This window comes from Kitasatospora sp. NPDC043949 (genome assembly GCF_056435365.1).
On record NZ_JBWKEQ010000003.1, the window covers coordinates 101,294 to 155,920 of the forward strand.

66 protein-coding genes (2 of these 66 only partly in view) are annotated in these 54,627 nt (G+C 70.3%); 61 read left to right on the forward strand and 5 right to left on the reverse strand.

What is annotated here, in order from left to right; all coding sequences use genetic code 11:
* The 46 genes from fusA to glmM form a co-directional block, all read left to right on the forward strand.
* Positions 1–1,324: the 3' portion of an elongation factor G gene (fusA, locus tag AC07AL_RS04085; RefSeq protein WP_063348955.1), read on the forward strand. 782 nt of this gene lie to the left of the window's left edge; only the last 1,324 of its 2,106 coding nucleotides appear in the window; its start codon lies beyond the left edge, outside the window; its stop codon occupies positions 1,322–1,324.
* Between the two features lie 234 nt (positions 1,325–1,558).
* Positions 1,559–2,752 (forward strand): elongation factor Tu, encoded by a 1,194-nt coding sequence (gene tuf / locus AC07AL_RS04090; RefSeq protein WP_031063092.1) that lies wholly within the window; start codon positions 1,559–1,561, stop codon positions 2,750–2,752.
* Positions 2,753–2,927: 175 nt separating this feature from the next.
* Positions 2,928–3,917 carry a glycosyltransferase family 2 protein gene (locus AC07AL_RS04095; protein WP_363580094.1) on the forward strand — a complete coding sequence of 330 codons (990 nt, stop codon included), beginning with the start codon at positions 2,928–2,930 and terminating at the stop codon, positions 3,915–3,917.
* Entirely contained in the window at positions 3,914–4,345 is a 432-nt protein-coding gene (locus tag AC07AL_RS04100; protein ID WP_363580096.1) for a GtrA family protein, read from the forward strand. The genes AC07AL_RS04095 and AC07AL_RS04100 overlap by 4 nt, the downstream gene beginning before the upstream one ends.
* A 182-nt stretch (positions 4,346–4,527) precedes the next feature.
* On the forward strand, positions 4,528–6,594 hold the full coding sequence (locus AC07AL_RS04105) for a hypothetical protein (protein WP_363580098.1): 2,067 nt from the start codon (positions 4,528–4,530) through the stop codon (positions 6,592–6,594).
* Between the two features lie 124 nt (positions 6,595–6,718).
* Complete coding sequence (locus AC07AL_RS04110; RefSeq protein ID WP_363580100.1) at positions 6,719–8,053, forward strand: hypothetical protein; 1,335 nt, start codon at positions 6,719–6,721, stop codon at positions 8,051–8,053.
* A gap of 103 nt (positions 8,054–8,156) precedes the next feature.
* Positions 8,157–8,846 (forward strand): glycosyltransferase family 2 protein, encoded by a 690-nt coding sequence (locus tag AC07AL_RS04115; protein WP_363580102.1) that lies wholly within the window; start codon positions 8,157–8,159, stop codon positions 8,844–8,846.
* The gene (locus AC07AL_RS04120; RefSeq protein WP_363580104.1) at positions 8,843–9,220 is read left to right on the forward strand and encodes a DUF2304 domain-containing protein; all 378 of its coding nucleotides are present in this window, start codon (positions 8,843–8,845) and stop codon (positions 9,218–9,220) included. The genes AC07AL_RS04115 and AC07AL_RS04120 overlap by 4 nt, the downstream gene beginning before the upstream one ends.
* 439 nt (positions 9,221–9,659) lie before the next feature.
* Complete coding sequence (locus tag AC07AL_RS04125; RefSeq protein WP_363580106.1) at positions 9,660–10,553, forward strand: glycosyltransferase family 2 protein; 894 nt, start codon at positions 9,660–9,662, stop codon at positions 10,551–10,553.
* Positions 10,554–10,885: 332 nt separating this feature from the next.
* Positions 10,886–12,706, forward strand: coding sequence for a hypothetical protein (locus AC07AL_RS04130; RefSeq protein WP_363580108.1), 1,821 nt, complete (start codon positions 10,886–10,888; stop codon positions 12,704–12,706).
* A 419-nt stretch (positions 12,707–13,125) separates the two neighbouring features.
* A complete protein-coding gene (rpsJ, locus tag AC07AL_RS04135) occupies positions 13,126–13,434 on the forward strand; it encodes a 30S ribosomal protein S10 (protein WP_012785157.1) in 309 nt (102 codons plus the stop codon).
* 14 nt (positions 13,435–13,448) lie between these two features.
* Entirely contained in the window at positions 13,449–14,096 is a 648-nt protein-coding gene (gene rplC, locus AC07AL_RS04140) for a 50S ribosomal protein L3 (RefSeq protein WP_327677876.1), read from the forward strand.
* A 4-nt stretch (positions 14,097–14,100) separates the two neighbouring features.
* Positions 14,101–14,778, forward strand: a complete 678-nt coding sequence (gene rplD, locus AC07AL_RS04145; protein ID WP_350877106.1) for a 50S ribosomal protein L4 — start codon at positions 14,101–14,103, stop codon at positions 14,776–14,778.
* Positions 14,778–15,098, forward strand: coding sequence for a 50S ribosomal protein L23 (gene rplW / locus AC07AL_RS04150; RefSeq protein WP_063348967.1), 321 nt, complete (start codon positions 14,778–14,780; stop codon positions 15,096–15,098). Before rplD ends, rplW begins: the two co-directional genes overlap by 1 nt.
* Positions 15,099–15,141: 43 nt before the next feature.
* Entirely contained in the window at positions 15,142–15,978 is an 837-nt protein-coding gene (gene rplB, locus AC07AL_RS04155; protein WP_063348968.1) for a 50S ribosomal protein L2, read from the forward strand.
* An 11-nt stretch (positions 15,979–15,989) separates the two neighbouring features.
* Complete coding sequence (gene rpsS, locus AC07AL_RS04160; protein ID WP_030055821.1) at positions 15,990–16,271, forward strand: 30S ribosomal protein S19; 282 nt, start codon at positions 15,990–15,992, stop codon at positions 16,269–16,271.
* Between the two features lie 50 nt (positions 16,272–16,321).
* Positions 16,322–16,669 carry a 50S ribosomal protein L22 gene (gene rplV, locus AC07AL_RS04165; protein ID WP_363580111.1) on the forward strand — a complete coding sequence of 116 codons (348 nt, stop codon included), beginning with the start codon at positions 16,322–16,324 and terminating at the stop codon, positions 16,667–16,669.
* Positions 16,669–17,493, forward strand: a complete 825-nt coding sequence (gene rpsC, locus AC07AL_RS04170; RefSeq protein ID WP_363580113.1) for a 30S ribosomal protein S3 — start codon at positions 16,669–16,671, stop codon at positions 17,491–17,493. The genes rplV and rpsC overlap by 1 nt, the downstream gene beginning before the upstream one ends.
* 5 nt (positions 17,494–17,498) lie before the next feature.
* Entirely contained in the window at positions 17,499–17,918 is a 420-nt protein-coding gene (gene rplP, locus AC07AL_RS04175; protein ID WP_030055824.1) for a 50S ribosomal protein L16, read from the forward strand.
* The gene (rpmC, locus tag AC07AL_RS04180; RefSeq protein WP_063348970.1) at positions 17,918–18,142 is read left to right on the forward strand and encodes a 50S ribosomal protein L29; all 225 of its coding nucleotides are present in this window, start codon (positions 17,918–17,920) and stop codon (positions 18,140–18,142) included. The genes rplP and rpmC overlap by 1 nt, the downstream gene beginning before the upstream one ends.
* Positions 18,142–18,414: a 30S ribosomal protein S17 gene (gene rpsQ / locus AC07AL_RS04185; protein WP_030055826.1), complete on the forward strand. Its 273-nt coding sequence runs from the start codon at positions 18,142–18,144 to the stop codon at positions 18,412–18,414. The genes rpmC and rpsQ overlap by 1 nt, the downstream gene beginning before the upstream one ends.
* 102 nt (positions 18,415–18,516) lie before the next feature.
* On the forward strand, positions 18,517–18,888 hold the full coding sequence (gene rplN / locus AC07AL_RS04190) for a 50S ribosomal protein L14 (RefSeq protein ID WP_030393301.1): 372 nt from the start codon (positions 18,517–18,519) through the stop codon (positions 18,886–18,888).
* 15 nt (positions 18,889–18,903) lie between these two features.
* Entirely contained in the window at positions 18,904–19,215 is a 312-nt protein-coding gene (gene rplX / locus AC07AL_RS04195) for a 50S ribosomal protein L24 (RefSeq protein WP_030055828.1), read from the forward strand.
* Positions 19,215–19,784, forward strand: a complete 570-nt coding sequence (gene rplE, locus AC07AL_RS04200) for a 50S ribosomal protein L5 (protein ID WP_030393302.1) — start codon at positions 19,215–19,217, stop codon at positions 19,782–19,784. Before rplX ends, rplE begins: the two co-directional genes overlap by 1 nt.
* 4 nt (positions 19,785–19,788) lie before the next feature.
* Entirely contained in the window at positions 19,789–19,974 is a 186-nt protein-coding gene (locus AC07AL_RS04205; protein WP_030055830.1) for a type Z 30S ribosomal protein S14, read from the forward strand.
* A 269-nt stretch (positions 19,975–20,243) separates the two neighbouring features.
* Positions 20,244–20,651, forward strand: a complete 408-nt coding sequence (gene rpsH / locus AC07AL_RS04210) for a 30S ribosomal protein S8 (protein WP_030055831.1) — start codon at positions 20,244–20,246, stop codon at positions 20,649–20,651.
* A 22-nt stretch (positions 20,652–20,673) separates the two neighbouring features.
* On the forward strand, positions 20,674–21,213 hold the full coding sequence (rplF, locus tag AC07AL_RS04215; protein WP_030055832.1) for a 50S ribosomal protein L6: 540 nt from the start codon (positions 20,674–20,676) through the stop codon (positions 21,211–21,213).
* 3 nt (positions 21,214–21,216) lie between these two features.
* Positions 21,217–21,600, forward strand: coding sequence for a 50S ribosomal protein L18 (gene rplR, locus AC07AL_RS04220; RefSeq protein ID WP_030280785.1), 384 nt, complete (start codon positions 21,217–21,219; stop codon positions 21,598–21,600).
* Positions 21,601–21,648: 48 nt separating this feature from the next.
* Positions 21,649–22,272 (forward strand): 30S ribosomal protein S5, encoded by a 624-nt coding sequence (rpsE, locus tag AC07AL_RS04225; protein ID WP_030055834.1) that lies wholly within the window; start codon positions 21,649–21,651, stop codon positions 22,270–22,272.
* Positions 22,272–22,454, forward strand: coding sequence for a 50S ribosomal protein L30 (rpmD, locus tag AC07AL_RS04230; protein ID WP_030055835.1), 183 nt, complete (start codon positions 22,272–22,274; stop codon positions 22,452–22,454). Before rpsE ends, rpmD begins: the two co-directional genes overlap by 1 nt.
* A gap of 2 nt (positions 22,455–22,456) precedes the next feature.
* Entirely contained in the window at positions 22,457–22,909 is a 453-nt protein-coding gene (rplO, locus tag AC07AL_RS04235) for a 50S ribosomal protein L15 (protein WP_255752515.1), read from the forward strand.
* Between the two features lie 322 nt (positions 22,910–23,231).
* Entirely contained in the window at positions 23,232–24,542 is a 1,311-nt protein-coding gene (gene secY, locus AC07AL_RS04240; RefSeq protein ID WP_063348973.1) for a preprotein translocase subunit SecY, read from the forward strand.
* On the forward strand, positions 24,542–25,195 hold the full coding sequence (locus AC07AL_RS04245) for an adenylate kinase (protein WP_363580115.1): 654 nt from the start codon (positions 24,542–24,544) through the stop codon (positions 25,193–25,195). Before secY ends, AC07AL_RS04245 begins: the two co-directional genes overlap by 1 nt.
* Positions 25,196–25,303: 108 nt before the next feature.
* Positions 25,304–26,143: a type I methionyl aminopeptidase gene (map, locus tag AC07AL_RS04250; RefSeq protein ID WP_363580117.1), complete on the forward strand. Its 840-nt coding sequence runs from the start codon at positions 25,304–25,306 to the stop codon at positions 26,141–26,143.
* A 152-nt stretch (positions 26,144–26,295) separates the two neighbouring features.
* Complete coding sequence (gene mscL / locus AC07AL_RS04255) at positions 26,296–26,721, forward strand: large conductance mechanosensitive channel protein MscL (RefSeq protein WP_363580119.1); 426 nt, start codon at positions 26,296–26,298, stop codon at positions 26,719–26,721.
* 195 nt (positions 26,722–26,916) lie between these two features.
* Positions 26,917–27,138: a translation initiation factor IF-1 gene (gene infA / locus AC07AL_RS04260; RefSeq protein WP_014047798.1), complete on the forward strand. Its 222-nt coding sequence runs from the start codon at positions 26,917–26,919 to the stop codon at positions 27,136–27,138.
* Positions 27,139–27,170: 32 nt separating this feature from the next.
* Positions 27,171–27,284: a 50S ribosomal protein L36 gene (gene rpmJ / locus AC07AL_RS04265; protein ID WP_003956441.1), complete on the forward strand. Its 114-nt coding sequence runs from the start codon at positions 27,171–27,173 to the stop codon at positions 27,282–27,284.
* A gap of 178 nt (positions 27,285–27,462) precedes the next feature.
* Positions 27,463–27,843 (forward strand): 30S ribosomal protein S13, encoded by a 381-nt coding sequence (gene rpsM / locus AC07AL_RS04270; RefSeq protein ID WP_063348977.1) that lies wholly within the window; start codon positions 27,463–27,465, stop codon positions 27,841–27,843.
* Positions 27,844–27,915: 72 nt separating this feature from the next.
* Positions 27,916–28,323 (forward strand): 30S ribosomal protein S11, encoded by a 408-nt coding sequence (rpsK, locus tag AC07AL_RS04275; protein WP_030232513.1) that lies wholly within the window; start codon positions 27,916–27,918, stop codon positions 28,321–28,323.
* A gap of 146 nt (positions 28,324–28,469) precedes the next feature.
* Complete coding sequence (locus AC07AL_RS04280; protein WP_030232516.1) at positions 28,470–29,492, forward strand: DNA-directed RNA polymerase subunit alpha; 1,023 nt, start codon at positions 28,470–28,472, stop codon at positions 29,490–29,492.
* A 127-nt stretch (positions 29,493–29,619) separates the two neighbouring features.
* Entirely contained in the window at positions 29,620–30,105 is a 486-nt protein-coding gene (gene rplQ / locus AC07AL_RS04285) for a 50S ribosomal protein L17 (RefSeq protein WP_350877122.1), read from the forward strand.
* A gap of 76 nt (positions 30,106–30,181) precedes the next feature.
* On the forward strand, positions 30,182–31,093 hold the full coding sequence (gene truA, locus AC07AL_RS04290; RefSeq protein ID WP_363580122.1) for a tRNA pseudouridine(38-40) synthase TruA: 912 nt from the start codon (positions 30,182–30,184) through the stop codon (positions 31,091–31,093).
* Positions 31,094–31,134: 41 nt separating this feature from the next.
* Positions 31,135–32,793 carry an ABC-F family ATP-binding cassette domain-containing protein gene (locus AC07AL_RS04295; RefSeq protein WP_350877126.1) on the forward strand — a complete coding sequence of 553 codons (1,659 nt, stop codon included), beginning with the start codon at positions 31,135–31,137 and terminating at the stop codon, positions 32,791–32,793.
* A 234-nt stretch (positions 32,794–33,027) separates the two neighbouring features.
* Complete coding sequence (rplM, locus tag AC07AL_RS04300; RefSeq protein ID WP_030055846.1) at positions 33,028–33,471, forward strand: 50S ribosomal protein L13; 444 nt, start codon at positions 33,028–33,030, stop codon at positions 33,469–33,471.
* 45 nt (positions 33,472–33,516) lie between these two features.
* Positions 33,517–34,026: a 30S ribosomal protein S9 gene (rpsI, locus tag AC07AL_RS04305; RefSeq protein WP_363580124.1), complete on the forward strand. Its 510-nt coding sequence runs from the start codon at positions 33,517–33,519 to the stop codon at positions 34,024–34,026.
* A gap of 165 nt (positions 34,027–34,191) precedes the next feature.
* Positions 34,192–35,556, forward strand: a complete 1,365-nt coding sequence (glmM, locus tag AC07AL_RS04310; RefSeq protein WP_363580126.1) for a phosphoglucosamine mutase — start codon at positions 34,192–34,194, stop codon at positions 35,554–35,556.
* Between the two features lie 61 nt (positions 35,557–35,617).
* Here the strand turns inward: glmM and coaA are convergent, their stop codons facing one another.
* Entirely contained in the window at positions 35,618–36,613 is a 996-nt protein-coding gene (gene coaA, locus AC07AL_RS04315; RefSeq protein ID WP_063348983.1) for a type I pantothenate kinase, read from the reverse strand.
* A 99-nt stretch (positions 36,614–36,712) separates the two neighbouring features.
* Here coaA and glmS point away from each other — a divergent pair, with 99 nt between their 5' ends.
* Positions 36,713–38,569: a glutamine--fructose-6-phosphate transaminase (isomerizing) gene (gene glmS, locus AC07AL_RS04320; RefSeq protein WP_363580128.1), complete on the forward strand. Its 1,857-nt coding sequence runs from the start codon at positions 36,713–36,715 to the stop codon at positions 38,567–38,569.
* A 33-nt stretch (positions 38,570–38,602) separates the two neighbouring features.
* Here glmS and AC07AL_RS04325 read toward each other — a convergent pair whose 3' ends face one another.
* A complete protein-coding gene (locus tag AC07AL_RS04325) occupies positions 38,603–39,160 on the reverse strand; it encodes a Uma2 family endonuclease (RefSeq protein WP_363629383.1) in 558 nt (185 codons plus the stop codon).
* Between the two features lie 171 nt (positions 39,161–39,331).
* On the opposite strand from AC07AL_RS04325, the gene AC07AL_RS04330 reads away from it, so the two are divergent.
* The 5 genes from AC07AL_RS04330 to AC07AL_RS04350 all read left to right on the forward strand — a co-directional run bounded on the left by AC07AL_RS04330 (position 39,332) and on the right by AC07AL_RS04350 (position 44,321).
* On the forward strand, positions 39,332–40,807 hold the full coding sequence (locus AC07AL_RS04330) for an NAD(P)H-hydrate dehydratase (RefSeq protein ID WP_400809100.1): 1,476 nt from the start codon (positions 39,332–39,334) through the stop codon (positions 40,805–40,807).
* A gap of 218 nt (positions 40,808–41,025) precedes the next feature.
* Complete coding sequence (gene alr, locus AC07AL_RS04335) at positions 41,026–42,225, forward strand: alanine racemase (protein WP_400809103.1); 1,200 nt, start codon at positions 41,026–41,028, stop codon at positions 42,223–42,225.
* On the forward strand, positions 42,222–43,415 hold the full coding sequence (locus AC07AL_RS04340; protein ID WP_363580136.1) for an alpha/beta fold hydrolase: 1,194 nt from the start codon (positions 42,222–42,224) through the stop codon (positions 43,413–43,415). Before alr ends, AC07AL_RS04340 begins: the two co-directional genes overlap by 4 nt.
* 96 nt (positions 43,416–43,511) lie before the next feature.
* The gene (gene tsaE, locus AC07AL_RS04345; RefSeq protein WP_363580138.1) at positions 43,512–44,009 is read left to right on the forward strand and encodes a tRNA (adenosine(37)-N6)-threonylcarbamoyltransferase complex ATPase subunit type 1 TsaE; all 498 of its coding nucleotides are present in this window, start codon (positions 43,512–43,514) and stop codon (positions 44,007–44,009) included.
* Between the two features lie 117 nt (positions 44,010–44,126).
* Positions 44,127–44,321 (forward strand): hypothetical protein, encoded by a 195-nt coding sequence (locus tag AC07AL_RS04350; RefSeq protein WP_063348989.1) that lies wholly within the window; start codon positions 44,127–44,129, stop codon positions 44,319–44,321.
* 16 nt (positions 44,322–44,337) lie between these two features.
* On the opposite strand, the gene AC07AL_RS04355 is transcribed toward AC07AL_RS04350, so the two are convergent.
* Positions 44,338–44,907, reverse strand: coding sequence for a hypothetical protein (locus AC07AL_RS04355; protein ID WP_363580295.1), 570 nt, complete (start codon positions 44,905–44,907; stop codon positions 44,338–44,340).
* Between the two features lie 153 nt (positions 44,908–45,060).
* Here AC07AL_RS04355 and tsaB point away from each other — a divergent pair, with 153 nt between their 5' ends.
* From tsaB to AC07AL_RS04380, 5 genes are all read left to right on the forward strand, one after another.
* On the forward strand, positions 45,061–45,735 hold the full coding sequence (gene tsaB, locus AC07AL_RS04360; RefSeq protein ID WP_350877147.1) for a tRNA (adenosine(37)-N6)-threonylcarbamoyltransferase complex dimerization subunit type 1 TsaB: 675 nt from the start codon (positions 45,061–45,063) through the stop codon (positions 45,733–45,735).
* Positions 45,736–45,758: 23 nt separating this feature from the next.
* Positions 45,759–46,238, forward strand: coding sequence for a ribosomal protein S18-alanine N-acetyltransferase (gene rimI, locus AC07AL_RS04365; RefSeq protein WP_363580297.1), 480 nt, complete (start codon positions 45,759–45,761; stop codon positions 46,236–46,238).
* Positions 46,231–47,337 carry a tRNA (adenosine(37)-N6)-threonylcarbamoyltransferase complex transferase subunit TsaD gene (gene tsaD, locus AC07AL_RS04370; protein ID WP_363580140.1) on the forward strand — a complete coding sequence of 369 codons (1,107 nt, stop codon included), beginning with the start codon at positions 46,231–46,233 and terminating at the stop codon, positions 47,335–47,337. The genes rimI and tsaD overlap by 8 nt, the downstream gene beginning before the upstream one ends.
* On the forward strand, positions 47,334–47,594 hold the full coding sequence (locus AC07AL_RS04375) for a hypothetical protein (RefSeq protein WP_478316786.1): 261 nt from the start codon (positions 47,334–47,336) through the stop codon (positions 47,592–47,594). Before tsaD ends, AC07AL_RS04375 begins: the two co-directional genes overlap by 4 nt.
* An 80-nt stretch (positions 47,595–47,674) precedes the next feature.
* Positions 47,675–48,589 (forward strand): polysaccharide deacetylase family protein, encoded by a 915-nt coding sequence (locus AC07AL_RS04380; protein WP_363580144.1) that lies wholly within the window; start codon positions 47,675–47,677, stop codon positions 48,587–48,589.
* Positions 48,590–48,614: 25 nt separating this feature from the next.
* Here AC07AL_RS04380 and AC07AL_RS04385 read toward each other — a convergent pair whose 3' ends face one another.
* Positions 48,615–49,781 carry a THUMP-like domain-containing protein gene (locus AC07AL_RS04385; protein WP_478316788.1) on the reverse strand — a complete coding sequence of 389 codons (1,167 nt, stop codon included), beginning with the start codon at positions 49,779–49,781 and terminating at the stop codon, positions 48,615–48,617.
* 317 nt (positions 49,782–50,098) lie between these two features.
* Here AC07AL_RS04385 and groES point away from each other — a divergent pair, with 317 nt between their 5' ends.
* The 3 genes from groES (at position 50,099) to AC07AL_RS04400 (ending at position 53,273) form a co-directional block, all read left to right on the forward strand.
* Positions 50,099–50,404: a co-chaperone GroES gene (groES, locus tag AC07AL_RS04390; RefSeq protein WP_014136232.1), complete on the forward strand. Its 306-nt coding sequence runs from the start codon at positions 50,099–50,101 to the stop codon at positions 50,402–50,404.
* A 116-nt stretch (positions 50,405–50,520) separates the two neighbouring features.
* Complete coding sequence (gene groL / locus AC07AL_RS04395; protein ID WP_063348995.1) at positions 50,521–52,146, forward strand: chaperonin GroEL; 1,626 nt, start codon at positions 50,521–50,523, stop codon at positions 52,144–52,146.
* A gap of 131 nt (positions 52,147–52,277) precedes the next feature.
* Entirely contained in the window at positions 52,278–53,273 is a 996-nt protein-coding gene (locus AC07AL_RS04400) for a LysR family transcriptional regulator (RefSeq protein WP_363580148.1), read from the forward strand.
* Positions 53,274–53,362: 89 nt separating this feature from the next.
* Here AC07AL_RS04400 and AC07AL_RS04405 read toward each other — a convergent pair whose 3' ends face one another.
* Positions 53,363–53,689 carry a WhiB family transcriptional regulator gene (locus tag AC07AL_RS04405; protein WP_063348997.1) on the reverse strand — a complete coding sequence of 109 codons (327 nt, stop codon included), beginning with the start codon at positions 53,687–53,689 and terminating at the stop codon, positions 53,363–53,365.
* Positions 53,690–54,249: 560 nt separating this feature from the next.
* Between AC07AL_RS04405 and AC07AL_RS04410 the strand changes: the two genes are divergently transcribed.
* On the forward strand, positions 54,250–54,627 hold the 5' portion of the coding sequence (locus AC07AL_RS04410) for a response regulator transcription factor (protein ID WP_014136228.1). The gene runs 234 nt beyond the window's last position; the window shows 378 of its 612 coding nt (coding positions 1–378); its start codon is at positions 54,250–54,252; its stop codon lies off the right edge, out of view.

Below are 54,627 nucleotides of genomic sequence, written 5' to 3' on the forward strand. Positions count from 1 at the left end.
GCCGATCTTCTGCGGTACCGCGTTCAAGAACAAGGGCGTTCAGCCCCTGCTCGACGCGGTCGTCAAGTACCTCCCGTCGCCGCTGGACATCGAGTCGGTTGAGGGCACCAAGCCCAACGACCCGGAGACCAAGATCACCCGCAAGGCCTCGGACGACGAGCCCCTGGCCGCGCTGGCGTTCAAGATCATGTCCGACCCGCACCTGGGCAAGCTCACCTTCGTCCGGATCTACTCCGGCCGCCTGGAGTCCGGCACCTCGGTGCTGAACGCCGTGAAGGGCAAGAAGGAGCGCATCGGCAAGATCTACCGCATGCACGCGAACAAGCGTGAGGAGATCGAGTCGGTGGGCGCCGGCGACATCGTCGCCGTCATGGGCCTGAAGCAGACCACCACCGGTGAGACGCTGTCCGACGAGAAGGCCCCGGTCATCCTGGAGTCCATGGACTTCCCGGCCCCGGTCATCCGCGTCGCGATCGAGCCCAAGTCCAAGGGTGACCAGGAGAAGCTGGGTGTTGCCATCCAGCGTCTCGCCGAGGAGGACCCGTCCTTCCAGGTCAACACGGACGAGGAGACCGGCCAGACCATCATCGCGGGTATGGGCGAGCTGCACCTCGAGGTGCTGGTCGACCGTATGAAGCGTGAGTTCAAGGTCGAGGCCAACGTCGGCAAGCCGCAGGTCGCGTACCGCGAGACGATCCGTCAGGCCGTCGAGCGCATCGACTACACCCACAAGAAGCAGACCGGTGGTTCCGGTCAGTTCGCCAAGGTGCAGATCGCGATCGAGCCGCTCGAGCAGGCCGAGGGCTACGAGTTCGTCAACCAGGTCACCGGTGGCCGCGTGCCGCGGGAGTACATCCCGTCGGTCGACGCCGGTTGCCAGGAGGCCATGGAGTTCGGCATCCTCGCCGGCTACCCGCTGCAGGGTGTCCGCGTGAAGCTGCTCGACGGCCAGGCGCACGACGTCGACTCGTCCGAGCTCGCGTTCAAGATCGCCGGTTCGATGGCGTTCAAGGAAGGCGCGCGGAAGGCCAAGCCGGTCCTCCTCGAGCCGATGATGGCCGTCGAGGTCACCACGCCCGAGGACTACATGGGCGACGTGATCGGCGACATCAACTCTCGCCGTGGCCAGATCCGGTCCATGGACGAGCGTCACGGTGCCCGCGTCGTCACGGCGCTGGTGCCGCTCTCCGAGATGTTCGGCTACGTCGGTGATCTGCGCAGCAAGACCTCTGGTCGCGCGAGCTACTCGATGCAGTTCGACTCGTACGCCGAGGTTCCGAAGGCCGTGGCGGAGGAGATCATCGCCAAGGCCAAGGGCGAGTAAGGACCGGCGCCAGCCGGCTCCCTACGAGGCCGCGGCTGTCCCGATATTCGGGACGATTGCGAACCCTTAGGCTATTAGGGGGCGTCCCGGGAGGATCCGGTCGGATCCTCCCGGGGGGCCTCCGGCCCCCACCCCGCGGGACGGTGCGAGGTGCTTCCGGCACCTCGGGCCAAACCCGATCAAAGACCAACTGACGTCAGCACGGCGTACAGAACTGTCCTCAGGAGGACTGCAGTGGCGAAGGCGAAGTTCGAGCGGACGAAGCCCCACGTCAACATCGGCACCATTGGTCACATTGACCACGGTAAGACGACCCTTACCGCGGCCATCACCAAGGTGCTGCACGACGCGTACCCGGAGATCAACCCCTTCACGCCGTTCGACCAGATCGACAAGGCGCCGGAGGAGCGGCAGCGCGGTATCACCATCTCGATCGCGCACGTCGAGTACCAGACCGAGGCGCGTCACTACGCCCACGTCGACTGCCCGGGTCACGCGGACTACATCAAGAACATGATCACCGGTGCGGCCCAGATGGACGGTGCGATCCTCGTCGTCGCCGCCACCGACGGCCCGATGCCGCAGACCAAGGAGCACGTCCTCCTGGCCCGCCAGGTCGGCGTCCCCTACATCGTCGTCGCCCTGAACAAGGCCGACATGGTGGACGACGAGGAGATCCTGGAGCTCGTCGAGCTCGAGGTCCGCGAGCTCCTCTCGGAGTACGAGTTCCCGGGCGACGACCTGCCGGTCGTCCGCGTCTCCGCGCTGAAGGCGCTGGAGGGCGACAAGGAGTGGGGCGAGAAGCTCCTCGGCCTGATGCACGCCGTCGACGAGAGCATCCCGACCCCGGCCCGCGCCGTGGACCAGCCGTTCCTGATGCCGATCGAGGACGTCTTCACGATCACCGGTCGTGGCACCGTCGTCACCGGTCGTATCGAGCGTGGCATCCTCAAGGTCAACGAGACTGTCGACATCATCGGCATCAAGGAGACCAAGACCACCACCACGGTCACCGGCATCGAGATGTTCCGCAAGCTGCTCGACGAGGGCCAGGCCGGTGAGAACGTCGGTCTGCTGCTCCGTGGCATCAAGCGCGAGGACGTCGAGCGCGGCCAGGTCATCATCAAGCCGGGTTCGGTCACGCCGCACACCGACTTCGAGGCCCAGTCCTACATCCTGTCGAAGGACGAGGGTGGCCGCCACACCCCGTTCTTCAACAACTACCGCCCGCAGTTCTACTTCCGTACCACGGACGTGACCGGCGTCGTGACCCTCCCCGAGGGCACCGAGATGGTCATGCCGGGCGACAACACCGCCATGACGGTCGCGCTGATCCAGCCGATCGCCATGGAGGAGGGCCTGAAGTTCGCCATCCGTGAGGGTGGCCGCACCGTGGGCGCCGGCCAGGTCACCAAGATCATCAAGTAATTGATGTTCTGACCTGTCTGTCCCGTACAGGCGAACCGAAGGGCTCCGCACACCCAGGTGTGCGGAGCCCTTCGGCCTTCATCAGGCCTTCACCGGCTCTCACGGGCTGCTCATGGCCGGCTGTTATTGTCGGGCGACCGTCCAGCCCGCCGTCGCGGAAAGTGGGATCCAACGCATGCCAACGGCACCACTGTTGTCGGTCGTGATGCCGATCTACAACGAGCAGGAGGCGCTCCCGCTGACCGTCGAGCGGCTGCGGCCGATCCTGGACGGGCTCGGGGTCGACTACGAGGTCGTGGGCGTCGACGACGGCAGCACGGACGCCACCCCCGTCGTCCTGCAGAAGGTCCGGCAGGACTGGCCGGAGTTCCGCATCGTCCGCTTCGCCCGCAACTCGGGGCACCAGGCCGCGCTCACCGCCGGCATCCACCGGGCGCGCGGCGACTACGTGGTGAGCATCGACGCGGACCTCCAGGACCCGCCGGAGAAGATCCCGGAGATGCTCGACCTGGCCCGCGAGCAGGGCTTCGACGTCGTCTACGGCGTGCGCGGGGACCGCGCCACCGACACCGCCTTCAAGCGCCGGACGGCCGGCGCCTACTACTGGCTGATGCGCAAGCTGGTCGGCAAGCGGATGCCCAACCAGGCCGGCGACTTCCGCCTGCTCAGCCGCGCGGCCGTGGAGGCCCTCAAGCAGCTGCCCGAGCACCAGCCCGTCTACCGGCTGCTGGTGCCGTGGCTCGGCTTCCCCAGCGGCGAGGTGGTGTACGTCCGGGAGGAGCGGGTGGCCGGCGGCACCCACTACCCGCTGTCCAAGATGGTCCGGCTCGCGCTGGACAGCGTGACCAACTTCTCCGCCGCCCCGCTGCGGCTGGCCACCTGGCTGGGCCTGGTGAGCTTCGTGGTCTGCCTGGCCCTCGCGGTCTACACCACCCTCTCGTACGCGCTCGGTGCGACCGTGCCCGGCTGGTCCTCGCTGTTCATCGGCATGCTCTTCATCGGCGCCGTACAGCTGATCTGCGTCGGACTGCTGGGGGAGTACGTCGGCCGGATCTACTCGGCGGTGCAGGCCCGCCCGACCTACTTCGTCGGCTACGACTCGGCGGACGACGAACTGGCGCAGGACGCCGCGGCGCAGGACGACGCGCGGGGCCCGGGCCGGTGACCGTCACCGAGGGACCGGCGGAGCCCGTCGAGCCGGCCCCGTCGACCCGCCGCCAGCTGCCGTCCTTCCTGGTCATCGGCGTGCTCAGCACCGTCTTCTACCTGGCGCTGTTCGTCGCCGCGCGGTGGTTCACCGACCCGCAGGCGGCGAACCTGATCGCGCTGGCCGTCAGCGCGGTGGCCAACACCGCGGCCAACCGCCGTTTCACCTTCGGGGTCACCGGCTCGCAGGGCATGGTCCGGCACCAGCTCCAGGGCGCGGTGGCCTTCCTGATCGGGCTCGGCCTGAGCGCGGGCGTGCTCGCCCTGCTGGACCAGGTGGCGCCGAACGCCTCCCGGCCGGTGGAGGTCGCCGGACTGGTCGCCGCCAACGGCCTGGCCACGGTGGCCCGGTTCGTGCTGCTGAAGATCTGGGTCTTCCGGGGCTGAACCGGGGCTGAACGGCGGCCGTTCCCACTGGTTCGCGGACCGCCCACCCGGGCCCCTCAGCCCGTCGTGCCGACGGGCCCCTCGGTATGCTGTGGCTCGTAGCCTGCCCGCTGACGGTAGTGGAAGTCCGCACCCGGCCGGGGAGACGGGCGGCAGGGACTTGACCGAAGGGGCACGGCACCGTGTCGACCGTACATTCCTCGCCTGAGCGCGAGCTTCAACGTCCGACCGCACCGCCGGGGCCGCCGCCCGAGTCGACCACCGGTGGACGGTCCAGGCGCAACCCGCTCGTCCTGGCCGGGGGACTGGCCCTGTCCTGGCTGGTGCCGACCGGGCTGGTCGCGCTGGACCTGGGCGTCCTGCTGCTGCCGCTGCTGCTGTTCTCCATAGCCGCCGTGCTCCGGGTCGGCGGCGTGCTGCTCGACCGGCTGTTCGTCGCCGGGCTGGTGCTCGCCGGTTCGGTGCTGACGTTCGGCCTGCTCTTCTCGCTCTGGCCGTGGGGCCTCTCGCCGGTCGCCACCAGCGGCCTGATGTTCAGCGTGGTGACGGTCGCCGCCTGGGCCGCCCGCCGCGGCCCGCGCCTGCCGTTGCGCTTCCGCTGGTCCGACCTGCTGGTCCTGGGCACCGGTTACGGCGTCTGGCACTACCTGTTCCACCCGATCGCGGGAACGTCGGCGGCCGAGCGGGTCGCGTACTTCGCCACGTCGGAGGACCGGCTCGCGCACTTCTCCTTCTTCTCCGGCATCCAGAACGTCGGCGGCTTCAACTTCCTCCACCAGGACGCGGCCCGGTCCTTCCTGATACCGCCGTCCGAGGTGACGTACCCGCAGGGCTCCCACTTCCTGCTGGCCTGGACGGACACCCTCGTCCACTCCGCCGCCGACTCCGGCGACATGCTCTACACCATGAACCGGTACTTCCTGTACCTGCTGGTGGGCTACGCGCTGTTCTGCGCCGCGCTGGTCTGGGCGGCCCGGTGGATCGGCGGGCCGCGGCTGCGCGGCTGGCGCTGCGCGGCGGTGTGCGCGACCGTCGGCGCGATCATGTTCGCGAGCAACTACATGGACCTGATGGTCCACGGCTTCGACTCGACCTTCATCGGGCTGCTGCTGATAGCACTCGCGCTGGCCGTGCTGATCCGGCCGGCGATGGGCACCACCGAGTTCGTGCTGGCCGCGTCGGCCGGTCTGATCACCGTCACCTACGCGTACAACATCTACGGCGCCTTCGTCGGCGTGGCACTGCTGGGCGCACTGGCGGCGCACCGGCGCAAGTTCGCCGGGCGCTGGTGGTGGACCGCCGGCGCGCTGGCGTGCGCGCTGGGCGTGGCCGCGCTGCCGAGCGTCCTGTCCGTGCTGGGCAACCTCGACGTGGCCAGTGCCTCGAACATGAACGGCCCGAGCGTCGGGGCCGACCGCTCCATACTCATCGGCGGCGGGCTGCTCGGCCTGCTGGCCGCGGTCATGCCGCGCAACCGCCGGACCGCCGTCGGCCAGGCGCACCTCGCGGTCCTGCTCGGCACCGGCGGGCTGCTCAGCGCCTTCGCCGCCTACCAGCTGCACACCATCGGCAAGTACTCGTACTACTTCCACAAGATGACGGCCGTGGGCGTCGTGGTCAGCCTGATATCCCTCGGCGCCGTCGGGGTCATGCTGCAGAGCCCGTACCGGGGGACGGGCCGCACGCTGCCGAGCCGCCTCGGCGAGCTGGCGATGTCCGGCCTCGCCGTCGCCGCCGCGCTCAGCCTCTTCGCCAACGTGCAGTGGGGCTTCCTGACCACCAAGGACAACCCGTCCGCCTGGTCCGCCAACCCGCTGGTGGCCTGGGGACGCGGCGAGTTCAAGGGGGACATGGGCCCCAAGGGCGCGCAGGCGCTCGACATCTCGAGCAAGGGCCCGGTGATCGCGCTCTTCGCCAACGACGACTACAAGAACCTCAAGGCCACCTGGCTCGCCTCGCTGCTGAACCGGCGCGGGGGCGACATGACGGCGCTGTACGACATCCACTGGGTGTCCATCGGCGGTCCCCAGGTGAAGGAGGAGGACTACCAGAAGTCTCTGGGCCGCCTCAAGGGAGCCATCGACAAGCTCCCGGCCGCGCCCGTCCCGCCGACCGTCCTGACCGCCGACCCCTCCGTGGGCGACCGGATCAAGCGGGACCTGGCGGCGCAGGGTGTCACGGTGACGGTGCTGAGCGATCCTCAGAACCTTTGGACGGAGCCGTGGTCCCGTACCTTCCCGGGGGTCTGAGGGTGGGGGCCACCGTCATCGGACGTTCACGGCTACCCGCTACTATTCACAGCAATCGCACGGCCGGGCCGGCCTCGTGCGGAGACGTGTGGCAAGGTCGGCCGGTTAATTCGGTGATCATGTGATGAAGAACCCGATCGCCAAGCTGCTCGGGGTGCTACCCCCGGGGGCCCGGCTCGTGGTCGGTGGGACGGTCGTGCTCGGCGCCTCGGCGTACGTCTACATGGCGCTCGTGGGCTACAGCCTGGGCACGGCCGGTGCAGCCAGGGTGACGATGCTCTGGACGATCGTGATGTCCGTCGGGTGGGGTCTGTTCCAGCCCGTCGAACTGGAGCTGACGCGGCTGGTCGCCGCCCGCAAGGTGTCCGGGGCGGGGGCACTGCCCGCGGTACGGCGGATGCTGCTGCTCGCCCTGGCGATCCTGGCCGTGGCCTGCGCGGTGCTGGCCGCCGCCGCCGGCCCGATCGCCGACCAGCTGTTCGGCGGTGACCGGACCCTCGTGGTGGCCCTCGCCGGCGGCATGGCGGGCCTCGCGGTGAGCTCGGTCTCCCGCGGTGCGCTGGCCGGCCTCGGGCTGTTCGGCCCCTACGGCACCCAGCTGGCCGTCGACGGTGCCCTGCGCATCGGGCTGGCCGCGCTGACCGCCGTCCTCGGGCTGCACTCGGCGCTGGCCTTCGGCCTGATCCTGGTGGTCGCCCCGGTCGCCGCCTCGCTGATCGGCCTGCGCGGCATCCTCGCCGACCGCGCCCCCGGGCCGGAGGTGTCCTGGCGCCAGCTCACCAGCGGGCTCGGCCTGCTGATCGGCTCCGTGATGCTCAGCCAGCTGGTGGTGAACGCGACCGTCGTCTGCGTGCGCCTGCTCGCTCCGAAGCACTCCGAGGCGTCCGACGCCCTGGTCTTCGCCCTCGGCCAGGCCGTGGTGATGGCCCGCGTGCCGCTCTTCGCCTACAGCGCCCTCCAGGCCTCCATGGTCTCCGCGCTCTCGGGTGCCACCGCGGCCGGCGACCACGCCGAGTTCCGCAAGGTGCTGACCCGCACCACGGCGATCGTCGCCGCCATGTGTATCGGCGGCGGGCTGCCGGTCATCGCGCTCGGCGCCTGGCTCAACCCGCTGCTCTTCAACGCCAAGGACCTGCTCAACCCGCTGGACTTCACCTGGCTCGTCCTCGGCACCCTCTGCTACGTCCTCGCGACGGTCTTCGGCCAGGCGCTGATGTCGAGCGCCCAGCACCGCCGACAGCTGGTGGGCTGGACGGCCGGTTCCGTAGCATTGGTTGCGGTCGCCCTCTCCCCGGGTGACGTCGGTCTCCGTGCCGAGCTCGCGTACCTGGCCGGCGCGCTGGTCAGCGCCGTCCTGATGCTGTGGGCGCTGTACCGCGCGTTCCCCTCCCGCCCCGCCGCCTCCGGGCACTCCGGGCTGGACAGCAGGAGCGCGGCCGAGCCGCTGCGGACCTCGTGACGGCGGGGGACCGGACTGTGATTGGCCGACGACGCCCGTGATCACCACCGACAGACAGACCGAGGCACGCGACGCCGTGCCGTTCGCCAAGCATGGAGCCCCTGTGTCCGACTATGACAACGTCTGGCTGGTGATCCCGGCCTACAACGAAGGCCAGGTGATCGCCGAGGTCGTGGAGGGGGCACGCAAGACCTTCCCCAACATCGTGGTGATCGACGACGGCTGCACCGACGACACGGCGAAGCACGTCATGACGACCGGCGCCCACCTGGTGCGGCACCCGGTCAACCTGGGCCAGGGCGCAGCGCTGCAGACCGGCCTGAAGTACGCGCTGGGGCAGGAGGGCGCCGAGTACTTCGCCACCTTCGACGCGGACGGCCAGCACCAGACCGCCGACGTGGAGAAGATGGTGGCGCTGCTGCGCCAGGACGAGGCCGACATCGTGCTCGGCTCCCGCTTCATCGAGCAGACCGGCCAGGTGCCGTGGATCAAGCGGGTCGTGCTCCGCACCGCCGCCGCGGTCAGCCCGACCGCCCGCAAGCTCAAGCTCACCGACGCGCACAACGGTCTGCGCGTGATGAACCGGGAGGCGGCCAGCCGCATCCGGATCACCATGAACGGCATGGCCCACGCTTCGGAGATCGTCTCCTTCCTCGCCGGCTCGGACCTCCGGGTTGCAGAGGTGCCGGTGGACATCCTCTACACCGACTACTCGCGCGCCAAGGGCCAGTCCCTGATCAACGGCGTGAACATCCTCTTCGACATCTCGCTGCGGGAGCGTAACCGCCGATGAATCACCTCTGGATCCAGCTGATCCTCGTCCTGGCCGCCGTGGGCATGGCCCTCCTGTTCGTCCGGCGCTGGGACGCCGCGAACACCCGGGCGTGGAAGCGCATCGCCTTCTCGCTCTTCGTCATCGCCAACGTCATCGCGATCCTGTGGCCGGCCGGCGTGACCAAGCTGGCCACCGCACTGGGCGTCGGCCGTGGCACGGACCTGGTGCTCTACCTGATGGTCATCGCCATGGGCTTCCTGACGCTCAACACCTACCTGCGCTTCCGGTCGCTGGAGAAGAAGCTCACCGACCTGGCCCGTACGGTCGCCATCACCGAGGGCGTCCGTCACAACAACGACCGCCTCGACGCTCCGGTCGGCTCCGACCACTGATCGCGCTCCACGCGACAGGGCACAGGGTTTGAGGGCCGGTACCCCCGACGGGGTGCCGGCCCTCAGCCGTGCGTGCGGGTGAGCGCGCCGCCGGAGAGGCCGGCGAACGGTCCCCTTCGACCGTCGGCCACCGGGTCGAACGGTGACGCCCGTTCGTCCGTTGTCAAAGAGGGGGCGCCGATGTGTGCCGTCTTCTTGGGCTCCGGAAAATCCGGACATTACCGAGTTCATTCATCCCCCGGCCGCCCGGTGGACGTATTTCTGTGTGCCAGAATTTCCGATCGGCGGCCTCTGCGCACCCGCTTTCCGCCCCCCGGCGCCGGTGTGGGCCGACCGGCTGACGCACGGGCCCGGCAAAGCTGGTTGACTTGGGGCGCCCCGCTGGCCGCGGCCGGGCGGCACCGAAGCGTGATCCAGGACCAGGAGGTGCGGCGCCGTCATGAGCGTCGATTTCGTCATCCCGTACTACGGCGATCCGGAGTACCTGTTCGCCACCATCGACAGCATCCGGGCCCAGCACCAGCAGGACTGGCGGCTGACCGTCGTGGACGACCAGTACCCGGGCTTCCGGGCGCCCCAGTACATCGAGAGCCTGAACGACGAGCGGATCCGGTACATCCGCAACGCGGAGCGGCTGGGCCCCAACGGCAACACCTACAAGGCCTCCACCCTGGCCGAGCGCGAGTTCGTCTCGATGATGGGCGCCGACGACCTGCTGGAGCCCGACTACCTGGACGTCGTCCTGGAGCGCCTGCGGGCCGACCCGAACGCGATCGCGGTCCAGCCGGGCGTGCGGGTGATGGACAGCGACGGGACCCTGGTGCCCTCGCTCGGCATCGGCGACAAGGTCAAGCGCCGGATCAGCGCGCCGGCCCGCAAGGCCGGGGTGATCAGCGGCGAGGCCGCGGTGAAGAGCCTGCTGTCCGGCAACTGGCTGTACACGCCGTCGCTCACCTACCGCCAGTCCGCGCTGTCGAAGATCCCGTACCGCCCGGACATCGACGCCATCCACGACCTGGCGTTCATGGTCGACATGCTGATGGAGGGCGGCAACCTGCTGGTCGACGAGCGCGAGGTGTTCCGCTACCGGCGCCACCAGGCCAGCGACTCCTCGAACCGGGTCAAGGACGGCAAGCGCTTCGACGAGGAGCTGCGGTACTACTCGCTGATCTCCAAGGAGCTGCGCGCCAAGGGCTGGACCAACGCCGCGCGCTCGGCCGACCTGCACCTCTCGTCCCGCCTGCACGCCCTGATGGTCGCCGCCGGCCGGCTCGGCGCGGGTGACTTCTCCCACGCCGGCGCCATGGTCGGCCGCGCGGTCCGCAGCAGCTGACCGGAGCGTGTCCGAGGGCGGTGCCGGCAGCCGGCCGGAGGCCCCCGGGTCACGGCGCCCCGAGGCGCCCGGCCGAATTCGACGGGGCGGGAGTAAGCGCTTCGGCCGGCCGCTGGGCTCTAGGTGGGTGAGGGGGTGCTCATGGGGAGCACCGACGACCGACCGGGCGGATCCTGCTGAACCACCACGCCCAAGCCCCGATACGGCCGGCACGGGGTCCTTGCCCGAGGCTTCGGCTTCTGGTAAGCGCCCTATGATGGCCGCTGATCGCCGGTCCACTGAGCCATCCTTCGCCACTCATCGGACGTGGCCACTGCACGGAAGTGACTGACATGACTGATCTGGCCACCAGCCCGGTCGGCGGCTCCAGCAAGGAGTCGCTCGAACCGGAGGGCGCGATCGCGCCCCGCCCCGGACGGCTCGACGGCCTGCTGGAGCGCCCCTGGGCGGTCCGCTCGGCCGAGGCCCTGGTCTCGATCGTGGCGGCGTTCGGCTTCGCGCTGCTCTGCACCCGCATCGACGTCAACCCGCTGAACCGGGTGGGCCAGGTCAGCGGTCTGGCCATGCTCCAGAAGTACGCCGCCATCGTGGGCCTGCCCATCCTGGCGGTGCTGCTGTACGCCGCCTACCGGGGCAGCCTGGCCCGGTACCAGCTGGCCCAGCGACTGGTCTGCGCGGCCGTCGCCGGACTGGCCACCGGTGCGGTCGCGGGCGGGATCGCGGTGGCGCTGAACGGTACCCAGTGGGGCCTCGGCGGTCAGGAGGGCGACCCGGGCAACCTCATGGGCATGGCCAACGACATGCTGCGGGGCAAGGGCCTGCCCGGCGTCTACCCGCCCGGCTTCCCGGCGCTGCTGGCGGTCTGGTCGAAGCTGTTCTACGGCGGCGTCGGCGGCGTCGGCTACGCCATGAAGGACGTCCAGCTGATCTGCAGCGCACTGGTCGGCCCGATGGCGTACCTCTCCTGGCGGCTGATGCTGCGGCCGGTCTGGGCGCTGCTGATCGCCGTCCCGTCGGCGATCCTCTTCCTCGACCCGATCCGGCCGTACAGCCACGTCACGATGCTGGTCATGGTGCCGATGCTGGCCGCCGCCCTGCGGGAGCTCCGCCGGTCGCACGAGCTGTCCACCCGGTCCACGGTGCTGCGCGGCCTCGGCTTCGGCGTCTCGTTCGGCCTGATGTTCCTCTGGTACTCGGGCTGGTTCATCTGGGCCGCGCCCGGCGTCCTCGTCCTGACGCTGTTCGTCGTCCCGTGGCGCCAGGGCGCCGCCCGGATCAAGCGGGCGCTGCTGTTCCTCGGCGTGACGCTGGTGAGCGCCGGCGTGGTCGGCTCGCCGCTGCTGTACGAGCTGGTGCGGCTGGGCGCCCAGGCCAAGGACCGGTACGCGTACCTCTCGGTGTACATCGACCCGGCGTACATCATGAGCTGGGCCTCGGACCGCAACGGCGACCTGAACTACCACGACTTCCCGTGGCGCGGTGAGCTCGCCGGGCAGAGCGCCTACACCCTGCTGCTGCTCGCCGGGGTCGCGCTGGCGCTGGGCCTCGGGCTGCGCAGCATCGCCGTCCGGACCGTGACGGCCACCCTGATCAGCGCCTGGCTGCTGCGCTTCTGGTTCGCCTCCCAGATGGCCCAGACGAAGTCCATCCAGCTGTACCCGCGGACGACCTGGATCATCCTCTACGCGTTGATGATCCTCGCGGTGCTCGGCCTGATGTTCCTCGTCCAGCGGGGCACCGGTTGGCTGCGCACGGTGCAGCGGGTCGGCACCGACGGGCGGCCGGCGCCGCTGACCCTGCGGCCCGCGGTCACCGGCCGGCTGGTCGCCGGCGCGGTCTGCGCGGTGGCGCTGTTCGCCACCATGGCGGCCTCCTGGTCGGCGGACCGCTACATGCCGACCACCAGGCCCGAGTTCGTGCCGGTCGCCGGGGCCAAGGGCATCGACATGGGCGCGGACGCCTGGCGCGCGCACATCCTGGTGAACCGCGACGGCAAGTGCCCGAAGTACGACCCGGCCGGGCCGACCGACTGCGCGCCGGTGAACAAGGAGCTCAAGGAGTACAACAACGAGCCCGACAAGGGTCAGCTGTGGTGCGCCAACGTGACCGGTGACGAGTGGGCGCTGACCTGCGGGAGCAAGCGACCCTGGTGACGCGGGTCCGCGGCGGTGAGCGCCGCGGTTGGGGACGGTCACCCGATCGGGGCCGGTGAGGGCGACCTCACCGGCCCCGATTGGCATCCGGGCTGCTCCATGTGGCAGTATGTCCAAGTTGCTCGGTTGAGTTGCCGATGCTGCGCGCCTCCCGCCGGGAGGACTGGAAGCGAGTCCCAGGTATTCGTCGTTCCCGTGATGGCCGTTAAGCGTGAAGTCGACGCCACGGCAGCTGCGGGGCGAAAGTACGGGAATCTTCCGGGAAGCGTATGCGGGGCCTCGACCCGGCCCCCCACCCCGAAATCTTGAAACCGACGAGTTGTTCGCCGGTTTTTTGCAAGCGCGAGTGCGACACGCCCGAGCGCGGGGGTCGGAGGGTGGTCGTGCAGTGACTAAGGACAAAGGACTACTGAGTAGCCATGGCGGGACAGAAGATCCGCATCCGGCTCAAGGCCTACGACCACGAGGTCATCGATTCCTCGGCGAAGAAGATCGTCGAGACGGTGATCCGTACTGGTGCGCAGGTCGCAGGCCCGGTGCCGCTGCCCACTGAGAAGAACGTGTACTGCGTCATCCGCTCGCCGCACAAGTACAAGGACTCGCGCGAGCACTTCGAGATGCGTACTCACAAGCGTCTGATCGACATCCTCGACCCCACGCCGAAGACGGTTGACTCGCTCATGCGTCTCGACCTGCCGGCTGGCGTCGACATCGAGATCAAGCTCTGAGAGGCGCACCGAAGATGGCTAAGCAGATTAAGGGCATCCTGGGCGAGAAGCTCGGCATGACCCAGGTCTGGGACGAGAACAACCGGATCGTTCCGGTGACCGTCGTCAAGGCTGGGCCCAATGTCGTGACCCAGGTCCACACCGCTGACAGTCCGGCCGGCTACGACGCCGTCCAGATCGGCTTCGGCGAGATCGACCCCCGCAAGGTGAACAAGCCCCTCGCGGGCCACTTCGCCAAGGCCGGTGTCACCCCGCGCCGCCACCTGGTCGAGCTCCGTACCACGGACGCGTCCGAGTACACCCTCGGCCAGGAGATCACCGCGGAGCTGTTCGAGGCGGGTGTCAAGGTCGACGTGACCGGCACCTCCAAGGGCAAGGGCTTCGCCGGTGTCATGAAGCGCCACAACTTCCGGGGCCTCGGCGCCGGTCACGGTGTGCAGCGCAAGCACCGCTCGCCCGGCTCGATCGGTGGCTGCGCCACCCCGGGTCGCGTGTTCAAGGGCGTGAGGATGGCCGGCCGGATGGGCCACGAGCGTGTGACCACCCAGAACCTGACCATCCATGCCGTTGACGCGGAGAAGGGGCTGCTCCTGATCAAGGGCGCAATCCCGGGCCCGAACGGCGGCCTCGTCCTCGTCCGCACTGCGGCGAAGGGGCTGTGAGGATATGAGCACCATTGACATCCTGTCGCCCTCGGGCGACAAGACCGGCAGCCTCGAGCTGCCGGCCGAGATCTTCGACGCGAAGGTCAGCGTTCCGCTGATGCACCAGGTCGTCGTGGCGCAGCTCGCTGCGGCCCGTCAGGGCACCCACAAGACCAAGACTCGCGCCGAGGTCCGCGGTGGCGGCAAGAAGCCGTACCGCCAGAAGGGCACCGGCCGCGCCCGTCAGGGCTCGACCCGCGCCCCGCAGTTCGCCGGCGGTGGCGTCGTGCACGGTCCCGTGCCGCGCGACTACTCGCAGCGGACCCCGAAGAAGATGATCGCCGCCGCCCTGCGCGGTGCGCTCACCGACCGGGCCCGCCACAACCGCATCCACGTCGTCACCGACGTGATCGCGGCCGAGGCGCCGTCGACCAAGGCCGCCAAGGGTCTGTTCGGCAAGATCACCGAGCGCAAGAACATCCTCCTCGTCGTCGAGCGTGCCGACGAGCTGGGTCTGAAGAGCGCCCGCAACCTGCCGCACGTGCACATCCTGGACGCCGGTCAGCTGAACACCTACGACGTGCTCGTCTCCGACGATGTGGTCTTCACCCAGGCCGCCTTCGAGCGTTTCGTGGCGGGTCCCGCCGCGTCCGCCAAGGCCGTGGCTGCTGAGGGCGAGCTCGAAGGGAGCGCCGCCTGATGGCTGCAGAGATCACGAGCAAGACGTTCACGGACCCCCGTGACGTCCTGGTGAAGCCGGTCATCTCGGAGAAGAGCTACTCGCTCCTCGACGAGAACAAGTACACGTTCGTCGTGTCGCCCGGTGCCAACAAGACCCAGATCAAGCAGGCCGTCGAGGCGGTCTTCTCGGTCAAGGTCGAGTCCGTCAACACGCTCAACCGTCAGGGCAAGCGCAAGCGCTCCAAGACGGGCTTTGGCAAGCGCAAGGACACCAAGCGCGCCATCGTGACGCTGGCTGAGGGCAACCGCATCGACATCTTCGGTGGTCCGGTCTCCTAACGGAGATCGTGATCGTCGATAAGGACGAGGACGAGAGAGCCAAATGGGCATCCGCAAGTACAAGCCGACTACGCCGGGCCGTCGTGGCTCCAGCGTGGCCGACTTCGTAGAGATCACGCGGTCCACGCCGGAGAAGTCGCTGGTTCGCCCCCTGCACAGCAAGGGCGGCCGTAACAACGCCGGTCGGATCACCGTTCGCCACCAGGGTGGCGGTCACAAGCGCGCCTACCGCGTGATCGACTTCCGTCGTCACGACAAGGACGGCGTGCCGGCCAAGGTCGCGCACATCGAGTACGACCCGAACCGCACCGCGCGCATCGCGCTCCTGCACTACGCGGACGGCGAGAAGCGCTACATCATCGCGCCGCGCGGTATCGCGCAGGGTGACCGGATCGAGAACGGCGCTGGCGCCGACATCAAGCCGGGCAACAACCTGCCGCTTCGCAACATCCCGGTCGGTACCACCATCCACGCGGTGGAGCTGCGTCCCGGTGGCGGTGCCAAGATGGCCCGCTCCGCCGGTGCCGGCATCCAGCTGCTGGCGCGTGAGGGCAAGATGGCGCACCTGCGCATGCCCTCCGGTGAGATCCGCCTGGTGGACGCGCGCTGCCGCGCCACCGTCGGTGAGGTCGGCAACGCCGAGCAGTCGAACATCAACTGGGGCAAGGCCGGCCGCATGCGCTGGAAGGGCGTCCGCCCGACCGTGCGTGGTGTCGCCATGAACCCGATCGACCACCCGCACGGTGGTGGTGAGGGTAAGACCTCTGGTGGCCGCCACCCGGTCTCGCCGTGGGGCCAGAAGGAGGGTCGCACTCGTAGCCCGAAGAAGGCTTCGAACGCCCTCATCGTGCGCCGCCGCAAGACCAACAAGAAGCGCTAGGAGCAGGTCAGATGCCGCGCAGTCTCAAGAAGGGCCCCTTCATCGACGGCCACCTTCTCAAGAAGGTGGACGCGCAGAACGAGGCGGGTACCCAGAACGTCATCAAGACCTGGTCCCGTCGCTCCGTGATCTTCCCGGCCATGCTCGGCCACACGATCGCGGTGCACGATGGCCGTAAGCACGTCCCGGTGTTCGTCACCGAGTCGATGGTCGGCCACAAGCTCGGCGAGTTCGCGCCGACGCGTACCTTCCGCGGTCACGTCAAGGACGACCGCAAGTCGAAGCGTCGCTAGTCGCCAGCGAGATTACCGACTCAATGACTTACACCAGCAAGGGGACAACCATGGAAGCCAGGGCCCAGGCGCGGTACATCCGCGTCACGCCCATGAAGGCCCGCCGCGTGGTGGACCTCATCCGTGGCCTGCCGGCCACGGAGGCCCAGGCCGTCCTGCGTTTCGCTCCGCAGGCCGCCACCGTGCCCGTCGGCAAGGTGCTCGACAGCGCCATTGCCAACGCCGCGCACAACTACAACCACTCCAACGTGGACGACCTCGTCATCAGCGAGGCGTATGTTGACGAGGGCCCGACCCTGAAGCGGTTCCGTCCGCGTGCGCAGGGTCGTGCCTTCCGGATCCGCAAGCGGACCAGCCACATCACCGTGGTCGTCAGCAGCAAGGAAGGGACCCGGTAATGGGCCAGAAGGTTAACCCGCACGGGTTCCGCCTTGGCATCAGCACGGACTTCAAGTCCCGCTGGTACGCCGACAAGCTGTACAAGGACTACGTCAAGGAAGACGTCGCCATTCGTCGCATGATGACGAAGGGCATGGAGCGCGCCGGCATCTCCAAGGTCGAGATCGAGCGCACCCGCGACCGCGTCCGCGTTGACATCCACACCGCTCGCCCCGGCATCGTCATCGGCCGCCGTGGCACCGAGGCCGACCGCATCCGCGGCGACCTCGAGAAGCTGACCGGCAAGCAGGTCCAGCTGAACATCCTCGAGGTCAAGAACCCCGAGCTGGACGCCCAGCTCGTGGCTCAGGGCGTCGCGGAGCAGCTGTCCTCCCGCGTCTCCTTCCGTCGTGCCATGCGCAAGTCGATGCAGGGCACCATGAAGTCCGGCGCCAAGGGCATCAAGGTCCAGTGCTCCGGTCGTCTCGGCGGCGCCGAGATGAGCCGTTCGGAGTTCTACCGCGAGGGCCGTGTGCCGCTGCACACCCTGCGCGCGAACGTCGACTACGGCTTCTTCGAGGCCAAGACGACCTTCGGCCGCATCGGTGTGAAGGTCTGGATCTACAAGGGCGACGTCAAGAACATCGCCGAGGTCCGCGCTGAGAACGCCGCTGCCCGCTCGGGCAACCGCCCGGCCCGTCCCGAGGGTGGTCGTCCCGCCCGCGGTGGCGAGCGCCGTGGTGGCGAGCGCGGTGGCCGTGGCCGTCGCCCCGCCGCTGCCGAGGCCTCCGCGGCCCCGGCCGCCGAGGCTCCGGCTGCCGAGAACACCGGAACGGAGGCCTGACTCCAATGCTGATCCCCCGTCGGGTCAAGCACCGCAAGCAGCACCACCCCAAGCGCCGTGGCGCTGCCAAGGGTGGCACCGAGCTCGCCTTCGGCGAGTACGGCATCCAGGCCGTCACCCCGGCCTACGTGACGAACCGGCAGATCGAGTCCGCTCGTATCGCCGTCACCCGTCACATCAAGCGTGGCGGCAAGGTCTGGATCAACATCTACCCGGACCGTCCGCTCACCAAGAAGCCGGCCGAGACCCGCATGGGTTCCGGTAAGGGTTCGCCCGAGTGGTGGATCGCGAACGTGCACCCGGGTCGGGTCATGTTCGAGCTGTCGTACCCCAACGAGAAGGTGGCTCGTGAGGCGCTGACCCGCGCTGCTCACAAGCTCCCGATGAAGTGCCGGATCATCCGGCGCGAGGCAGGTGAGAGCTGATGTCGGCCGGCACCAAGGCTGCTGACCTCCGCGAGCTGGACAACGAGGGTCTCGTTGCCAAGCTCCGTGAGGCCAAGGAGGAGCTGTTCAACCTCCGCTTCCAGGCGGCGACCGGGCAGCTCGACAACCACGGACGGCTCAAGCTCGTCCGTAAGGACATCGCGCGGATCTACACCCTGATGCGCGAGCGCGAGCTGGGCATCGAGACGGTGGAGAACGCCTGATGACTGAGAACACCAACGAGACGCGCGGTTTCCGCAAGACCCGTGAGGGTCTCGTCGTCAGTGACAAGATGGACAAGACCGTCGTCGTCGCCGTCGAGGACCGCGTCAAGCACGCTCTGTACGGCAAGGTCATCCGCCGTACGAACAAGCTGAAGGCGCACGACGAGGCGAACGCCTGCGGCATCGGCGACCGGGTCCTCCTGGCGGAGACCCGCCCGCTGTCCGCGACGAAGCGCTGGCGCGTCGTCGAGATCCTCGAGAAGGCCAAGTAACGAAGTTGATGCGGTACGGCCGTATGTGCACCAGGCCCCTCGTGGGCGCTGGTGTGAGCAGCGGCCGGCCCGTCAGCTCTCGTTGACGATCAGGAGAAAGCTGTGATCCAGCAGGAGTCGCGACTGCGTGTCGCCGACAACACGGGCGCGAAGGAAATCCTTTGCATCCGCGTTCTCGGTGGCTCCGGTCGTCGCTACGCCGGCATCGGGGACGTCATCGTCGCGACCGTCAAGGACGCGATCCCCGGCGGTTCGGTGAAGAAGGGTGACGTCGTCAAGTGCGTCGTCGTCCGTACCGTGAAGTCGCGTCGTCGTCCGGATGGCTCGTACATCCGCTTCGACGAGAACGCCGCGGTCGTTCTGAAGAACACCGATGGTGACCCCCGTGGTACCCGCATCTTCGGCCCGGTGGGCCGCGAGCTGCGTGACAAGAAGTTCATGAAGATCATCTCGCTTGCGCCGGAGGTGCTCTAACTCATGGCGAACAGCATGAAGATCAAGAAGGGTGACCTGGTTCAGGTCATCACCGGCAAGGACCGCGGCAAGCAGGGCAAGGTCATCCAGGCCATGCCCGCCGAGAACAAGGTCCTGGTCGAGGGTGTGAACCGGGTCAAGAAGCACACCAAGCCGGGCCCGGGCACTCAGGGTGGCATCGTCACCGTCGAGGCCCCGGTGCACGTCTCCAACGTCCAGCTGGTCGTGGAGAAGGACGGCAAGAAGGTCGTCACCCGCGTTGGCTACCGCTTCGATGACGAGGGCAACAAGATCCGCGTTGCCAAGCGAACCGGTGAGGACATCTGATGTCTGAGACGACTGTTGAGAAGGTGACCCCCCGTCTCAAGGAGCGTTACAACTCCGAGATCAAGGGTCAGCTGCAGGAGCAGTTCTCGTACGAGAACGTCATGCTGACGCCCGGCCTGGTCAAGGTCGTCGTCAACATGGGTGTCGGCGAGGCCGCCCGTGACAGCAAGCTGATCGAGGGCGCGATCCGCGACCTCACCGCCATCACCGGTCAGAAGCCGGCGGTGACGAAGGCTCGCAAGTCCATCGCGCAGTTCAAGCTGCGTGAGGGCCAGCCGATCGGCACCCACGTCACCCTCCGTGGTGACCGCATGTGGGAGTTCCTGGACCGTCTGGTGTCGCTGGCCCTGCCGCGTATCCGTGACTTCCGTGGCCTCTCCCCGAAGCAGTTCGACGGCCGTGGCAACTACACCTTCGGTCTGACCGAGCAGGTCATGTTCCACGAGATCGACCAGGACAAGGTCGACCGTCAGCGCGGTATGGACATCACCGTCGTGACCACCGCCCAGACCGACGACGAGGGCCGGGCGCTCCTGCGCGCTCTGGGCTTCCCGTTCAAGGAGGCGTAACCACATGGCGAAGAAGTCCCTCATCGCGAAGTCCGAGCGCAAGCCGAAGTTCGGCGTCCGGGCCTACACCCGGTGCCAGCGCTGCGGCCGTCCGCACTCGGTGTACCGCAAGTTCGGCCTCTGCCGTGTCTGCCTTCGTGAGATGGCGCACCGCGGCGAGCTGCCGGGCGTGACCAAGAGCTCCTGGTAACCAGGACCTCGCGGTAGCGCCATAGCGAAGCAGGTGTGCCCGACCCCACAGAGCCCCTTTTTTGGGGCTGCGTACGGAATCCCGTAGGGTAGTGAGGTCGGGCCCCCTGTCGCGGCAGCTCCGTAGCTGCCGTCGACCCTCTTCGGAGGGCTCGCACCCAGTCTTACGACGCCGCAGGTCCCCTGCGTCTGTGCCCCTGCCGCACTCCTCGGAGTGCGGCGGGGGGACCTGGCGCGGAGAAACCACGGCGAGAGAGGCCTGAGGCCATCATGACCATGACCGACCCCATCGCAGACATGCTCACGCGTCTGCGTAACGCTAACTCGGCGTACCACGACTCCGTGGCGATGCCGGCCAGCAAGATCAAGGCGCACGTCGCCGAGATCCTGCAGCAGGAGGGGTACATCTCCTCCTACAAGGTTGAGGAGCCCGTTGAGGGCGAGGTCGGCAAGAAGCTGACCATCGAGCTCAAGTTCGGTCCCAACCGTGAGCGCTCGATCGCTGGCATCAAGCGGATCAGCAAGCCGGGCCTGCGGGTCTACGCAAAGTCCACCAACCTGCCGAAGGTGCTCGGCGGCCTGGGCGTGGCGATCATCTCCACGTCCTCGGGTCTCCTCACCGACAAGCAGGCCGCCAAGAAGGGCGTAGGCGGAGAAGTTCTCGCCTACGTCTGGTAATTCGGGAAACGGAGGTACAGCAATGTCGCGCATTGGACGGCTGCCCATCCAGGTCCCCGCTGGCGTGGACGTCACCATCGATGGCCAGGCGGTCTCGGTGAAGGGCCCCAAGGGCTCCCTCACCCACGTTGTCGCCGCGCCGATCGAGATCGGTAAGGGCGAGGACGGCACGCTGCTCGTCACCCGCCCCAACGACGAGCGTCTGTCGAAGGCCCTGCACGGCCTTTCCCGCACGCTGGTGGCGAACATGATCACCGGCGTGACCGCGGGCTACCGCAAGTCGCTGGAGATCAGCGGTGTCGGCTACCGAGTTCTGGCGAAGGGCTCCGACATGGAGTTCCAGCTGGGCTACAGCCACCCGATCCTGGTCGAGGCCCCCGAGGGCATTTCCTTCGTCGTCGAGTCGGCCACCAAGTTCCACGTGGACGGCATCGACAAGCAGAAGGTCGGCGAGGTCGCCGCGAAGATCCGCAAGCTGCGCAAGCCCGACCCGTACAAGGCCAAGGGCGTCAAGTACGCGGGCGAGGTCATCCGCCGCAAGGTCGGAAAGAGTGGTAAGTAAGCGATGAGCGTCTCTGTCAAGATCGGCAAGGGCAACGCCTACAAGAGCGCCGCTCGTAAGCGCCGCGCGATCCGCGTTCGCAAGCGCGTCGTCGGCACCGAGGTGCGTCCGCGCCTCGTCGTGACGCGCTCGAACCGTCACATGGTCGCCCAGGTCATCGACGACGCCAAGGGTCACACCCTGGCGTCGGCGTCCACCCTCGACGTGTCCATCAAGGGCGCCGAGGGCGACAAGACCGAGCTGGCCAAGAAGGTCGGGAGCCTGGTCGCCGAGCGCGCCAAGGCTGCCGGCATCGAGTCGGTCGTCTTCGACCGCGCGGGCAACCGGTACGCCGGCCGCATCGCCGCCCTGGCGGACGCGGCTCGCGAGGCCGGGCTCGACTTCTAAGCCGCTCGTCGACTCAGTCGACGGACGTAATCGAGAGAGGTAATTCCAATGGCTGGACCCCAGCGCCGCGGTAGCGGCGCCGGCGGTGGCACCGGCGGTGGCGAGCGGCGCGACCGTAAGCGTGACGACCGGGGCAACGCCCCCGCCGTCGAGAAGACCGCTTACGTCGAGCGCGTTGTCGCGATCAACCGTGTCGCCAAGGTTGTCAAGGGTGGTCGTCGTTTCAGCTTCACCGCGCTGGTCGTGGTGGGCGACGGTGACGGCACCGTGGGTGTCGGTTACGGGAAGGCGAAGGAGGTTCCGGCCGCCATCGCCAAGGGTGTTGAGGAGGCCAAGAAGAACTTCTTCAAGGTCCCCCGTATCCAGGGCACCATCCCGCACCCGATCCAGGGTGAGAAGGCCGCCGGCGTCGTGCTCCTGAAGCCCGCCGCCCCCGGTACCGGTGTTATCGCCGGTGGTCCGGTGCGCGCCGTCCTGGAGTGCGCCGGCATTCACGACATCCTGTCGAAGTCGCTCGGCTCGGACAACGCGATCAACATCGTGCACGCCACCGTGGCTGCTCTGAAGGGCCTCGTGCGCCCCGAGGAGATCGCCGCTCGTCGTGGCCTGCCGCTGGAGGACGTGGCCCCCGCCGCTCTGCTGCGGGCGCGTGCTGCAGGGGTGAGCGCCTGATGGCTCGCCTGAAGATCACGCAGACCAAGTCGTACATCGGCAGCAAGCAGAATCACCGTGACACCCTGCGTTCGCTTGGTCTCAAGCGCATGCACGACGTCGTGGTGAAGGAGGACCGTCCCGAGATCCGCGGGATGGCCCACACGGTCCGTCACCTGGTGACGGTTGAGGAGGTGGACTGATCATGGGCGACAACCCGATCAAGATCCACAACCTGCGTCCCGCCCCGGGTGCCAAGACCGACAAGATCCGCGTGGGTCGTGGTGAGGGCTCCAAGGGTAAGACCGCCGGTCGTGGTACCAAGGGCACCAAGGCCCGCTACCAGGTTCCGCAGCGCTTCGAGGGTGGCCAGATGCCGCTCCACATGCGCCTGCCGAAGCTGAAGGGCTTCAAGAACCCGTTCAAGATCACGTTCCAGGTCGTCAACCTCGACAAGCTGGCCGAGCTCTACCCGCAGGGTGGAGAGGTCACCGTCGAGGACCTGGTCGCCAAGGGCGCGGTTCGCAAGAACTCCCTCGTCAAGGTGCTCGGCACCGGCGAGATCTCGGTTGCGCTGCAGGTGACGGTCGACGCCGTCTCCGGCTCCGCCGCCGAGAAGATCACCGCCGCCGGCGGTACCGTCACCGAGCTCGTCTGAGCCCGCTGACTTCCGTGCGAGCCCCGCACCTCCTTCGGGAGGCGCGGGGCTCGCGCGTTTTCCGGGCATCGCGTTTTCCGGGCATTCCGTTGACGTGCCCTCGTTCTTTTGTGTGGCAAACCCGGGCATCCCGTACCCCGTGAGTGGGGGAGGGGCGGTACGCGCTTCTTCCGAGTGGCTGCGCACTGTTAGAGTCCGTGGAGTTCCCTTGTAGGCTGCGCGTAGGCTCGCCTGTGCCGTCTGTACGGGAGCCCGTACCGCCAAAACTCCCATTCAGGACCGACCCTCCCGCCGACGACGCGCGGGAGGCGCAGGAGGCACCGTGCTCAGTGCGTTCGCGCGGGCGTTCCAGACGCCCGACCTGCGCAAGAAGCTGCTGTTCACGCTGGGCATCATGGTGCTGTTCCGCCTGGGCTCGCACATTCCGATCCCCGGCGTGAGCTTCACGGCCGTGAACGAGTGTGTGAAGGACACCAAGAACAACGGCCTCTTCGGGCTCGTCAACCTGTTCAGCGGTGGCGCGCTCCTCCAGCTGACGATCTTCGCGCTCGGCATCATGCCGTACATCACCGCGAGCATCATCCTCCAGCTCCTCACGGTCGTGATCCCGCGACTGGAAGCGCTGAAGAAGGAGGGCCAGGCCGGCCAGACGAAGATCACCCAGTACACCCGCTACCTGACCATCGCGCTCGCCGTGCTCCAGGGCACCGGCATCGTGGCGACGGCCTCCAGCGGCGCGCTGTTCTCCGGCTGCCCGGTGGGCAACCAGATCGTCCCGGACACGAGCGTGTTCCGGATCGCCGTCATGGTGATCACGATGACCGCCGGCACCACGGTGATCATGTGGCTGGGCGAGCTGATCACGGACCGCGGCATCGGCAACGGCATGTCGCTGCTGATCTTCACCTCGATCGCCGCGCAGTTCCCGTCCTCGATGTGGGCGATCAAGGGCTCCGGCACCATCGGTGGCGGCTGGGTCGAGTTCCTGTCCGTGGTCGCGGTCGGCATCATCGTTGTGATGCTGGTCATCTTCGTCGAGCAGGCCCAGCGCCGGATCCCGGTGCAGTACGCGAAGCGGATGATCGGCCGGCGGGCGTTCGGCGGCACGTCGACCTACATCCCGCTCAAGGTGAACCAGGCCGGTGTCATCCCGGTCATCTTCGCCTCGTCGCTGCTGTACATCCCGGCCCTGGTGGTCCAGCTGACCGGTAGCCAGTCGGGCTGGGCGGTGTGGGTCACCCAGCACTTCGTCAAGGGCGACCACCCGATCTACATGGCGACCTACTTCCTGCTGATCGTCTTCTTCGCCTTCTTCTACGTCGCGATCTCCTTCAACCCCGAAGAAGTTGCCGACAATATGAAGAAGTATGGTGGCTTCATCCCGGGCATCCGGGCCGGCCGACCGACGGCCGAGTACCTGAACTACGTGCTGACCCGAATCACGTGGCCGGGTTCGCTCTACCTGGGCCTGATCGCGTTGATCCCGATGATCGCCCTGGTCGCCTTCGGACAGCAGACCAACTTCCCGTTCGGCGGCACCAGCGTGCTCATCGTCGTCGGCGTCGGACTCGAAACTGTGAAGCAGATCGAGAGCCAGCTCCAGCAGCGCAATTACGAAGGGTTCCTCCGCTGATGCGTATCGTCCTCGTTGGTCCTCCCGGGGCCGGGAAGGGTACTCAGGCGCACCTGCTCGCCAAGACCCTGTCCATTCCCCACATCTCCACCGGCGACCTGTTCCGCGCCAACATCGGTCAGGGCACCCCGCTGGGGCTCGAGGCCAAGAGCTACATGGACGCGGGTCGCCTGGTGCCGGATGAGGTCACCATCGGGATGGCCAAGGACCGCATGCTCCAGGAGGACGCCGCGGGCGGCTTCCTGCTCGACGGCTTCCCCCGCAACCTCGGCCAGGCCAAGGCGCTCGACGACTTCCTCGCCGAGCAGGGGATCAAGCTGGACGGCGTGCTGGACCTGGAGGTCCCCGAGGACGAGGTGGTCCGTCGGATCGCCGGCCGCCGCCTGTGCCGCAACGACGGGGGCCACGTCTTCCACGTGGACTACAACCCGCCGAAGGCCGAGGGCGTCTGCGACGAGTGCGGCGGCGAGCTGTACCAGCGCTCGGACGACACCGAGGACAAGGTGCGCACCCGGCTGGAGGTCTACCACACGGAGACCGAGCCGATCATCGACTACTACGCCCAGCAGGGCCTGGTGGCGACCATCTCGGCCCTCGGCAAGGTGGACGAGGTCACCCGCCGCGCGATCGAGGCGCTGAAGCAGGACAACTGAGTTTCCCGGCGACGCCGTACGGCCGCGCTCCCCGATCCCGGGCGGCGCGGCCGTACGGCGTCGTACGGTGGTAGGCAGTGGCAAACAGAACGTGGAAGGCGTGACCAGATGGTGGAGATCAAGACCCCCGAGCAGATCGCGAAGATGCGAGCGGCCGGGCTGGTCGTCGCCGAGGCGCTCAAGGCCTGCCGGGAGGCGGTCGCCCCGGGGGTGACCACCCAGGAGCTCAACGACATCGCGGACAAGGTCATCACCGACCACGGTGCGACCTCCAACTTCCGCGCCGACCACGGCGGTCTGTGGTTCCCCGGGGTGATCTGCGCCTCGGTGAACAACGAGGTCGTGCACGGCATCCCCGGTGACCGGGTGCTCCAGGAGGGCGACGTCATCTCGATCGACTGCGGCGCCATCCTGGACGGCTGGCACGGCGACTCGGCGATCACCGTGGCGGTCGGCGAGGTCCGCCCCGAGGTCGAGATGCTGAGCCGGGTGACCGAGGGCTCGATGTGGGCCGGCATCGCCCAGATGAAGAAGAACAACCGCCTGGTCGACGTCTCCAAGGCGATCGAGGGCTTCATCCGCCGCCAGCCGCTGCCCCCCAAGGGCAAGTGGGGCATCACCGAGGGCTACGGCGGCCACGGCATCGGCACCGCGATGCACATGGAGCCGCACGTGCTGAACTACGTCGAGCGCGGCCGCGGCAAGGGCCCGAAGCTGATCCCCGGCACCGTGCTGGCGATCGAGCCGATGGTCTCGCTGGGCACCCCGCACACCGCCGTGCTGGAGGACGACTGGACGGTCGTCACCAACGACGGCACCTGGGCCTCGCACTGGGAGCACTCGGTGGCCGTCACCGAGCAGGGCCCGCTGGTCCTGACGGCCTTCGACGGCGGCAAGGCGGAGCTCGCGAAGCTGGGCATCACCGCCGCCCCGGACCCGCTCGGCTAGTCTCGCGACGGTCGGCTGAGCGGCCAACTTCCGCTGCTGACAAGGGATCAGGGCCCTGGGGGTTTGGACCTCCAGGGCTTTTGTCCTATTTTTATCGGCTGGCAGTGGCTTCAGCAGGGGCTTCAGCAGCTTCGATCGATCGGGAGAGTGCAGTGCTCAAGGGATTCCGCGACTTCATGATGCGCGGCAACGTCGTCGACATGGCGGTCGGTGTCGTCATCGGTGCCGCGTTCACCGGGGTGGTGACCGGCTTCGTGTCGGCCTTCCTCACCCCGCTGGTCGGCGTCGGGGTCGGCGCGGCCGGCGACTTCAGCTCGTACAAGGCGACGGTGGCCGGGGTCACGTTCCCGTACGGCCAGTTCCTCAACGTGCTGATCGCCTTCGTGATGACCGCGGCGGTGCTGTACTTCTGCGTCGTGCTGCCGGTCACCAAGGCGACAGCGCGGTACCTGCCGAAGAAGCCGAAGGCCCCCAAGCGGCCCTGCCCCGAGTGCCTGACCGAGATCCCCGCGGCCGCCCGCCGCTGCGCGGCCTGCACCGCCCACGTCGAGCCGCTGAAGGTCACCGCCGGGTTCTGACCCGCCGGAACGTCACGGTGGCTGCCTTCGGGGGACCTCGTTTTGGCCCACCGGACGCACTGGCGTAGGATGGACCGTCGGCTCACTCGTAGCGTGCTTCAGCACGCCCTCTTCCCTTCGGGGGCGGGGTGAACCCAGGTTCGCACGAGCGTGCCGCATACGGTAGCCGGTCCCGGAAGGTGGATCTCGCAGTTCATGGCTAAGAAGCAAGGCGCCATTGAGATCGAGGGCACCGTGATCGAGTCTCTTCCGAACGCGATGTTCAGGGTCGAGCTGCAGAACGGTCACAAGGTCCTCGCGCACATCAGTGGCAAGATGCGCATGCACTACATCCGCATCCTGCCGGACGACCGGGTCGTCGTGGAGCTCAGCCCCTACGACCTCACGCGCGGGCGGATCGTCTACCGCTACAAGTAAGAACGTCAGATCTAGACCCGGAGAACCTGAACATGAAGGTCAAGCCGAGCGTCAAGAAGATCTGCGACAAGTGCAAGGTGATCCGCCGCCACGGCCGGGTCATGGTGATCTGCGACAACCTGCGCCACAAGCAGCGCCAGGGCTGATCTCTCCCCAGCATTTCTCGTAGTACTTCGCGCGACGCGAAAACGTCATAAGCGGGCTACCCGATCCGTTCCCACGAAGGGACGGACTGCCACCCCCGGTCAGAGGCCGGGGCTCCATCGTCGAGAGGCGAAGGAGTAGGTAGCACGCAAGACCTCTGAAAAAGCACAGGAGCCTTGAATGGCACGCCTCGCCGGCGTTGATCTCCCCCGTGAGAAGCGGATCGAGATCGCCCTTACCTACGTGTACGGCATCGGCCGTACCCGCGCCCAGCAGACCCTGGTCGAGACCGGTGTCAACCCGGATGTCCGCGTTCGCGACATCTCCGAGGAAGACCTCGTGAAGCTGGGCCAGTACATCGACGCCAACTACACGGTCGAGGGTGACCTCCGCCGTGAGGTGGCCGCCGACATCCGCCGCAAGGTCGAGATCGGCTGCTACGAGGGTCTGCGTCACCGCCGCGGCCTGCCGGTCCGCGGTCAGCGCACCCACACCAACGCGCGTACCCGCAAGGGCCCGCGTCGCGCGATCGCCGGCAAGAAGAAGCCGGGCAAGAAGTAGTCCGTCCCGTAACCGGACATCCCTCCGGCCCGCGGGTCAGCGGACCGACCACCTCAGTAGGAGAACAGACTTATGCCCCCCAAGGGTCGTCAGGCTGCCGGCGCGAAGAAGATCCGCCGCAAGGAAAAGAAGAACGTCGCTCACGGCCACGCGCACATCAAGAGCACGTTCAACAACACCATCGTTTCGATCACCGACCCCGCGGGCAACGTGATCTCCTGGGCCTCCGCCGGTCACGTCGGCTTCAAGGGCTCGCGCAAGTCCACCCCGTTCGCCGCGCAGATGGCCGCCGAGGCCGCTGCCCGTCGCGCGCAGGAGCACGGCATGCGCAAGGTTGACGTCTTCGTCAAGGGTCCGGGCTCCGGCCGCGAGACCGCGATCCGCTCGCTCCAGGCCACCGGCCTGGAGGTCGGCTCGATCCAGGACGTCACCCCCACCCCGCACAACGGCTGCCGTCCGCCGAAGCGCCGCCGCGTCTGACGCAGCGCCTTCGGGCTCGCAGTACCTGCTTTGAACCTTCGTACGGGGTCCCACGCGGTGATTCGTCGCTGTTCGCGGGACCCCGTACGCTTGGTCCTGTCGGCATCAAATAGTGGGTGCCGAAGACAACTGGAGGAATACCCCCCATGCTTATCGCTCAGCGCCCCTCGCTGACCGAAGAGGTCGTCGACGAGTTCCGCTCGCGGTTCGTGATCGAGCCGCTGGAGCCGGGCTTCGGCTACACCCTCGGCAACTCCCTGCGCCGCACGCTCCTGTCGTCGATCCCGGGTGCCGCTGTCACCAGCATCCGCGTCGACGGCGTCCTGCACGAGTTCACCACCGTGCCGGGCGTCAAGGAGGACGTGACCGACCTCATCCTCAACATCAAGCAGCTGGTCGTCTCCTCGGAGCACGACGAGCCGGTCGTGATGTACCTGCGCAAGCAGGGCCCGGGTGTCGTCACCGCCGCCGACATCGCCCCGCCGGCGGGTGTCGAGGTGCACAACCCGGAGCTGGTCCTCGCCACGCTGAACGGCAAGGGCAAGCTGGAGATGGAGCTGACCGTCGAGCGCGGTCGCGGCTACGTCTCCGCCGTCCAGAACAAGGCCTCCGGCCAGGAGATCGGCCGCATCCCGGTCGACTCGATCTACAGCCCCGTGCTGAAGGTCACCTACAAGGTCGAGGCCACCCGTGTCGAGCAGCGGACCGACTTCGACAAGCTGATCGTCGACGTCGAGACCAAGCCCGCCATGCGTCCGCGTGACGCCATGGCCTCGGCCGGCAAGACCCTGGTGGAGCTGTTCGGTCTCGCCCGCGAGCTGAACATCGACGCCGAGGGCATCGACATGGGCCCGTCCCCGACGGACGCCGCCCTGGCCGCCGACCTGGCGCTGCCGATCGAGGAGCTGGAGCTCACCGTCCGCTCCTACAACTGCCTCAAGCGCGAGGGCATCCACACCGTGGGTGAGCTCGTCGCCCGCTCCGAGGCCGACCTGCTCGACATCCGCAACTTCGGTGCGAAGTCGATCGACGAGGTCAAGGCGAAGCTGGCCGGCATGGGCCTGGCCCTCAAGGACAGCCCGCCCGGGTTCGACCCGACCGCCGCCGCCGACGCCTTCGGCGCCGACGACCTGGACGACGCGGGTTACGCCGAGACCGAGCAGTACTAAGAGATTTGGCCGCGGGGGCGGTTCCACCGAACCGCCCCCGTCGTCGTGAAAGTCGTCCGGGCAACAGTGCCCGGACGCCCGCTGCGGTACCTGATACGGCCGTAGTCGGAGATTCAAGGAGTCATCCATGCCGCGTCCCACCAAGGGTGCCCGCCTCGGCGGCGGCCCGCACCACGAGCCGCTGCTGCTCGCCGGTCTGTGCCGGGAGCTGTTCCAGTACGGCCGCATCACCACGACCGAGGCCAAGGCCCGTCGGATGCGCCCGCTGGCGGAGAAGCTGATCACCAAGGCGAAGAAGGGCGACATCCACAACCGTCGCCTGGTGCGCAAGACGATCACCGACATCGCCGTGCTGCACACCCTCTTCACCGAGATCGCGCCGCGCTACGAGAACCGCCCGGGTGGTTACACCCGTATCACCAAGATCGGTCCCCGTCGTGGCGACAACGCCCCGATGGCCGTGATCGAGCTGGTCGAGGCGCTGACCGTCGCGCAGACCGCCGTCGGCGAGGCCGAGGGCGCCACCAAGCGCGCCGTCAAGGAGGCCGAGGCCAAGGTCGAGGCTCCGGCCGACGCCAAGGCCGACGAGGCCGTCGAGGCCGAGCAGGCCTGACACCGCTAGGTGTGGTCGCGGGCCCGCTCTCCCATCCGTGGGGGAGCGGGCCCGTTCCTTCTGTCTGGAGTGGATTGTGGTCAACGATTGCGCCGAGCAGCCGCCGGTGAAGGACGGCCCGGCCGACGGGTGCGTCCGGGTCCGGCTCGATCTCGCCTACCAGGGCGCCGAGTTCTCCGGCTGGGCCCGCCAGCGCGGCGGCCGCCGGACGGTCCAGGAGGAGATCGAGAGCGCGCTGCAGATCGTCACCCGCAGCCCCGAGCTGTTCCCGCTGACCGTGGCCGGGCGCACCGACGCCGGGGTGCACGCCCGCGGCCAGGTCGCGCACGTCGACCTGCCGGCCGAGCTGTGGGAGGCGCACCGCGAGAAGCTGCTGCGCCGGCTGGCCGGCCGGCTGCCCGGGGACATCCGGATCTACCGGATCGGCGAGGCGCCGGCCGGGTTCGACGCCCGCTTCTCCGCGATCTGGCGCCGCTACGCCTACCGGGTCGCCGACCACCCCGGCGGGGTCGACCCGCTGCTGCGCGGGCACGTGCTCTGGCACGACCGCCCGCTGGACGTCGACCGGATGAACGAGGCAGCGAAGCTGCTGCTCGGCGAGCACGACTTCGCCGCGTACTGCAAGAAGCGCGAGGGCGCCACCACCATCCGTACCCTGCTGGAGCTGCGCTGGGACCGCGTCCCGGTGGACTCCTACGCCGCCCAGGAGGGCTCGCTGGCGGTCGCCACCGTCCGCGCCGACGCGTTCTGCCACAACATGGTCCGGGCGCTGGTCGGGGCGATGCTGCTGGTCGGCGACGGGCACCGGCCGGTGGAGTTCCCCGGCGAGGTGCTGGCCGGCGGGGTCCGCAACTCGGCCGTCAACGTGATCCGGCCGTACGGGCTCACTCTCGAGGAAGTCGGCTACCCGGCGGACGACCAGCTCGCCGAGCGCAACCGCCAGGCCAGGCGGCTGCGCACACTGCCCGGTCAGCCGCCCGTCGGGTAATCCGTTTGGGCCGGGCGCGTCGGCTTGGGACAATCGTCCGCATGGGACACGTCGAGATTTCGCACCTTGAGTACTACCTGCCGGACGGGCGGGTGCTGTTCGACGACGCGTCCTTCCGGGTCGGCGAGGGCGCCGCGGTCGCCCTGGTCGGCGCCAACGGGGCCGGCAAGACCACCCTGCTGCGGATGATCGCGGGGGACCTCCAGCCGCACGGCGGCACGGTGACGATCAGCGGCGGGCTCGGCGTGATGCGCCAGTTCGTCGGCACCACCGGCCGCGAGGACGAGCGGGCCACCCCGGGCGCGCTGGCGCCGGACGCCTCGGTCCGCGACCTGCTGGTGTCCGTCGCCCCCGAGCGGATCGCCGTCGCCGCCCGCGCGGTGGACGCCGCCGAGCTGGCGATGATCGCCCAGGACGACGAGAAGACCCAGATGGCCTACGCCCAGGCGCTCTCCGACTGGGCCGACGTCGGCGGCTACGACTACGAGACCGACTGGGACGTCTGCACCATGGCGGCCCTCGGAATGCCCTTCGACAAGGCCCAGTGGCGCGGCCTGAACACCCTCTCGGGCGGTGAGCAGAAGCGGCTCGTCCTGGAGGCGCTGCTGCGCGGCCCCGAAGAGGTGCTGCTGCTCGACGAGCCCGACAACTACCTGGACGTCCCGGGCAAGCGCTGGCTGGAGGAGGCCCTCAAGGCCACCTCGAAGACCGTCCTGTTCATCTCGCACGACCGCGAGCTGCTCTCCGAGGCCGCCGACAAGATCATCGCCGTCGAGTCCGGCGCGGCCGGGAGCAGCGTCTGGGTGCACGGCGGCGGGTTCGACAGCTTCCACGAGGCCCGCAAGGACCGCTTCGCGCGCTTCGAGGAGCTGGGCCGGCGCTGGGACGAGGAACACGCCAAGCTCAAGAAGCTGGTCGTCACCCTGCGCCAGGCGGCCTCCGTCAGCCACGCGCTCGCCACCCGCTACGCCGCCGCCCAGACCCGGCTGAAGAAGTTCGAGGAGGCCGGCCGCCCGGAGGAGCCCCCGCGCGAGCAGAGCATCACCATGCGGCTCAAGGGCGGGCGTACCGGCGTGCGCTCCTTCACCGTGGAGCAGCTGGAGCTCACCGGTCTGATGAAGCCCTTCGACCTGGAGGTGTTCTACGGCGAGCGGGTCGCCGTGCTCGGCTCCAACGGCTCCGGCAAGTCGCACTTCCTGCGGCTGCTGGCGGGTGACGAGAGCGTCGCGCACACCGGCACCTGGAAGCTCGGCGCCAGGGTCGTCCCCGGCCACTTCCGGCAGACCCACGCCCACCCGGAGCTGTTCGGCCGGACGGTGCGCTCGATCGTCGAGGAGGAGCACGCGCTCAGCCGCAGCGCCGCGATGGGCGCGCTGCGCCGCTACGAGCTGGACCGGCAGGAGGAGCAGAAGTTCGAGTCGCTGTCCGGTGGGCAGCAGGCCCGGCTGATGATCCTCAAGCTCGAACTCTCCGGCGTGACGGCCCTGTTGCTCGACGAGCCGACCGACAACCTGGACCTGGACAGTGCCGAGGCGTTGCAGGCCGGGCTGGAGGCCTTCGACGGCACCGTGCTGTGCGTCACCCACGACCGCTGGTTCGCCAAGACCTTCGACCGCTACCTGGTGTTCGGCGCCGACGGCCGGGTCTACGAGTCGCCCGAGCCGGTCTGGGACGTCAGCCGGGTGGAGCGCGAACGCTGAGTGACGGCGGGGGTGGGGGAAGCCGATTTTTGACCCCCACCCGCGCGCCCGGTAACCTGGACGCTTGATGTGCGTATTGGCTCGCTCTATCTCACGTGAGAGGTCGGTACGCCGGAGACATCAGGTTCGACGACCAGCGGTCCCCCTTGAATTGCGTCCAAGGTTGGCCAGGCTGCTCTTCCGTCCCGGGTGCTCCTGTCAGGACTCACTCACTGAAAAGCGAAGGCTACGACCGTGCGTACGTACAGCCCCAAGCCCGGCGACGTCCAGCGTCAGTGGCACGTCATCGACGCGACCGACGTCGTGCTCGGCCGTCTGGCTTCCCAGGCCGCCAACCTCCTCCGGGGTAAGCACAAGGCGATCTACGCGCCGCACGTTGACACTGGTGACTTCGTCATCATCATCAACGCCGACAAGGTGCACCTGTCCGGTAACAAGAAGACCCAGAAGCTGGCCTACCGCCACTCTGGCTTCCCGGGCGGTCTGCGGTCGGTGCGCTACGACGACCTGCTGGCGAACAACCCGGAGAAGGCCGTCGAGAAGGCCATCAAGGGCATGATCCCCAAGAACAGCCTGGGCCGCCAGATGCTCTCGAAGCTGAAGGTCTACTCGGGCGACCAGCACCCGCACGCTGCCCAGCAGCCGGTGCCGTTCGAGATCACCCAGGTCGCGCAGTAATTCGGCCACCAAGCCCCCCAACACTGAAAAGAGCTGAGGAACACCGTGGCCGAGACCACTGAAACCCTTGAGGTCGACTTCGACGAGGCCGTTGAGGCCGTCGAGGGCGAGTACACCTCCGAGGAGAGCTACACCTCCGAGTCGCTGGCCGGCCGCTTCGGCGAGGCCATCCCGGGCGCCGGCCTCGGCCGTCGCAAGGAGGCGATCGCCCGCGTGCGCATCGTCCCCGGCACCGGCCAGTGGAAGATCAACGGTCGCACCCTGGAGAACTACTTCCCCAACAAGGTGCACCAGCAGACCGTGAACGAGCCCTTCAAGCTCCTCGAGCTTGACGGCCGTTACGACGTCGTCGCCCGCATCACCGGTGGCGGCGTCTCCGGCCAGGCCTACGCGCTGCGCCTCGGCGTGGCCCGTGCCCTGAACGAGGCCGACGTGGACAACAACCGCGGCGCGCTGAAGAAGGCCGGCTTCCTGACCCGTGACGCCCGCGCCGTCGAGCGCAAGAAGGCCGGTCTCAAGAAGGCCCGCAAGGCGCCGCAGTACAGCAAGCGCTAATCGCGTCCCTGGGGGTGCGGTCCGCCCTGGCGGCGCACCCCCTGGTTGCGCGAACCGTCGCCCCGGAGTACCACGTGTACTCCGGGGCGACGTGTTCCCCGGCTATCGTGCGGCGGCCGGGTGCCATCGGTTGGGTTCCGAGCAGTGGTGATGGAGGACGGGACAGTGGGACGACTCTTCGGTACGGACGGCGTGCGCGGGGTGGCCAACGAGGGCCTGACGGCCGAGCTCGCGCTCGGGCTGTCGGTCGCGGCGGCCCATGTGCTCGGCGAGGCCGGCGCCTTCGAGGGCCACCGGCCGGTCGCGGTGGTCGGCCGGGACCCGCGAGCCTCGGGCGAGTTCCTGGAGGCCGCTGTCATCGCCGGCCTGGCGAGCGCCGGTGTCGACGTGCTCCGGGTCGGCGTGCTGCCGACCCCGGCCGTGGCCTATCTCACCGGCGCGCTCGGCGCCGACTTCGGCGTGATGCTCTCCGCCAGCCACAACGCGATGCCCGACAACGGCATCAAGTTCCTCGCCCGCGGCGGCCACAAGCTGGACGACCGCATCGAGGACGCGATCGAGGCCCACTACCGCACGCACACGCTCGGCAGCGAGGACTGGAACCGCCCGACCGGCGCCGCCGTCGGCCGGGTGCGCGAGTACACCGAGGGCTTCGACAAGTACGTCGCCCACCTGATCGGCGTGCTGCCCAACCGCCTCGACGGCATCAAGGTCGTCATCGACGGCGCCCACGGCGCCGCCGCCTACGTCGCCCCCGAGGCCTTCGCCCGGGCCGGCGCCGAGGTCGTCCACACCCTGGGGGCGGAGCCCACCGGCCTCAACATCAACGACGGCGTCGGCTCCACCCACCTGGACCGGCTGCGGGCCGCCATGACGGAGTACCGCGCCGACCTCGGCATCGCCCTCGACGGCGACGCCGACCGCTGCCTGGCCGCCGACGCGGACGGCAACGAGGTGGACGGCGACCAGATCATCGCCATCCTGGCCGTCGCCATGAAGGACGCCGGCACCCTGCGCCGCAACACCGCGGTGGCCACCGTGATGTCCAACCTCGGCTTCAAGCTGGCGATGGAGCGCGAGGGCGTCGACCTGGTGGAGACCGCCGTCGGCGACCGCTACGTGCTGGAGGCGATGAAGGAGCACGGCTTCGCGCTGGGCGGCGAGCAGTCCGGCCACGTCATCCTGCTCGACCACGCCACCACCGGCGACGGCACCCTGACCGGCCTCATGCTGGGCGCCCGGCTGGCCGCCACCAAGCAGCCGCTGGCCGACCTGGCCGCCGTGATGACCCGTCTGCCGCAGCAGCTGATCAACGTCAAGGGCGTCGACAAGAGCCGGGTCCACACCAGCGTCGAGCTGGCCGCCGCGGTCGCCGAGGCCGAGGCCGAACTGGGCTCCACCGGCCGGGTGCTGCTGCGCTCGTCCGGCACCGAGCCGCTGGTCCGGGTCATGGTCGAGGCCGCCGACCCGGTGCAGGCCGAGTCCGTCGCGCAGCGGCTGGCCGAGGCCGTGCGGACGCACCTGGGCTGAGCGAGCCCGGCATGACGGAAGGGGCCCCGCCGCCGGCGGGGCCCCTTCCGTCGCATCGGTGTCAGAGCTTGCGCAGCAGCGCCCGGCGGACCTTGTGGTCCGCCCCCTTCTGGAGGATCAGGGTGGCCCGGCCGCGGGTCGGCAGCACGTTCTCCAGCAGGTTCGGCTTGTTGATGGTGCGCCAGACCTGCCGGCCGTACTCCATCGCCTCCTCCTCCGGCACCTCGGTGAAGCGGCGGAAGTAGGAGTTCGGGTCCTGGAAGGCGGTCTGCCGGAGCTTGCGGAAGCGGTCCAGGTACCAGTGCTCGATGTCGTCGGTGCGGGCGTCGACGTAGATCGAGAAGTCGAAGTAGTCGGCCACCGCCAGCCGGGTGCGCCCGTCGCTGCCGGGCAGGGCCGGCTGGAGCACGTTCAGGCCCTCGACGATCAGGATGTCCGGGCGCTCCACGGTGAGCCGCTCGCCCTGCACGATGTCGTACACCAGGTGCGAGTACACCGGCGCGGTGACGCGCTCCTTGCCCGCCTTCACGTCCGCGACGAAGCGCATCAGCGCCCGGCGGTCGTACGACTCCGGGAAGCCCTTGCGGGCCATCAGGCCGCGGCGGCGCAGCTCGGCGTTGGGCAGCAGGAAGCCGTCCGTGGTCACCAGCTCGACCCGCGGGTGCTCGGGCCAGCGGGCGAGCAGGGCCTGGAGCAGGCGGGCCGTCGTCGACTTGCCGACCGCGACCGAGCCGGCCACCCCGATGATGAACGGGGTGCGGGTGCGTTCGGTGTCCGGCGTGTCCAGGAAGGTGCCCAGCGTGCCGCGCAGCTCGTGCGTGGCGTGGATGTACAGGTTCAGCAGCCGGGACAGCGGCAGGTAGACGTCGCGGACCTCGTCCAGGTCGAGGGCGGTACCGAGGCCGCGTAGCCGTTCCACCTCCTCGGCGGTCAGCGGCAGCGGCGTACGCTCGCGCAGTGCGCTCCACTCGGCCCGACTGAGGTCCACGTAGGGGGACGGCGACGGGCCGGGCGTGGCGGCGCCCCGCGTACAGAGTTCGGTCAGCACATGCTCCATTGTGAGCCGTGGCGGCGTTCACCGTGGTTGTGGTGTCGGTCACGCACTGTTCGCGGGAATCGGGAAAAGGGCCCCAGAACCGCCCTTATGCTGGCACGCATGTGCGGAATTGTTGGATACGTGGGCGCGCAGTCCGCCCTCGACGTAGTAATCGCAGGCCTGCAGCGACTGGAGTACCGGGGCTACGACTCGGCCGGTGTCGCGGTGCAGGCGCAGGACTCCGACGGGCAGTGGAGTCTGGTCACCGACAAGCGGGCCGGCAAGCTCGCCAACCTGGAGAAGTCGCTCGCCGAGACCCCTCTGCCCGGCGGCACCACCGGCATCGGCCACACCCGCTGGGCCACCCACGGCGGCCCGACGGACGCCAACGCCCACCCTCACCTGGACGACCACCTCCGGGTGGCCGTGGTGCACAACGGCATCATCGAGAACTTCGCCCAGCTGCGGGCCGAGATCGCCGAGCGCGGCCACACCCTCCGCTCCGAGACCGACACCGAGGTCGTCGCGCACCTGCTCGGCGAGGCCTACGACGGCGACCTCGCGGAGGCCATGCGAGTGGTCTGCCGCCGCCTCGACGGCGCCTTCACCCTCGTCGCCGTGCACGCCGACGCGCCGGACGTGGTGGTCGGCGCCCGCCGCAACTCGCCGCTGGTGGTCGGGCGCGGCGAGGGCGAGAACTTCCTCGCCTCCGACGTCGCCGCGTTCATCGCGCACACCCGCGAGGCCGTCGAGCTGGGTCAGGACCAGGTCGTCGAGCTGCGCCGGGACGGCGTCACGGTGACCAACTTCGACGGCACCCCGGCCGACGTGCGCGAGTACCACGTCGACTGGGACGCCTCGGCCGCCGAGAAGGGCGGCTACGACTACTTCATGCTCAAGGAGATCGCCGAGCAGCCGAAGGCCGTCGCCGACACCCTCCTCGGCCGGATCGGCACCGACGGCCGGCTCATCCTCGACGAGCTGCGCATCTCCGACGCGGACCTGCGCTCGGTCGACAAGGTCGTCATCGTCGCCTGCGGCACCGCCTTCCACGCCGGCATGATCGCCAAGTACGCGATCGAGCACTGGACCCGCATCCCCTGCGAGGTCGAGGTCGCCTCCGAGTTCCGCTACCGCGACCCGATCATGGGCCCGGGCACGCTGGTCATCGCCATCTCCCAGTCCGGCGAGACCATGGACACCCTGATGGCCCTGCGGCACGCCCGGGAGCAGGGCGCCAAGGTGCTGGCGATCTGCAACACCAACGGCTCCACCATCCCGCGCGAGTCGGACGCGGTGCTGTACACCCACGCCGGCCCCGAGGTCGCCGTCGCCTCCACCAAGGCGTTCCTGACCCAGCTGGTCGCCTGCTACCTGGTCGCCCTCTACCTGGGCCAGGTGCGCGGCACCAAGTGGGGCGACGAGATCTTCGCCGTCATCAAGGAGCTCGGCGACGCGCCCAAGCAGGTCGAGCAGGTCCTGGAGACCATGGAGCCGGTACGCGAGCTGGCCCGCTCGCTCGCCGACGCGCGCTCGGTGCTGTTCCTCGGCCGTCACGTCGGCTTCCCGGTGGCCCTGGAGGGCGCGCTCAAGCTCAAGGAGCTGGCGTACATGCACGCCGAGGGCTTCGCGGCGGGCGAGCTCAAGCACGGCCCGATCGCGCTGATCGAGGAGGGCCTGCCGGTCGTCGTGGTCGTCCCCTCGCCGCGCGGGCGGTCGATCCTGCACGACAAGATCGTCTCCAACATCCAGGAGATCCGGGCCCGTGGCGCCCGCACCATCGTGATCGCGGAGGAGGGCGACGAGGCGGTCGTCCCGTACGCGGACCACCTGATCCGCATCCCGGTCACCCCGACCCTGCTCCAGCCGCTGGTCTCCACCGTGCCGCTCCAGGTCTTCGCGTGCGAGCTGGCGACGGCCAAGGGCCACGAGGTCGACCAGCCTCGCAACCTGGCCAAGTCGGTCACCGTCGAGTAGTAGCGCTCGCGGCGTCCCTGCGGTGGCTGTGCCCTACCGCAGGGGCGCCGTGTCGAGCGTGAAGGAGAAGGGGGCGGGCAGGTCGATCGGCTTGCCGAACTCGACCTGCGTGCGGGTGATGTAGTCCTCGCCCTCGGGTTTGGTGAACAGCGTGACCATGCCCTCGCTGCGGTCGATCAGCAGGTAGCACGGGATGCCGGCGGCGGCGTAGCCGCGGCGCTTGGGTTCGCGGTCCTTGTGCGGGTTGGTCGAGGTGATCTCGAAGACCAGCAGGACTCCCGTGGCGGAGGCCCAGGAGTCGGCGTGCTCGAAATGGCCGACCGGGCTCAGGGTTCCGTCGGGGATGAACCGACCCTTGGGTGTGATCAGTCCCTTGTTGCCGGAGATGTCCAGCTCGATCTCGACCTTGCGCATGAACTGCCGGTTGAGTAGCGAGAACGCGGTTTCGTGGGCCCCGTCCGGTGGTGGCGTCACGACGATTTCCCCTTCGACGAGCTCTGCCTTGTAGCCGGGCGGGGTGTCCAACTCCAGGAACGCCTGGACGAGGTCGTCCCGGCCTCGCGGGCCCTCGACAGCTGGCATGGCGACCATGGCCCTTCTCCCTCCTGTGGGTCCGTGCCGAGCCACAAGGTAGGCGCGCGGACCGACACCGGTGGGGGATCGAAGTGGTTGTCACTCGAAAGTGTCCCGCAGCTCGGCCTGCCGTGGGGCGGTGGCGCGGGCTAGCGTCGGCGGTACGTCGACCGCTGAAGGAGCCCTCTCATGCGTCATGCCCATCGGGTGGAAGTCGTCCGGGCCGCCGAGGCCGCGCTGATGGCGCGGCTGCCGGAGGGGACGCTGATGCAGCGGGCGGCCGCCGGGCTGGCGGCGACCTGTGCCCGGCTGCTGGCGGGGCGTCGGGGGCGGGTGTACGGCAGTCGGGTGGTGGTGCTGGCCGGCAGCGGGGACAACGGGGGTGACGCCCTGTACGCCGGGGCGGCGCTGGCCCGGCGGGGCGCGCGGGTGACGGCGGTGCTGCTCGCGCCGGAGCGTGCGCACGCGGGCGGGCTGGCCGCGCTGCGGGCTTCCGGCGGGCGGGTGGTGCTGGATCAGGAAGTCGGCCTGGCCGACTTCTCGCGCGCCGACCTGGTGCTGGACGGCATCGTCGGCATCGGCGGCCGGGGCGGGCTGCGGGCCGGGGCCCGGCCGTACGCGCGGGCCGGGCGGCGCGGGGTCGTGGTGGCCGTGGACCTGCCCAGCGGGGTCGACGCCGACACCGGCGAGGTGCCGGGCGAGGCGCTGCGCGCGGACGTCACGGTCTGCTTCGGAACGTACAAGCCGGGCCTGCTGGTCGACCCGGGCGCCTCCTACGCGGGCGCCGTCCAGCTGGTCGGGATCGGACTGGAGCCGCCCGCGCCGGAGGTGACGGCCCTGCAGCACGCGGACGTGGCGGCGCTGCTGCCGCTGCCGGGCGCCGAGAGCGACAAGTACCGGCGGGGCGTGGTCGGGGTGGCGGCCGGTTCGGCGACGTACCCGGGCGCGGCGCTGCTGGCGGTCGCCGGGGCGCTGCACGGCGGCGCGGGCGCCGTCCGGTACGTCGGCACGGCGGCCGAGGAGGTGGTGCGGCGCTTCCCGGAGGTGCTGGTCACCGAGGGCGGGCCGGCCGGGGCCGGGCGGGTGCAGGCCTGGGTGGTCGGGCCGGGCGGCGGCGAGGGGGCGCGGCAGGCGCTGGCCGAGGCACTGTCGAGCGACGTCCCGGTCCTGGTGGACGCGGACGGGCTGACCGAGCTGGCCCGGCTCGGCCCGGACGCGCTGGCCGGCCGGACGGCCCCCACCCTGCTCACCCCGCACACCGGCGAGGCCGCCCGGCTGCTCGCGGGCGCAGACGGCACCGCGCCGCCGCCCGCCGACTCGCTGGCCGCCGCCCGGCTGGCCACCGCCCGCCGACTGGCGGCCGCCTACCGGGCGACGGTCCTGCTCAAGGGCTCCACCACGGTGATCGCCGACCCGGGCGGCGCCGTCCGGGTCAACCCGACCGGCACGTCCTGGCTGGCCACCGCAGGCAGCGGCGACGTCCTGGCCGGCCTGGCGGGCTCCCTGCTGGCGGCCGGCCTGTCGCCGCTGGACGCCGCGTCGGTGGGCGCCTACCTGCACGGCCTGGCGGGCCGCCACGCGGCGGGCGACCCGGGCGCGCCGGTGACGGCGCCCGCGGTGGCGCAGGCGCTGCCCGCGGTGTGGCGGGCGGTGCGGGAGGCGTAGCCGGGGGCGTCGGTCGAGGGCGGGCGGGCGGTGCGGGAGGCGTAGGCCCGGGGCGGGCGGTGCGGGCGGTGCGGAACCGATCGGTCCTCCGTGGGCGTCCGGAACAGGGTGACGAGCGGTGCGCCGCAGGTCGGCGCGGTGCCGGGGGTCCTGGCACCGGCCGCCGCACGGACGGGCCGTTCGGCGAGGACTCCGGGATGTCTGGGAGACTGACCCTGATGACAACTGCGAACACGACCGGCACGGCGACCCTGACCGACGGCGTACGGGCCGAGGCGACCATCGATCTGGCCGCCCTGCGCGGCAACCTCGCCGCGCTGCGCGAGCGCGTCGGCAGCTCGGCGGTGATGCTCGCGGTCAAAGCGGACGCCTACGGCCACGGCGCCGTCGAGTGCGCCCGCGAGGCGGTCGCGAACGGGGTCGGCTGGCTCGGCTGCGCGACGCCCGAGGAGGCGCTGGCACTGCGGGCCGCGGGCATCCGCCCGGAGCAGGCCCGCGTCCTGTGCTGGCTGTGGACGCCGGGCGGGCCGTGGCGGGAGGCGCTGCGCGCGGACATCGACATCTCGGTGAGCGGCCAGTGGGCGCTGGACGAGCTGCTGTCGGCCGTCCGGGAGACCGGCATCCCGGCCCGGGTGCACCTGAAGGCGGACACCGGTCTGGGCCGCAACGGCTGCCAGCCGCACGACTGGCCGCACCTGGTGGCCGCCGCCCGCCGCGCCGAGGCGGAGGGGCTGCTGACCGTGGTCGGCGTCTGGTCGCACTTCGCCGCCGCCGACGAGCCGGGCCACCCGTCGATCCAGGCCCAGCTGGACTCCTTCCACGCGGCGCTGGCCCGGGCCGAGGCCGCCGGGCTGCGCCCGGAGGTGCGGCACCTGGCGAACTCGCCGGCCACCCTGCTGCTCCCGCAGTCGCACTTCGACCTGGTCCGCACCGGCCTGGCCGCGTACGGGCTGTCGCCGGTGCCGGAGGTCGGGTCGCCGGCCGACTTCGGGCTGCGTCCGGTGATGGCGCTGACCGCGCGGCTGGCGCTGGTCAAGCACGTTCCGGGCGGGCACGGGGTCAGCTACGGCCACCACTACGTGACGCCGGGCCCGACCACGCTGGGCCTGGTCCCGGTCGGCTACGGCGACGGCATCCCGCGGCACGCCAGCGGCACCGGCCCGGTGCAGATCGGCGGCAAGTGGCGCACGATCGCCGGCCGGGTCGCGATGGACCAGTTCGTCGTGGACCTCGGCGGGGACACCCCCGCGATCGGCGACGAGGTGCTGCTGTTCGGCAACGGCGAGCAGGGCGAACCGACCGCCGAGGACTGGGGCCGGGCCTGCGGCACCATCTCGTACGAGATCGTGACCCGGATCGGCGCCCGGGTCCCGCGCCGCTACCTGGGCGGCTGCCGCACCGAGGGCCCGGGCGCATGACGGAGGGACCGGCCGAGAGCGGCCCGGTCGCGGCGGTGGCCAAGGCGGCCGGCGCGGCCTCCGGGGTGAGCCGGGCCGGTGTGATCGGGATCTCGGTCGGCGTGCTGGCGGCCGGGGCGGCCGCCGGGGTGGCGATCGAGCGGCTGACCGTCGGCCGGGCGACCCGCCGCCGGGCCCGGGCCGAGCTGGACGCCGAAGCCCCGTACGGCTCGCTGCGCGGGCGCCCGCGGACGGTGGCCGCGCCGGACGGCACCGAGCTGTACGTCGAGCTGGACGGCACCGGCCCCGAGCCGGACGGCGACACCTCCGGCCCCGAGCCGCTGACCGTGGTGTTCTGCCACGGCTACTGCCTCAACCAGGACAGCTGGCACTTCCAGCGGGCCGCGCTGCGCGAGGGACTGCGGCTGGTCTTCTGGGACCAGCGCAGCCACGGCCGCTCCGAGCGCTCCCGCTCCTACCTGGCCGGCGAGCCGGCCAGCATCGACCAGCTGGGCGGCGACCTCAAGGCGGTGATCGACGCCGTCGCGCCGACCGGGCCGCTGGTGCTGGTGGGCCACTCGATGGGCGGCATGACGGTGATGGCGCTGGCCGACCAGCACCCGGAGCTGTTCCGGGAGAGGGTCGCCGGGGTGGCGCTGATCGGCACGCTGGCGGGGGACTGGAACGAGGTCAGCCTCGGGCTGCCGTCGGCCGGCGCGAAGCTGTTCAAGAAGGTCGCGCCCGGGATGATGCGGCTGCTGGGCCGACAGGTCGAGCTGGTGGAGGCGAGCCGGCGGCTGGGCGCGGACGTCGCCGCCGTCTTCTACCGGAGGTTCTCCTTCGGGGGGCGGGACGTCGACCCGGGCGTGGTGCGGTTCGCCGAGCAACTGCTGGACGCCACCCCGATCGACGTGGTCGCCGAGTTCTACCCGGTGTTCGGCACGCACGAGAAGTACGCGGCGCTCGCCGCCCTGAGCGGCCTGCCGACGCTGGTGCTGGCCGGTACGAAGGACCTGCTGACGCCGTCGGCGCACAGCGAGGCGATGGTCGCGCGGCTGCCCGGCGCGGAGCTGGTCCTGGTGGAGGGCGCCGGGCACCTGGTGATGCTGGAGCGCCCGGAGCTGGTCGACCACGAGCTGGTGGCGCTGCTGCGCCGGGCCGCCGACTTCGCCGCCGCCGCGCCGCCCCCGGCGGCCCTGGACGGCTCCTGACCCCTTCCCGGCGCGCGCCGGGCCGGCGATGTGGCACGGTAGCGGTGGCGGCCGGCGGTCGGCACGCCGGTACGGACCGAAGGGCAAGACACGCGCATGGGCTCGCACGCCACTCTCACCGTCCCCACCCCGGAGCGGATGGGCCGGCTCGGCCGGGAGCTGGCCGCGCTGCTGCGGCCCGGGGACCTGGTGCTGCTCTCCGGTGAACTGGGAGCGGGGAAGACCACGCTGACCAGGGGCCTGGGGGAGGGGCTGGGGGTCCGCGGGGCGGTGACCTCGCCGACCTTCGTGATCGCCCGGGTGCACCCGTCGCTGGTCGGCGGCCCGGCGCTGGTGCACGTGGACGCGTACCGGCTCGGCGGGGACCTGGACGAGATGGAGGACCTCGACCTGGACGTCTCGCTGCCGGAGTCGGTGGTCGTGGTCGAGTGGGGCGAGGGCAAGGTCGAGCGGCTGTCCGAGGACCGGCTGGAGGTGCGGATCGAGCGGGCCCTCGGCGACACCGTCGACGAGGACGACCTGGACCCGCGCCGGGTGGTGCTGACCGGCCTCGGTCCGCGCTGGGCGGGCGTCGCGCTGGAGGCGCTCGGCTGAGGCCCGCACCCGGGTGTGCGCCGTTTTGCCGACGGGCTGTCGGGAAGTGTTGCGGGCGGGGTGCCGGGCGTGGTGGGATGGGTGCTGCGGTTAGGTCTGCCTAACTAGGGAGGCGCCATGTCGAGCACCACCCCCGCCCCGAAGCGCGCCGGGCACGGCGCCGGGGCCGGAGAGTCCGCCCGCCGCGTCCAGGGGGCGCCGATGCGGGCGCTGTTGGCCGCCTGTGCGGCCGCCGAGGCGGTGTCCACCCCGCCCGAGCCGGAGCCCCGGCGGGCCGAGGAGCCGGAGACGGGCACGCCCCGCGCGGCCTGACTCACCTGGGCCGAGCTCAGGCGACCACGACCACCTTGGTGCCGTTCGGCGCGAAGTCCCAGAGCAGCTGGCCGTCCGGGCGGCCGCTGCGGATGCCGCCGGTCTTGGCGTTCGGCTCGGCGGTCGGGGTCGCGCCGTCCACGGCGGCGCTGAAGCCGAACACCACGCCGTTCTGCTGCGCGAAGCGCACCACGTGCTCGATCTGCTTGCCGTCCGTCCCGGTGGTCGTCGGGGTGCGGCTGTAGACCGAGTAGCTGCCCGGAGCCGGCTCGACCGAGCCCGGGGTGACCGGGAAGCCGGGTGTGACCTGCGGGTTCTTCTTCGGGTCGACCAGCCAGACGTAGTGGCTGCTGATCGAGTAGACCACCCTGGTGCCGCTGCCCGAGATGGTCGGCAGCGGTGGGGCCGTCGGGGTGGCCGAGGCGCTCGGCGTCGGGGAGGCGGCCGGCCCGCCGGACGTCGTGGTGCTGGCGGTCGGCTTGGCGCCGGCCGCCCGGTCCTGAGCACCGTTGGCCTGGAAGGCCAGCAGGCTCACCACCGCCAGGGCCCCCAGGGTCAGCCCCGTGACCACCACACCAGGACCCATCTTCGCCACGTGCCGCTCCCGCCGCCGTCCCTTTACGTACCGCCCCATCGTGCCAGGTCCGTCCAGCCGGGGCGCGGCGCCCCGGATGTGTGTTCCCGGGCGGCACGCCCGGTCGATCAGCCGGTCGGACCAACGTCGGTCTAACCTTGACCCGTGCTGCTGCTCGCGTTCGACACCGCTACCCCCGCCGTCACCGCCGCCGTCCACGACGGCACGGCCGTCCTCGCCGAGACCCACCAGGTCGACGCCCGGCGCCACGGCGAACTGCTCCTGCCCGCGATCGACCAGGTCCTGCGGGCGGCCGGCGTCGACAAGCACCGGCTCACCGGCATCGCGGTGGGAGTCGGCCCGGGCCCGTACACCGGCCTGCGGGTCGGCCTGGTGACCGCCGCCGCGCTCGGCCACGCCCTCGGGCTGCCGGTGCACGGCGTCTGCACCCTGGACGCGATCGCCCACCAGGCCCGCGCCGAGGGCCTGGCCGGGCAGCCGTTCACGGTGGCCACCGACGCGCGCCGCAAGGAGGTCTACTGGGCCTCCTACGACGCCGACGGCCACCGCACCGAGGGCCCCGGCGTGGACCGCCCCGCCGAGCTGGCCCCGCGCCCGCGGTCGGTCGGCGCCGGCGCGCTGCTCTACCCCGAGACCTTCCCCGGCGCGCACGGCCCCGAGCACGTGTCGGCCGGCGCCCTGGCGGGCTTCGCCGCCGCCGAGCTGGCGGCCGGCCGCGAGCTGCTGCCGAACGTCCCGCTGTACCTGCGCCGCCCGGACGCCCAGGTGCCGGCCGCCTTCAAGAACGTTCTAGGGGGCAAGGCGGTGCTCCCGGCGTGAAACACGGCACCACCCTGCGCCCGATGCGCTGGTGGGACATCGCGCCGGTGATGGAGCTGGAGCTGCGACTCTTCCCCGAGGACGCCTGGTCCACCGGGATGTACTGGTCCGAGCTGGCCGAGACCCACCCCGGCGGCACCCGCCACTACACCGTCGCCACCAACGCGGACGGCGCCGTCGTCGGCTACGCCGGGCTGATGGCGATCGCCGGCGAGGGCGACGTCCAGACCATCGCCGTCGACCAGCGCCACCAGGGCGCCGGCCTCGGCGCGGCGCTGCTCACCGACCTGATCCGGGAGGCCGCCCGCCGCGGCTGCGCCGAACTGCTGCTGGAGGTGCGGGTGGACAACCCGCGCGCCCAGCAGCTGTACGAGCGCTTCGGCTTCCAACCGGTGGGCATCCGGCGCGGCTACTACCAGCCCGCCAACGTCGACGCGCTGGTGATGCGCCTCGACCACCCCAGCACTGACCCGAAGGACCTTAAGGACACCCGCCATGGCTGACGAACCGCTCGTCCTCGGCATCGAGACCTCCTGCGACGAGACCGGCGTCGGCATCGTGCGCGGCACCACGCTGCTGGCCGACGCGGTCGCCTCCAGCGTCAACGACCACGCCCGCTTCGGCGGCGTCGTCCCGGAGATCGCCAGCCGCGCCCACCTGGAGGCGATGGTCCCGACCATCCAGCGCGCCCTGGACACCGCCGGCGTCAAGGCGAGCGACCTGGACGGCATCGCGGTCACCGCAGGCCCCGGCCTGGCCGGGGCGCTGCTGGTCGGTGTCAGCGCTGCCAAGGCGTACGCCTGGGCGCTGGACAAGCCGCTGTACGGGGTCAACCACCTCGCCTCGCACATCTGCGTCGACCAGCTGGAGCACGGCCGGCTGCCGTCGCCGACGATGGCGCTGCTGGTCTCCGGCGGGCACTCCTCGCTGCTGCTCAGCGAGGACATCACCAGCGACGTCCGCCCGCTCGGCGCGACCATCGACGACGCGGCCGGCGAGGCCTTCGACAAGGTCGCCCGGGTGCTCGGCCTGGGCTTCCCGGGCGGCCCGGTGGTCGACCGCACCGCCCGCGAGGGCGACCCCAAGGCGATCGCCTTCCCGCGCGGCCTGAGCGGCCGCAACGACCCCGCGTACGACTTCTCCTTCTCCGGCCTGAAGACCGCCGTCGCCCGCTGGGTGGAGGCCAAGCGCCGGGCCGGCGAGGAGGTGCCGATCGCCGACGTGGCGGCGTCCTTCCAGGAGGCCGTCACCGACGTACTCACCCGCAAGGCCGTCAAGGCGTGCCGGGACAACGGCGTCGACCACCTGATGATCGGCGGCGGGGTGGCCGCCAACTCGCGGCTGCGCGAGATGGCCCAGCAGCGCTGCGACCGGGCCGGCATCCGGCTGCGGGTGCCCCGGCCGGGCCTGTGCACCGACAACGGCGCGATGGTGGCCGCGCTGGGCTCCGAGATGGTGTGGCGCGACCGCACGCCGTCCGCGCTCGACCTGTCCGCCGACTCCTCGCTGCCGGTGACCGAGGCGCACGTGCCAGCCGCGGACGTCCGGCACGGCGACGTCCACGGCCAGGCGTACCAGGCCCTCACCGGTGGCGCCAAGTGACCGTCGCCGCGATGTGGGAGGCCCGCGCCGCCGCCGGCCGTGGGGCCGAACTCGCCTCCTGGGTACGGGAGGTGGTGCTGCCGTCGGTGCGCGGCTCGGCCGGGCTGGTCCGCACCGAGCTGCTCGGCGCGCCCGGCGAACGCGTGCTGCTGATCACCTGGTGGACCGGCGAGCCGGTGCCGGTCGCCGACCCGCCGGCCGACCTGCTCGGCCGCCCGGTGCACCGCTGGTCCTTCAGCAGCGAGCACGTCGAATAGGCCCCGTCCGGGAACCGCCGCCCCGACCGCTACCGTGCATAGCTGAGAAGAAGCTGGACGGGAACCGGGAGCGCGCTGCGGTGAACAGGGACGGTCGGAGCAGGACCAGGACGTACGCGGTGGGGGCGCTGGCCCTGCTGGCCCTGGCCACCGGATGCGGCGACAACGGGGGCGCCGCCGCCCCGGCGGCGGCCGGCGGTAGCTCGGCGGCCACGCCCCAGCCCACCGGCGGAGGCGCCGTGCCGACCAGCCCGGCCGGCACGCCCACCACCCCGGCCCCGGCCGGCGGGGACCCGGCGGCCTGGGCGAAGTGGAACCTCAAGCCGCTGGCGCCGGCCCCCGCGCCGCCCGCGGACAAGCCCATCAAGCTCGAACGGACCGGCCCCGTACCGGTGTTCAGCGAGGTGAAGACGAGCGACAAGGTCGTCTTCATCACCATCGACGACGGTGCCGAGAAGGACCCGAAGTTCGTCGAGATGCTGACCGAGCTCAAGGTGCCGATCTCGATGTTCCTGACCCGGGACATCGTCAAGAACGACTACGGCTACTTCAAGCCGCTCCAGGCGCTCGGCAACCACATCCAGAACCACACCGTGGACCACCCGGTGATGAGCAAGATCCCGGCGGAGAAGCAGAAGTCCGAGATCTGCGACGCGCAGTCCGCGCTCACCCAGCAGTACGGCACCGCCCCGCTGCTGTTCCGCCCGCCGTTCGGGGACGGTGCCAACACCCCCACGCTGAACAACTCGGTCCAGCAGTGCGGCCCGCGCGCGATGGTGCTCTGGCGCGAGTCGATGCAGATCCACGACATGCAGTACCAGGCGGCGGACAAGAAGCTGAAGTCCGGCGACATCATCCTGGCGCACTTCCGCGGCCCGAAGGAGCTCAAGGGCGCCACGATGACCCAGATGTTCGGCGACCTGCTGGCCCGGATCCAGGAGCAGGGCTTCTCGGTGGCCCGGCTGGAGGACTACATCCAGGCGCCCGCCTCGTAGTCCGGGCGCCCGCCGCGCAGCCGCCTCAGGCGGGTCGGCCGAGCATCATCAGCGGCCCGTTGTCGGTGCGGCTGAGGATCACCGTGACGGCGTTCGGCCCGGAGGGCTTGAGCTGGCGGCGCAGCTCCTCCGGGGTGATCGCCATCCCGCGCTTCTTGATCACCACCGTGCCGACCCTGCGCTCGCGCAGCAGCGCCTTCAGCCGCTTGATGTGGAACGGCAGCACGTCGGTGAGCTCGAAGGCGTGCGCGTACGGGGTGGCCACCAGCTGGTCCGAGGTCAGGTAGGCGATCTTCGGGTCGATCAGCCGACCGCCCACCTGCTCGGCCACCTCGGCCACCAGGTGGGCCCGGATCACCGCGCCGTCCGGCTCGTACAGGTAGCGCCCGACCGGGCCGGCCGGCGGGTCGGGCAGGTCGCCGCCGGTGAGGCTGGCGGCCTGCGGCAGCAGGGTGGCGCGGTGCGGGCGGGCGGCCCCGGTGCCGAACCAGAGCACCGCCTCCTTCACGTCGCCGTGGTCGGAGACCCACTCCGCCTCGGCGTCGGCCGGGACGGCCTCGTGCGGGATGCCCGGGGCCACCTTCAGCGCGCCGATCGGGGTCCGGCGGCCGGCCTCGATCGCCCAGGAGAGCGGCGGGGCGTACGCCTCCGGGTCGAACACCCGGCCGCGCGCCGTCCGCCGCGCCGGGTCGGTGAACACCGCGTCGTAGCCGGTGACGTCCACCTCGGCGACGTCCGCGCAGCGCACCCGGACCAGGTCGGCCAGGCCCAGCGCGGCCGCGTTGGCGGCGGTGGCGGCACAGGCCGCCGGGTCCTTGTCGACAGCCAGCACCTCGATCCCGGCCCTGGCCAGCGCCAGCACGTCCCCGCCGATGCCGCAGCACAGGTCGGCCAGCCGGCGGACGCCCAGCTCGGCGAAGCGGCGCGCCCGCCACTCGGCCACGCTGCGCCGGGTGGACTGCTCGACGCCGTTGGGCGTGAAGTACATCAGGTCGGCGTCCGCCCCGAACTTCGCCCGCGCCCGCTGCCGCAGCCGGGCCTGCCCGAAGGCCGCCGACACCAGCTCGGCCGGGTGCTCCCGCCGCAGCCTGGTGGCCAGCGCCAGCTCCTCCTCGGGCGTGAACTCGCGCAGTTCGGCGAGCAGGGCCTGGCCCTCGGGGGCCAGTAGGGGCTGGAGGTTCTCGGTGTCCACGGGGCCATTCTGGCGGGTTGGCGGCCCCACCGGCTCCGATGGCCGGCGCGGTGGGCGGGGTCGCGGTTCGCGGCGGGAGTCCGCCCGGGGCGGGGTGGTCGCACAGGAGTACGGCTCCGCGCCCGCGGTTCGGGATGCCCGGGCGCGCCGTTGGCACTCTGGTTGACTGAGTGCTAACACCGGCCTATGGTCGTCCTTGGCACTCCCCACTGGGGGAGTGCTAACGCGAAGACGTGTGCCTGACCCCCGCGACGGCAGGCCCACAGGTTCGCTCCTACCCGTTAGAAACCCCGTAATCTCCGAAGGGGAGCTCGGACGTGACCACCAGCAGCAAGGTTGCCATCAAGCCGCTTGAGGACCGCATCGTGGTCCAGCCGCTCGACGCCGAGACCACCACGGCCTCCGGCCTGGTTATCCCGGACACCGCCAAGGAGAAGCCCCAGGAGGGCGTCGTCCTGGCCGTCGGCCCGGGCCGCTTCGAGGACGGCCAGCGTCTGCCGCTCGACGTCGCCGTCGGTGACATCGTCCTGTACTCGAAGTACGGCGGCACCGAGGTGAAGTACCAGGGCGAGGAGTACCTGGTTCTTTCCGCCCGCGACGTTCTCGCCATCATCGAGAAGTAAGTCGTTCCGACCCGCCCCGGATCCGTGTCCCAAGTGACAGGGGCCCGGGGCGTGGTTGTTGGTTCACGTAGTCCGGCGGCCGGTGGGCCGGCCGAAGCCCCGAGGGAATAGGGAACATGGCGAAGATCCTGCAGTTCAACGAGGACGCCCGCCGCTCGCTGGAGCGCGGTGTCAACAAGCTGGCCGACACCGTCAAGGTGACCATCGGCCCCAAGGGCCGCAACGTCGTCATCGACAAGAAGTTCGGCGCCCCGACCATCACCAACGACGGTGTCACCATCGCCCGTGAGGTCGAGCTGGACGACCCGTACGAGAACCTTGGCGCGCAGCTCGTCAAGGAGGTCGCCACCAAGACCAACGACGTCGCGGGTGACGGCACCACCACCGCCACCGTGCTGGCCCAGGCCCTGGTCAACGAGGGTCTGCGCAACGTCGCCGCCGGTGCCGGCCCGGCCGCCCTGAAGAAGGGCATCGACAAGGCCGTCGCCGCCGTCTCCGAGCACCTGCTCTCGGTGGCCCGCGAGATCGAGGGCAAGGACGACGTCGCCGCCGTCGCGTCCCTCTCCGCCCAGGACACCCAGGTCGGCGAGCTGATCGCCGAGGCGATCGACAAGGTCGGCAAGGACGGTGTCATCACCGTCGAGGAGTCGAACACCTTCGGCGTGGAGCTGGACTTCACCGAGGGCATGCAGTTCGACAAGGGCTACCTGTCGCCGTACTTCGTCACCGACGCGGAGCGGCAGGAGGCGGTCCTGGAGGACCCGTACATCCTGATCAACCAGGGCAAGATCTCCTCCATCCAGGAGCTGCTGCCGCTGCTGGAGAAGATCCTCCAGGGCGGTGCCTCCCGGCCGCTGCTGATCATCGCCGAGGACGTCGACGGCGAGGCGCTGTCCACCCTCGTGGTGAACAAGATCCGCGGCACCTTCAACGCGGTCGCCGTCAAGGCCCCGGGCTTCGGCGACCGCCGCAAGGCGATCCTCGGCGACCTGGCCACCCTGACCGGCGGCACGGTCATCTCCGAGGAGGTCGGCCTCAAGCTCGACCAGGTCGGCGTGGACGTGCTGGGCACCGCCCGCCGCGTGACCATCACCAAGGACGAGACCACCGTCGTCGACGGTGCCGGTGACACCGAGGCCGTGGCCGGCCGCGTCGCCCAGATCAAGGGTGAGATCGCCGCCACCGACTCCGACTGGGACCGCGAGAAGCTGCAGGAGCGCCTGGCCAAGCTGGCCGGCGGCGTCTGCGTCATCAAGGTCGGCGCCGCCACCGAGGTGGAGCTGAAGGAGCGCAAGCACCGCCTGGAGGACGCCATCTCGGCGACCCGTGCCGCGGTCGAGGAGGGCATCGTCGCCGGTGGCGGCGCCTCCCTGGTGCACGCCGCCAAGGTGCTGGACGGCGGCCTGGGCCTGTCGGGTGACGAGGCGACCGGTGTCGCGGTGGTCCGCAAGGCGCTGCACGAGCCGCTGCGCTGGATCGCCCAGAACGCCGGCCTGGAGGGCTACGTCATCACCTCCAAGGTCGCCGAGCTGGAGATCGGCCAGGGCTACAACGCGGCCACCGGCGAGTACGGCGACCTGGTGAAGGCCGGCGTCATCGACCCGGTCAAGGTCACCCGCTCCGCCCTGGAGAACGCGGCCTCGATCGCCTCCCTGCTGCTCACCACCGAGACCCTCGTGGTGGAGAAGAAGGAAGAGGAGGCCGAGGCGGGCCACGGCCACGGTCACGGCCACTCGCACTGACGCCTGACGGTCGACCGGAGGCCCGGTCCGCGCCCCTCGGGGTGCGGCCGGGCCTCCGGCGTGTTTGGCGTTTGAGGCTTCAATCATCAGCAGAATTTTGCCATTGGCAAAGATTGCCTTATAACTGAGGCATGATCGAGGCCCGTCACCTGCGCGTTCTGCGTGCCGTCGCCCGCACCGGCTCCTTCTCCGCCGCCGCCCGCGAGCTGGGCTGTACGCAGCCCGCCATCAGCCAGCAGATGAAGGCCCTGGAGAAGTCGGTGGACACCCCGCTGGTGGTCCGCTCCGGCCGGGGCATGCAGCTCAGCGAGGCGGGGCGGGTGCTGCTCAAGCACGCCACCGGGATCCTGGCCGGGCTCTCCGCGGCCGAGGAGGAGATCGCCGCGATCGCCGGGCTGCGGGCCGGGCGGGTGCGGCTGGTCTCCTTCCCGACCGCGAGCTCCACCCTGGTGCCGCCCGCGGTCGCCCGGCTGCGGGACAGCCATCCGGGGGTGCGCGTGTCGCTGGTCGAGGCGGAGCCGCCGGAGTCGCTGGCGATGCTGCGCGGCGGCGAGTGCGAGATCGCGCTGGCCTTCCGCTACCCGCAGTCCGACGGCGGCGCCGCGCTGCCGGCGCCCGCGCACGGGACGCCGCGCGAGGCGCGGGCCGAGGCCAACCTGGAGGCGCAGCAGCTGAGCGCCGGCTCCGACTGGTCCGATCTGGTGGTCACCCCGCTGCTGGACGACCCGCTGGTGGGCCTGCTGCCCGCCGCGCACCGGCTGGCGGGGCGCGGCAGGCCGGTGGAGCTGGCCGAGCTGGCGGGGGAGCAGTGGATCGCGGGCTGCCCGCAGTGCCGGGGGCACCTGGTGGAGCTGTGCGCGGGGGCGGGCTTCGAGCCCCGGATCGACTTCGCGACCGACGACTATCCGGCGGTGGTCGGCCTGGTGGCGGCCGGGCTGGGGGTGGCGGTGCTGCCCCGGCTGGCGCTGGAGTCGGTGCGCCCGGACGGGGTGTCGACGGTGCCGGTGCGGACGGCCGCGGGGGCGCCGGCGGTGCGGCAGGTGGTCGCGCTGACCCTGCCGGATCTGGCCGAGGTGCCGGCCGTGGCGCTGATGCTGGAGAGGCTGGCGGGGTCGGCCGGGCGCTGACCTCTGGGGCCTGAGCGTTCTGGACTGGGCTTGAACAGCCCGGGACGCCGAGAGGAAACGTTTCTTCACGGCGCGCCGTGGAGGCGGGGCTAGCGCCGGGCGATCGCCGGCGGGGTCAGCGGGACCTCCACCAGCCGGTGCCGCGAACGCCCCAGCATCTCCTCGCGCTCGTCCTCGGTCATCCCGCCCCAGACGCCGTACGGCTCGCGGACCGCCAGCGCGTGCGCCGCGCACTCGGTGATCACCGGGCAGCGCATGCAGACCTCCTTGGCACTGGCCTCGCGCGAACTCCGCGCGGCCCCGCGTTCGCCCTCGGGGTGGAAGAAGAGCGAACTGTCCACGCCACGGCAGGCTGCGGAGAGCTGCCAGTCCCAGAGGTCCGCGTTGGGACCTGGGAGGCGGGAGAAATCTGCCATGGCTCATTCCCTTCAGAGGCTCGTCGGCCGTGGGCCGGCGCTCAGCGGGCTGCTGCTGGGCGGCGCGGCGGGCGTCGATGCACTGGTGTGGACACCTGGAAATATGACTTACGGCAACTCCATGGACAAGTCACCCACAGAGTGGCACAACAGTCAATGACCATACGAAAGCTATAAAAACGGGCAAAGTGGGCAAGGGGTTCGGCGGGCGCGGGCGTGGCATTCGGGTGGCCGACGGGCGCGCGACACTCCGCACCGGTGTGCGGGTCGTGCGCCCACCGCGCGCGAGCTGGGGAAAAGTGCGGCGTGTGCACCGCGATGCGGCTGATCGGTAATGGGTTGGCCACGTACAGTGGTGGAGATGGCCCCGAAGGCCGTAACTCATTCGAGTGACGGTCGTTGGAAGTGCGGAGGCGGTTAGCGGGCGCCGGACGTCGGGAACGATCGCGCGGAATTTGAGGCGATCAGCACGGACTCTGTCGCCGATCGGCCGTGTCGGAGAGGTTCGTACCAGCCAGGAGGCTCAACGTGACGCGGATCAGCTGCGGAGGACGACGGTCATGACTTCCGTTCTCGTTTGCGACGATTCCCCGCTCGCCCGCGAGGCGCTTCGCCGCGCGGTCGCGACCGTACCCGGTGTGGACCGGGTCACCACCGCGACGAACGGGGAGGAGGTCCTCCGCCGCTGGGTGGCCGACCGCTCCGATCTCGTTCTGATGGACGTCCGGATGCCCGGCCTCGGCGGGGTCGAGACGGTCCGGCGGCTGCTGTCCGCCGATCCGGGCGCGCGGATCATCATGCTCACCGTCGCCGAGGACCTCGACGGGGTCGCGCTCGCGGTGGCCGCGGGCGCCCGCGGGTACCTGCACAAGGACGCCTCGCGCGCCGAGCTGCGGGCCACCGTCACCCAGGCCCTCGCCGACCCGACCTGGCGGCTC

Bases quoted from the DNA above. Each gene is read 5' to 3' on its own strand.
- AC07AL_RS04095 (WP_363580094.1), top strand. From the start codon at position 2,928: ATGCCAACGGCACCACTGTTGTCGGTCGTGATGCCGATCTACAACGAG.
- AC07AL_RS04110 (WP_363580100.1), top strand. From the start codon at position 6,719: ATGAAGAACCCGATCGCCAAGCTGCTCGGGGTGCTACCCCCGGGGGCC.
- AC07AL_RS04120 (WP_363580104.1), top strand. From the start codon at position 8,843: ATGAATCACCTCTGGATCCAGCTGATCCTCGTCCTGGCCGCCGTGGGC.
- AC07AL_RS04125 (WP_363580106.1), top strand. From the start codon at position 9,660: ATGAGCGTCGATTTCGTCATCCCGTACTACGGCGATCCGGAGTACCTG.
- AC07AL_RS04130 (WP_363580108.1), top strand. From the start codon at position 10,886: ATGACTGATCTGGCCACCAGCCCGGTCGGCGGCTCCAGCAAGGAGTCG.
- rpsJ (WP_012785157.1), top strand. From the start codon at position 13,126: ATGGCGGGACAGAAGATCCGCATCCGGCTCAAGGCCTACGACCACGAG.
- rplC (WP_327677876.1), top strand. From the start codon at position 13,449: ATGGCTAAGCAGATTAAGGGCATCCTGGGCGAGAAGCTCGGCATGACC.
- rplD (WP_350877106.1), top strand. From the start codon at position 14,101: ATGAGCACCATTGACATCCTGTCGCCCTCGGGCGACAAGACCGGCAGC.
- rplW (WP_063348967.1), top strand. From the start codon at position 14,778: ATGGCTGCAGAGATCACGAGCAAGACGTTCACGGACCCCCGTGACGTC.
- rplB (WP_063348968.1), top strand. From the start codon at position 15,142: ATGGGCATCCGCAAGTACAAGCCGACTACGCCGGGCCGTCGTGGCTCC.
- rpsS (WP_030055821.1), top strand. From the start codon at position 15,990: ATGCCGCGCAGTCTCAAGAAGGGCCCCTTCATCGACGGCCACCTTCTC.
- rplV (WP_363580111.1), top strand. From the start codon at position 16,322: ATGGAAGCCAGGGCCCAGGCGCGGTACATCCGCGTCACGCCCATGAAG.
- rpsC (WP_363580113.1), top strand. From the start codon at position 16,669: ATGGGCCAGAAGGTTAACCCGCACGGGTTCCGCCTTGGCATCAGCACG.
- rplP (WP_030055824.1), top strand. From the start codon at position 17,499: ATGCTGATCCCCCGTCGGGTCAAGCACCGCAAGCAGCACCACCCCAAG.
- rpmC (WP_063348970.1), top strand. From the start codon at position 17,918: ATGTCGGCCGGCACCAAGGCTGCTGACCTCCGCGAGCTGGACAACGAG.
- rpsQ (WP_030055826.1), top strand. From the start codon at position 18,142: ATGACTGAGAACACCAACGAGACGCGCGGTTTCCGCAAGACCCGTGAG.
- rplX (WP_030055828.1), top strand. From the start codon at position 18,904: ATGAAGATCAAGAAGGGTGACCTGGTTCAGGTCATCACCGGCAAGGAC.
- rplE (WP_030393302.1), top strand. From the start codon at position 19,215: ATGTCTGAGACGACTGTTGAGAAGGTGACCCCCCGTCTCAAGGAGCGT.
- AC07AL_RS04205 (WP_030055830.1), top strand. From the start codon at position 19,789: ATGGCGAAGAAGTCCCTCATCGCGAAGTCCGAGCGCAAGCCGAAGTTC.
- rpsH (WP_030055831.1), top strand. From the start codon at position 20,244: ATGACCATGACCGACCCCATCGCAGACATGCTCACGCGTCTGCGTAAC.
- rplF (WP_030055832.1), top strand. From the start codon at position 20,674: ATGTCGCGCATTGGACGGCTGCCCATCCAGGTCCCCGCTGGCGTGGAC.
- rplR (WP_030280785.1), top strand. From the start codon at position 21,217: ATGAGCGTCTCTGTCAAGATCGGCAAGGGCAACGCCTACAAGAGCGCC.
- rpsE (WP_030055834.1), top strand. From the start codon at position 21,649: ATGGCTGGACCCCAGCGCCGCGGTAGCGGCGCCGGCGGTGGCACCGGC.
- rpmD (WP_030055835.1), top strand. From the start codon at position 22,272: ATGGCTCGCCTGAAGATCACGCAGACCAAGTCGTACATCGGCAGCAAG.
- rplO (WP_255752515.1), top strand. From the start codon at position 22,457: ATGGGCGACAACCCGATCAAGATCCACAACCTGCGTCCCGCCCCGGGT.
- AC07AL_RS04245 (WP_363580115.1), top strand. From the start codon at position 24,542: ATGCGTATCGTCCTCGTTGGTCCTCCCGGGGCCGGGAAGGGTACTCAG.
- map (WP_363580117.1), top strand. From the start codon at position 25,304: ATGGTGGAGATCAAGACCCCCGAGCAGATCGCGAAGATGCGAGCGGCC.
- infA (WP_014047798.1), top strand. From the start codon at position 26,917: ATGGCTAAGAAGCAAGGCGCCATTGAGATCGAGGGCACCGTGATCGAG.
- rpmJ (WP_003956441.1), top strand. From the start codon at position 27,171: ATGAAGGTCAAGCCGAGCGTCAAGAAGATCTGCGACAAGTGCAAGGTG.
- rpsM (WP_063348977.1), top strand. From the start codon at position 27,463: ATGGCACGCCTCGCCGGCGTTGATCTCCCCCGTGAGAAGCGGATCGAG.
- rpsK (WP_030232513.1), top strand. From the start codon at position 27,916: ATGCCCCCCAAGGGTCGTCAGGCTGCCGGCGCGAAGAAGATCCGCCGC.
- AC07AL_RS04280 (WP_030232516.1), top strand. From the start codon at position 28,470: ATGCTTATCGCTCAGCGCCCCTCGCTGACCGAAGAGGTCGTCGACGAG.
- rplQ (WP_350877122.1), top strand. From the start codon at position 29,620: ATGCCGCGTCCCACCAAGGGTGCCCGCCTCGGCGGCGGCCCGCACCAC.
- AC07AL_RS04295 (WP_350877126.1), top strand. From the start codon at position 31,135: ATGGGACACGTCGAGATTTCGCACCTTGAGTACTACCTGCCGGACGGG.
- coaA (WP_063348983.1), bottom strand. From the start codon at position 36,613: ATGGAGCATGTGCTGACCGAACTCTGTACGCGGGGCGCCGCCACGCCC.
- glmS (WP_363580128.1), top strand. From the start codon at position 36,713: ATGTGCGGAATTGTTGGATACGTGGGCGCGCAGTCCGCCCTCGACGTA.
- AC07AL_RS04325 (WP_363629383.1), bottom strand. From the start codon at position 39,160: ATGGTCGCCATGCCAGCTGTCGAGGGCCCGCGAGGCCGGGACGACCTC.
- AC07AL_RS04330 (WP_400809100.1), top strand. From the start codon at position 39,332: ATGCGTCATGCCCATCGGGTGGAAGTCGTCCGGGCCGCCGAGGCCGCG.
- alr (WP_400809103.1), top strand. From the start codon at position 41,026: ATGACAACTGCGAACACGACCGGCACGGCGACCCTGACCGACGGCGTA.
- AC07AL_RS04340 (WP_363580136.1), top strand. From the start codon at position 42,222: ATGACGGAGGGACCGGCCGAGAGCGGCCCGGTCGCGGCGGTGGCCAAG.
- tsaE (WP_363580138.1), top strand. From the start codon at position 43,512: ATGGGCTCGCACGCCACTCTCACCGTCCCCACCCCGGAGCGGATGGGC.
- AC07AL_RS04350 (WP_063348989.1), top strand. From the start codon at position 44,127: ATGTCGAGCACCACCCCCGCCCCGAAGCGCGCCGGGCACGGCGCCGGG.
- AC07AL_RS04355 (WP_363580295.1), bottom strand. From the start codon at position 44,907: ATGGGTCCTGGTGTGGTGGTCACGGGGCTGACCCTGGGGGCCCTGGCG.
- rimI (WP_363580297.1), top strand. From the start codon at position 45,759: ATGCGCTGGTGGGACATCGCGCCGGTGATGGAGCTGGAGCTGCGACTC.
- tsaD (WP_363580140.1), top strand. From the start codon at position 46,231: ATGGCTGACGAACCGCTCGTCCTCGGCATCGAGACCTCCTGCGACGAG.
- groL (WP_063348995.1), top strand. From the start codon at position 50,521: ATGGCGAAGATCCTGCAGTTCAACGAGGACGCCCGCCGCTCGCTGGAG.
- AC07AL_RS04400 (WP_363580148.1), top strand. From the start codon at position 52,278: ATGATCGAGGCCCGTCACCTGCGCGTTCTGCGTGCCGTCGCCCGCACC.
- AC07AL_RS04405 (WP_063348997.1), bottom strand. From the start codon at position 53,689: ATGGCAGATTTCTCCCGCCTCCCAGGTCCCAACGCGGACCTCTGGGAC.